Source organism: Pseudarthrobacter sp. 05T312 (assembly GCF_056396685.1).
This window is the reverse complement of the sequence record NZ_JBFTLY010000008.1, coordinates 55,569-113,239: the sequence shown is the minus strand read 5'-3', so window position 1 is coordinate 113,239 and position 57,671 is coordinate 55,569. Positions and strand designations below refer to the sequence as shown.

The following is a 57,671-nucleotide window of genomic DNA, read 5'->3' as shown; positions in this document are numbered from 1 at the left end:
CGTCAACCTCCGCCGGGTGCTGAACGAACCCAAGCGGGGCATCGGCGACCGTGCCGAAGGCGCCGTGGCGGCCCTCGCCAGCCGCGAACGCACGTCCTTCATGGCGGCCGCCCGCCGCGCGGACCAGGCTCCGGGCATGGCCACCCGTTCTGTCAACGCCGTCCTGGGCTTCGTGAAAATGCTGGACGACCTCGCCGAGGTGGCCGCCGGGTCCGGGGCTGCCGCGGCACTCGAAGCGGTCCTTGAACAGACCGGCTACCTCGCCGCGCTGCGCTCCAGCACCGATCCGCAGGACGAGTCCCGGGTGGAAAACCTCGCCGAACTCGTGGCCGTGGTGCGCGAGTACGAACAGGAGAATCCGGAGGGCAGCCTGGGCGCCTTCCTGGAACAGGTGTCCCTCGTGGCAGACGCCGACCAGATCCCGGATGCCCCCGGCGCGGACATTGACGCCGCCGTGGCCGAGGCCAAACGGCTGGGCGTGGTGACGCTGATGACCCTGCACACGGCCAAGGGCCTGGAGTTCCCGGTGGTATTCCTGACCGGCATGGAACACGGGCTCTTCCCGCACCAGCGCTCAGCCACCGACCCCAAGGAGCTCGCCGAGGAACGCCGGCTGGCCTACGTGGGGCTCACCCGTGCCCGGAAGCGGCTGTACGTGACCAGGTCCGAGGTACGCAGCATGTGGGGCCAGAGCCAGTACAACCCCGCCAGCCAGTTCCTCGAGGAAATCCCCGCAGAGCTCCTGGAATGGAAACGGGAGGGAACCAGCCGGCAGTCGTGGGCGGGCGGCGGTTCGATTGGTTCGGGCCGGTACAGCGGGTCCTTCTGGGGGGCCGGCACCTCCCGGGGAGCCGCCGCAGACTCATCGGCCGGCTTCAACGCCGACGTCCCGGCTTTCATCGCCAAGAACAGGGTGCAGCCGCAAAAGGAGATCATTGCCGTCAGTGTGGGGGACAAGGTCAACCACACCAGCTTCGGCAACGGAACGGTCCTGGCCCTTGAAGGAGCCGGAGACAAGACCGTGGCGAAGGTAAAGTTCGACGTCGGCGAAAAGCGCCTGCTCCTGCGCTACGCCCCGCTCACCAAACTCGACGCCTGATGAGCGCCCCAGCCCGGGCATAATGGAGGCCATGCGACGGACTGTATGGGGGATGCTCGCCGCCCTTTTCCTTATCATTGCCACAGGCTGCACGGTGACCACCAAAGACCCTGCCTACGTTCCGCCGGCTCCGCTGCAACCCATGGAGCAGCTGGAAAAGGCACCGCTGGCTGATGCGAAGACATTCTCCAGCGGCGACGACGTCCTCTCTTTCATCACCGCCGACCGGACGGTCGCGTGCTCGCTCACGTCCGCCCGCGGGGAACACCTGAACCTGCCCTACGAGCAGAACCGCTACAGCGACGCCGCCAACAACAAGCTGCCCATTGTGCCGGTAGCCCACTGCGAGCTCGCCACCTATCCGGCGCTCCAGCCAGGCGACACCAAGGGCGACTGCGCCGGAACCCATTTGGGCTACCTGGGCGGCGTGGCCCTCCTCACGCCGGACACCGCCCGCTACGGCGAATGCCGCTCCGGCGTCACATCCATGGAAGCCGCTTTCGGACCCAAGGGGAGCAAGGCAGGGCCCCTGGCCCAGCTGCCTGTACTGGCGGACGGGCAGAACCTGGAACGCAACGGGCTGCGCTGCTCCGCGTACAACCGCGGTGTGGCATGCGGAAACGTCTCTGCCGGCGTCGGATTCTTCGTTTCGCCCAAACGTTACGAGCTGATTCAGGGGCCGGCCAAAACCAGCCAGCCGCCGCAGCCCGAGGGCCAAAAAACCCCGTAAATCCGCGGTTTTTCTACCGTCCATAGAATAGTGTGCTTACTCACATAAGGGGTAGTCTGGGACGGCCCGGTCCCTCCAAAGGACTAGAGTTCCCAGTGGAGCATTACGCCGCGTGGCTCGTTTCCAGACAGGCCGCCGGTGCGTGCAATCCGCAGCCCGGTCATCGTCGTACAGATGGTGTCCGACTGTACAGAAACTACTTCGACGTAGAAGGACACTAAACCGTGGACCTGTTTGAATACCAGGCGCGCGATATGTTCGAGGCGCACGGTGTACCCGTGCTTGCCGGCATCGTGGCGTACACACCAGAAGAAGCAAAGGCAGCTGCCGAAAAGATCGGCGGCGTTACCGTTGTCAAGGCACAGGTCAAGGTAGGCGGCCGCGGAAAGGCCGGCGGCGTCAAGGTCGCAAAGTCCGCTGATGAGGCGTTTGAGCACGCCACCAACATCCTGGGCATGGACATCAAGGGCCACACCGTCAAAAAGGTGATGATCGCCCAGGGTGCAGACATCGCCGAGGAGTTCTACTTCTCCGTCCTGCTGGACCGCGCCAACCGCAACTACCTTGCCATGTGCTCGGTTGAAGGCGGCATGGAGATCGAACAGCTCGCCGTCGAACGTCCCGAAGCGCTGGCCAAGATCGCCATCGATCCCGCTGTGGGCATCGACCAGGCCAAGGCCGACGAAATCGTCGCAGCCGCAGGCTTCGCCGAGGAACTGCGCGGCAAGGTCGCCGCCGTGATCCTCAAGCTCTGGGATGTCTTCAAGAAGGAAGACGCCACCCTGGTGGAGGTCAACCCGCTGGTCAAGACCGGCGCCGGCGACATCGTGGCACTGGACGGCAAGGTCTCCCTGGACGAGAACGCCGACTTCCGCCACGCGAAGCACGCGCAGCTCGAGGACAAGGACGCTGCCGACCCGCTGGAGGCCAAGGCAAAGGCGCAGGACCTCAACTACGTCAAGCTCGACGGCGAAGTGGGCATCATCGGCAACGGTGCAGGCCTGGTCATGTCCACCCTGGACGTCGTTGCCTACGCCGGTGAAAACCACGGCAACGTCAAGCCCGCCAACTTCCTGGACATCGGCGGTGGAGCCTCGGCCGAGGTCATGGCCGCCGGCCTGGACGTCATCCTGGGCGACGAGCAGGTCAAGTCCGTGTTCGTCAACGTCTTCGGCGGCATCACCGCATGCGACGCCGTCGCCAAGGGCATCGTCGGCGCACTGGCCGAACTGGGCCACACTGCCAACAAGCCGCTGGTAGTCCGCCTCGACGGCAACAACGTCGAGGAAGGCCGCCGCATCCTCAACGAGGCCAACCACCCGCTGGTTACCCTGGCCGCCACCATGGACGAGGGCGCCGACAAGGCCGCCGAGCTCGCCAACGCAGCGAAGTAAAGGGACGCACCATGTCTATCTATCTGAACAAAGACTCCAAGGTCATCGTCCAGGGCATCACCGGCGGCGAAGGCACCAAGCACACCGCCCTGATGCTCAAGGCCGGCACCAACATTGTTGGCGGCGTCAACGCCCGCAAGGCCGGCACCACGGTCCTGCACGGCGAGAAGGAGATCAACGTCTACGGCACCGTCAAGGATGCCATGGCTGAAACCGGCGCCGACGTCTCCATCGTCTTCGTTCCGCCGGCATTCACCAAGAACGCCGTCGTCGAAGCCATCGAGGCCGGCATCGGCCTGGTCGTCGTCATCACCGAAGGCGTTCCCGTCCAGGACTCCGCCGAATTCTGGGCCCTGGCCCAGTCCAAGGTGGACGCCGACGGCAACCAGGTCACCCGCATCATCGGCCCGAACTGCCCCGGCATCATCACCCCCGGCGAAGCGCTGGTTGGCATCACCCCGGCCAACATCACCGGCAAGGGCCCCATCGGCCTGGTTTCCAAGTCCGGCACGCTGACTTACCAGATGATGTACGAACTGCGCGACCTGGGCTTCTCCACCGCCATCGGCATCGGCGGCGACCCCATCATCGGCACCACGCACATCGACGCCCTGGCCGCGTTCGAGGCTGACCCCGAGACCAAGGCCATCGTCATGATCGGCGAGATCGGCGGCGACGCTGAAGAGCGCGCAGCCGACTTCATCAAGGCCAACGTCACCAAGCCGGTCGTCGGCTACGTTGCCGGCTTCACCGCCCCGGAGGGCAAGACCATGGGCCACGCCGGCGCCATCGTCTCCGGCTCCGCAGGCACCGCACAGGCCAAGAAGGAAGCCCTCGAGGCTGCCGGCGTGAAGGTCGGCAAGACGCCGTCCGAGACCGCCAAGCTGCTCCGCGAGGTCTACGCCGCCCTGTAGGCAGCACGTCACGACGCGGGGCCACCCTCGGTCCGTTTCCAGTCATGGGACGGACCTGCGGGTGGCCCCGCGTTCGTTGTTTAACGAATGGCGACGGCGGCGGGCGGCGCTTGCCCAACCCCGTCGAGTAATGTTGGGACAGGAAAAACAGGGCGCCCCGGGCGCGCAGGCAGGGGATTACCGATGGCAGAAAAACGACCCACCCTGGTCGACGCCGTCGTGGACAAGGTCCTCGAGCACATCATCAGCGGGGAAATAAAGGCCGACGACGCCCTGCCGCCTGAGGCCGACATCGCCAAGGAATCCGGTGTCAGCAGGCTGACGGCCCGGGAAGCCATGAAGGTGCTCAAAGCGCAGGACGTTGTCTACGTCAAGCGTGGCCTGGGCACCTTCGTCAACCCGCCGGAGCGCTGGACCGGGCTGGACGCCATCATGCGCGCAGCGTCCAGGGGAGTGGCCTCCGACCAGGTGGCGCTGCGCCTGCTGGAAGTGCGCCGCATGGTGGAGACCGGAGCGGCCGAGCTCGCTGCCTCCCGCCACCGGCCTGCCGATCTCACCGCCCTGCAGGACAGTGTGAAGCAAATGGAAGCGGCACACCAGGCCGGGGACGTGGACGCGCTGACCGTAGCCGACATCGCCTTCCACGACACCGTGCTGCGCGCCTCCGGAAACCCGTTCGTGCCCGCCCTGCTGGGGCAGCTCTCCACCCTGCTGTACGCCATGCGCAGGGAAACTTCAGCCTTCCCGGACGTGCAGCGCCACGCCATCCACCACCACAAGATGGTCCTTGCCGCCATTGCCGCCGGCGACCCCGCCACGGCCCGCTCCACCATGGATGCCCACATCACCCAGACCTTTGAGGACTACGAGCAGTTCCTCGCCATGTCCAGCCGGACCGGAACGACGGCCCGCTAGGAACCCCTCCGGCGCAGCCCCTGCCGGGGGAACACTCGATTCAGATCCATGGAGCGGACTGCCGCGCGCCTGGTGTTGACGGCCACATTTACCTGTGACTAGAATCTCAGTCAGACATCAGACATCTGATGTCACCCCCGAAAATGCCGCCAGCCAAAGGAGTCTTCATGCGCGCGCATTCCCCTTTTGAGGGTCCCCACACCACCACCGGAGGCCTGCGATGACCTCCCGTGCCACTGCCCCCGCACTCAGCCAACTGGGCGAGACCACCCTCCGCAAGGTCCGCCGGCGGCTGATGCCCCTAATCGTCCTTCTTTACTTCATCGCCTACCTGGACCGGAACAATGTGGGCTTCGCCAAGCTCGGCATGCAGGGCGACATCGGCCTGACCGAGGCTGCCTACGGCCTGGGCGCCGGCATCTTCTTCCTGGGCTACGCCCTGCTGGAGATCCCATCGAACGGCGGCATGTACCGCTTCGGCGCCCGCAAATGGATCGCCCGCATCCTGATCAGCTGGGGCATCTTCGCCACCGCCATGTTCCTGGTGAACGGTGAAGCGACCTTCTACGTCATCCGCTTCCTCCTCGGTGCGGCAGAGGCCGGCTTCTTCCCGGCGATCCTGTTTTACCTGACGCTGTGGTTCCCGGCAGCGCAGCGCGTGACCGTGCTGGGCATCTTCATCCTCGCCCAGCCCATCTCCAACGCCCTCGGCGCCCCGGTATCCGGCATGCTCCTGAACCTGGAAGGGGTGGCCGGCCTGCACGGCTGGCAGTGGCTCTACATCCTCGAAGGCATCCCGGCCATCATCCTGGGCATCATCACGCCGTTCGTCATGACGGACCGCCCCGAACACGCCAAGTGGCTCAAGCCCGAAGAGCGTGAATGGCTCTCCACCACCATGGCTGCGGAGTTGGCGGACAAGCAGAAGGCCGGAAACCACAACTTCCTCGCCGGCCTGAAGGACCCCCGCACCATTGCCTACTCGGCGCTGTATTTCGGCCTGGTCTGCGGCATCTACGGCCTGGGACTCTGGCTGCCCACCATCGTCAAGGCGCTGGGCAAGTTCGACTCAACGCAGGTGGGGTTCATTGTCTTCATCCCGTACGCCATCGCAGCGGTGTTCGTCTACTTCTGGAGCAAGAGGTCGGACCGTACAGGCAACCGCGTCTGGCACGCCAGCGTCAGCATGGTGCTTGCCGCCGTCGGCCTCCTGGGAGCCGGCTTCCTGCTCCCCGTCAACGCCGTACTCGCCATGGTCTTCCTGACCCTGGCAGCCATGGGCATCTACTCCGCGATCGCGCCCTTCCTGGCCATGCCGTCCGCCGCCCTCACCGGCGCCGCCGCGGCCGCCGGACTGGCCATGGTCAACTCGCTCGGCAACCTGGGCGGCTTCGTGGCCCCCTACATCGTGGGCATCCTCAAGGACGCCACCGGAAACTCCCAGACCGGCCTGGTGTTCCTGGCCGCCTGCCTCGCCGTGACCGCCGTCGCCACCTACCTTTACGCACGCAACCGGCCGGAAGGTGTCTCCGCGCCCGGAGCCACCGTTCCTGCCACCAAGACCCACTAGGAAACAGCCATGACTACAGAGCACGCATTCCCCGCAGAACGCACCGCGGTCCTGACCGGGGCAGCATCGGCCCGGGGCATTGGCCGGGCCACCGCAGACCGGCTGGCCAGCCAGGGCTGGTCCATCGCCGTCCTGGACATCAACGCCGAGGACGCCAAGGCGGCAGCGGCGGAAATCGGCTCCAGCCGTGCCGTCAAGGCGATCGGCGTGGGCGCCGACGTCTCGGACGAGGCCTCGGTGGACCGGGCCATTACGGAAATCGAGCAGTCCCTGCCGCCCATCGTGGGACTGGTCAACCTGGCCGGAATCAGTTCCCCCACGCCCTTCATGGAAACCACCGTGGCGGAATGGGACAAGGTCTTCGCCATCAACATGCGTGGCACCTTCGTGGTGTCCCAGCGCGTCCTCAAGGGCATGATTGAGCGGGAACTCGGGCGGATCGTCAGCATCTCCTCCATCTCCGCCCAGCGCGGCGGAGGTACCTACTCCAAGGTCGCCTACAGTGCTTCCAAGGCCGGCATCCTCGGGTTCACCCGTGCGCTGGCCCGCGAAGTGGGCGGGCACAACGTCACGGTGAACGCCATCGCGCCCGGCCCGATCGACACGGACATCATGGGTGGAACGCTGAGTGACGAGCGCAAGGCCCAGATGTCTGAAGGGATCATGATGGGCCGGGTAGGAACCCGTGAGGAAGTGGCTGCCCTGATCGCGTTCCTCCTCAGCGAGGATGCCGGCTACATCACGGCCGCGACCTATGACATCAACGGCGGCCTGCAGGTTTCCTGACGCTCCTCTTTTCCTGGCACCCCGGCGCACGGTGCCGTACGGCCCGCCGGCCGCACGGCGCCGAGGCCGGGACGCCTTATCCGCAACGTCCCGCCCCTGCAGCGGCTATAGGATTTCTACATGGCAACCAAGAACCAGGCCACCGGCGGGGTGAGCAGGCAGGTCCTCGCGGACCACGTCTACGAGGCGCTTTTGGTTGCCCTCATGGACGGCCGGCTGGAAGCAGGCACGCCGGTCAGTATTGACGGGATGGCCAGGGAGCTGGATGTCTCGCCGACGCCTGTGAGGGAGGCGCTTGCCCGGCTGGAAGCCACCGGCATGGTCCGGAGGATGGCGCTGCGGGGCTACCGGGTAGCCCCGCTGTTTTCTCCGGAAGAGCTGGCGGACCTGATGGACGCCCGGCTGGTGATCGAACCGGCCAACGCCTTCATGGCCTGCAAGCACGCAGACGAGGAACTGACCGGGCAGCTCCAGCAGGCCATCGAGGACCTGAAGGCCGCGCCGCGCGGCCCGTCCTTTGCCGAGTTCCGGGCCTACTGGGAAGCGGACGAACGCTTCCACCGGCTCATTGCCGAGTCGGCGGACAACCAGTTCCTGCTGTCCGCCTACAACGCCCTGGGCGGCCAGGTGCAGCGTTTCCGCTTCTTCGGGGGCCTCGGCGTCACCGACGCCGACTACGCCATCGCCGAACATACCGAGATTCTCAAAGCCTTTGAAGCCGGCGACGCCGAACTCGCCCGGCAAAAAATGATCGACCACATCGAGGGCGTCAAGCAGCGCTCGCAGCACGATAGCGAAGTGCGCAGCTAGCAGCACGCCCAGGGGCCGGCAGGGCCCCTCATCCTCGACTCCACCCCGGGGAGTCCACCAATAAACCCTTGACAGGATCCACAAGCAGCGTAGATCCTATAGGAAATGCGATTTATGATCTGGAGTGACAATGCCGTACACCGCTGAAAACTGGCCCATCGCCGCCGCCCTGCTGCAGTTCCCCGGAACCAGGCCCGACGGAACCACCGTCCAGGATGCCCCCGCCAGCGACTGGCAGCAGGTCTTCGAGGAAGTGGCCGACGCCGGTTTCACCAACGCCGACCTCACCGACAGCTGGGTCCGCCCCGGCGACCTCTCCAGCGCCCGGCTGGACGAACTGAAGGCCGCCGCCACGGCCGCCGGCCTTGGACTTCCCTCCATCTCCGCCATCCGCCGCAGCGTGATCGAGGAAGGCAACTGGGAAGACAACCTGGCCTACACCCACCGCACCCTCGAAGCCGCAGCACAGCTTGGCTGCGAGGTTGTCTCGATCGGGCTCCACCAGGCCATCACCCCCGAGCAGCGGAAGCAGCTGTGGTTCTGGACCGTCGAGGGCCACAAGGACCCGGTGGGTGACAAGGAAAGCTGGAACAACGCCGTCACCCGCATCCGGGAAGTGGGCAAGCACGCCGCCGAACTTGGCCTCCTGGTGTCCCTGGAAATGTACGAGGACACCTACCTGGGCACCGGCGATTCCTCCGTGCAGCTGGTCCAGGACATCGACCTGCCCAACGTGGGGCTGAACCCGGACCTGGGCAACCTGATCCGGCTGCACCGCCCCATCGAGGACTGGCGCGAACTGGTGCACAAGACCCTGCCGTACTCCAACTACTGGCACGTCAAGAACTACATCCGCGATGAAAACCAGGCCCGGAACCAGTACGTCGCCATGCCGGCCCCCATGGAATCGGGCCTCATCAGCTACCGCGAGGCCTTCCAGTTCGCCATCTCCGTCGGCTTCCAGGGCATCATCTGCACCGAGCACTACGGTGGCGACGGACTGAGCGTCACCGCCGCCAACCAGGACTACCTGCGCCGGCAGGTCCTGCCCAAGCGGGACGGCTACGCCCTGGGCACCAGCCTGGTGGCCCAGGGCCGGCAAACTCCGGCGGCAGTCCCCGCACGCTAGCCGGCAGGCACCCCAACCGAGACAACCGGTTCAACGAGGAATCATGACAAAGATATTTGACGATCCAGCGCAGTTCGCAGACGACGCCCTCGACGGCTTCGTGGCCGCCAACCGCCAGTACGTTGCGCGCGTTGACGGCGGCGTTGTCCGCTCCACCGAATCACCCGCCGGCCAGGTGGCACTGGTCATCGGCGGGGGATCGGGCCACTACCCGGCCTTCGCCGGCCTGGTGGGGGCCGGGCTGGCGGCCGGGAGCGCCTGCGGCAACATGTTTGCCTCCCCCTCCGCGGGGCAGGTGTACCGCGTGGCCAAGGCATCCCAGGCCGGCGGGGGAGTCCTGCTCAGCTACGGAAACTACGCCGGGGACGTCCTCCACTTCGGCCAGGCCCAGGACAAACTGAACGCCGAAGGCATCGAAACCCGGACCGTCCTGGTCACCGATGACATCGCCAGCGCTCCGCTGGAAGAAATCGCCAAGCGCCGTGGCATCGCCGGGGACCTGACAGTCTTCAAGGTGGCCGGCGCGGCAGCGGAAGCCGGCCTGGACCTGGACGAGGTGGAGCGCCTCGCCATCAAGGCCAACCACCACACCCGCTCGCTCGGCGTTGCCTTTGCCGGCTGCACCCTGCCCGGAGCAGCCGAACCTCTGTTCACCGTGCCCGACGGCATGATGTCCGTGGGGCTCGGCATCCATGGTGAACCGGGCATCTCCGAGCAGCCGCTTCCTACCGCGAGCGAGCTGGCGAAGCTCCTGGTGGAGGGCCTGCTGAAGGACAAGCCGGAAGAAGCAGGCACCCGAGTGGTGCCGATCCTGAACGGCCTGGGAACGGTCAAATACGACGAACTCTTCCTGCTGTTCGGCAAGATCGAGGCGCTGCTGACAGGGGCCGGACTGGAGATCGTGGAGCCGGAGTGCGGCGAACTGGTAACCAGCCTGGACATGTCCGGACTGTCCCTGACGCTGTTCTGGCTGGACGCGGAACTGGAGAAATTCTGGGCCGCGCCGGCCGACACCCCCGCCTTCCGCAAAGGCAACCTGGCCCCGCGCCGTGCCCGGTCCGTGGAGTCCCTCGCCGAGGCGGGAACGGCGCCGGCGCTGGCCACCACCCCGGCGTCGACTGCCCTGGCCGCCACGGCGGTGGGCGCGCTGAAGGAAGCCCGGTCCGTCGTCGTCGAACATGAGGATGCGCTTGGGAAACTGGACGCCATCGCCGGGGACGGCGACCACGGCATCGGCATGCGCCGCGGCGTTGATGCCGCCGTGGCCGCCGCCGAGAAGTCCCACGCGGCCGGCGCGGGGCTCGAGGAACTCCTCACCGCAGCGGGGGAGCAGTGGGCCGAACGCGCCGGCGGAACCTCCGGGGCCCTCTGGGGCGCTGCCGTCACCGCCGTCGGCAGGACCCTTGGCAGCAAGGACTCCTACACCGCGGCAGACGCAGCCGCCGCGGTCAACGCCCTCCGCGATGCCATCATCACCCTGGGCAAGGCCGAAGCCGGGGACAAGACCATGGTGGACGCGCTGCTTCCGTTCGCCGAGACCTTCAACCGGGCAATAGACGACGGCGGCAGCCTGGCCGGGAGCCTCCGTGCAGCAGCGGAGGCGGCAGCAAAAGCCGCTGACGAGACCGCCGGGCTCAGCCCGAAGAAGGGCCGTGCCCGGCCCCTGGCCGAAAAGAGCCTGGGCCACCCCGACCCCGGTGCTGTGTCCTTCGGCCTCATCGCCCGCAGGATGGCCGATTACGCCGCCACCATCGAAAGCCACTAAAGGAGAACCCTTATGACTGAGCAATCCCAGCCAGGCTGGCGCATCGTCGTCGGCAATGACGAAGCCGGCGTCGAATACAAGAATGCCCTGCGCGAACTGCTGGAGGCGGACCCCCGCGTCGCCTCGGTGGAGGACGTGGGAGTCGGCGCCGACGACACCACCGCCTACCCCCACCTGGCCGTCGCCGCCGCCCGCAAGGTGGCCGCCGGCGAAGCGGACCGCGCCCTGCTGATCTGCGGAACCGGCCTGGGGGTCGCCATCTCCGCCAACAAGGTGCCGGGCATCCGGGCCGTCACCGCGCACGACAGCTACTCCGTCGAACGCTCCGTGCTGTCCAACAACGCGCAGGTCCTCACCATGGGCCAACGTGTCATCGGCCTGGAACTGGCCAAGAAGCTGGTGGGCGAGTGGCTCAACTATCGCTTCGATGAAAACTCCGCATCCGCGGCCAAAGTAGACGCCATCTGCTCCTATGAGGGCGCGTCGGAAGGACTTGAAACCACATGAGCACCCGTAACATCGCCGTCATCGGCTCCGGCTACATGGGCGGCGGAATCGCCCAGGTCCTGGCACTTGCCGGAGCCCGCGTAGCACTCGCTGACGTCTCCGCCGAAATCGCCCAAAGCAACTACGAACGGCTGCTGAAGGAATCCGACGAATTCGTGGCGGCCGGGCTCTTCCCGGCCAACGCCACGGACCTGCTCAAGGAAAACCTCTGGGCAGCCAAGGACATCGAAGAAGCCGTAGCGGACGCCGAATACATCGAGGAGGCCGTGCCGGAAGTCCTCGAGATCAAGCACGCCACCCTGGGCCGGATCAGTGCCGCCGCCCGGCGGGACGCCATTATCGGCTCCAACACCTCCACCATCTCCATCGCCAAGCTCGCCGAAGTGGTGGACAACCCGGAGCGCTTCCTGGGCGTCCACTTCTCCAACCCGGCACCCTTCATCCCCGGCGTGGAAGTCATCCCGCACGAGGGGACCTCCGGGGCAACCGTCCAGGCCGCCCGCACCATCGTGGGGGAGACCGGCAAGGAAACCGCCACCGTCAAGGACGTCACCGGCTTCGTGCTGAACCGGCTCCAGTACGCCCTCTTCCACGAAGCCGCGCAGGTGGTGGAGGAAGGCATCGCCACCGCCGAGGACGTGGACACCCTGGTCCGCACCACCTTCGGCTTCCGCCTGCCGTTCTTCGGCCCCTTCGCCATCGCCGACATGGCAGGCCTGGATGTGTACGCCTTCTGCTACAAGTCACTGCAGACCGGCTTCCCCGAGCGGTTCGCCACCCCGCAGATCCTCCAGGAAAAGGTCGACGCCGGCCAGCTGGGCACCAAGACCGGCTCCGGCTTCCTTGATGTCCCGGCAGAGCGCACCGCCGCCCTGGTTGCCTACCGGAACAAGGCCTACGTCGCCATGCAGAAGCTCATCGAGGACCTGGGGCCGGCCCCGCTGTCCTAGCCCTGCTTTCCCTCAACCAGAAGGAACCTTCCATGACAGTTTTCCCCGTAGAGCGCACGGTGATCGTTACCGGCGCAGTCTCTGAACGCGGCATCGGCCGCGCCACCGCGGACTACCTTGCCGAGCGCGGCTGGAACATCGGCGTGATCGACCTTGACGACGCCGCCAGCAAGGACCTGGCCAGGGAACTGGCCGAAAAGCACGGCGTCAAAGCCCACGGCGCCGGCGCCAACATCGGCGACGAAGCCTCGGTGCGTGCCGCCATCGACGAGATCGAAGCCGAGCTTCCCCAGCTGGTTGCACTGGCAAACATCGCGGGCGTCAGCTCCCCGGTTCCCTACCTGGAGCTGGACAGCGCCGAGTGGGACCGCGTAGTGAACATCAACATGAACGGCGTCCACTACGCCACCCGCCGCGCTGCCGAATCGATGGCCAGGAACCGGGTGGGACGGATCGTCAACATCTCCTCCGTCTCCGCGCAGCGCGGCGGCGGAACCTTCAGCAAAACCCCGTACTCCGTGGCGAAGGCCGGCGTCATCGGCCTGACCCGCGCCACCGCCCGCGAACTGGGCGAGTACGACATCACGGTCAATGCCATCTCACCCGGTCCGATCGACACCGACATCATGGGCGGCACCCTCAGCGAGGAACGCAAGGATGAACTCGTCAAGGACCTGGTAGTGAACCGGGTGGGCACCACCCGCGACATCGCGGCGGCCATTTCCTTCCTCATCGGTGAGGACGCCGGCTACATTTCCGGCCAGACGCTGAACGTCGACGGCGGCCTGTACATGCACTGACGGCATCCGCCCCGGATGCCACAAGCCCCGCAGGCCGCCGGCCTGCGGGGGACCACCAACGTCACCACTCGAAGGAGAGTGTTGTGTCAGAAACCACCGCAACATCCAAGGAACTCCTGGCCCGTCCGGTCCTGAAGTCCGCGATTTCCAAGGCGGCCCGCCGGCTCATGCCGATGCTGGTCATCCTCTACGTCGTTTCCTTCCTGGACCGCACCAACGTCGGCTTCGCCGAGGCGGCCCTGGGGGCGGACAAGGGGGTGTCCGCCGCGGCCTTCGCCCTCGGCGCCGGTATCTTCTTCATTGGCTACGCCATCTTCGAAATCCCCAGCAACCTTCTCCTCAAGAAGGTCGGTGCCAAGATCTGGCTGGCGCGCATCGCCATCACCTGGGGCATCGTCTCCGCCTGCTTCGCGTTCGTGCAGGGCGAGACCTCGTTCGTGATCCTGCGTTTCCTCCTGGGCGTCACCGAGGCCGGGCTGTTCCCCGGCGTCATCATGTACCTCGCCGAATGGTTCCCCAACAAGGTGCGCGTCCAGATGTTCGCCATCTTCTACCTGGCCCAGCCGTTCTCCCAGATGATCGGCAACCCGTTGTCCGGCTGGCTGATCAACATTGGCGACCAGGTGCCGGGCCTGAGCGGCTGGCAGGTCATGTTCTTCGTCGAGGGCATGCTGGCTGTCCTGGCGGGCATTGCTGCCTTCTTCTTCCTGATCAACGGCCCGGAGAAGGCCAAGTTCCTCAACCCTGAGGAAAAGTACGCCCTGAAGGAGGTCATGGCGCTGGAGGACACCATCAAGGACGAGACCGGGCCCCGCGGCATTCTCGCCGCCATGCGCAATGGCCGCGTCTGGTACTTCACCGTCATCTACTTCTGCCTGCAGATCGCCGTGTACGGCGTGACGTTCTTCCTGCCGCAGCAGGTATCCTCGCTGACCGGGCAGAAGGTGGGACTCGCCGTCGGCCTGCTGATCGCCGTCCCATGGTTCTTCGGCATCTTCTCCTGCTACTTCATCGGCAAGGCCGCAGATACCGTGGCCAAGCGGCGCAAGTTCGGCACCATCCTGTTCATCTCCACCGGCCTGTGCATCTTTGGCTCGGCGTGGGCGGGGACCAACCACCAGCCGGTGCTGGGCATGATCTTCATTACCCTGGCAGTCTGCAGCTTCCTGGCCGTTGGCCCCGTGGTGTGGTCGTACCCCACCGCGTTCCTCGCCGGGTCTGCTGCCGCGGCAGGCATCGGGTTGATCAACTCCCTCGGCAACTTGGGCGGCTTCGTGGCACCCATCCTGCGGACCGCAGTCAACGAGGCCACCCAGTCACCAACGGGCTCCATGGGCGTCTATGCCCTAGGGGTCCTGCCGTTCGTGGCGGCCGCAATGATGTTCGCCACGAGGCGGTTCAAGAACAAGGCCGACGACCTGCTCGACTGAGCGCACCACACCATCCACGCAAGGAAACCATGAGCACCTCCGGCAGCAGCACAGGCACGGGCCCCCTCTACATTGGTGTCAGCACCAAGATGTACCTGGGCTACCAGGAAAGCCTGCGCTGGCTGTCGGAGGTGCGTTCCATCGTCGATGACAGGCCCGGACTGGGCATGGATTCCGCCGGGGAGTCCCCGGTCCGGGTCTTCGTCATTCCGTCCTTCCCGGTCCTGGAGCCCGCCGCGCGAATCCTGGCGGGGTCGCCGGTACTCCTCGGCGCGCAGAACTGCGCCTGGGGCGACGGGCCGTTGACCGGTGAAGTCAGCCCCGGCATGCTGGCCGAACTTGGCGTCTCACTCGTCGAGATTGGCCATGCCGAACGCCGCAAACTTTTCGCGGAGGACGACGCCGTGGTGGCACGCAAGGTGCGTGCCGCCGTCGAACATTCCCTCACCCCGCTGCTCTGCATCGGCGAACCGGACAGGCTCGACGCCGGGACTGCCGCCGCCTTCTGCGTAGGGCAGGTCCGTGCCGCCACGGACGGTGACCCCACCCTGCTGAACGGCCTGGTCCTGGCCTACGAACCGGTCTGGGCCATCGGTGCGCAAGAGCCCGCCCCGCCGCAGCACGTCAACGCCGTCCTGGCGCAGATCCGGGCAGCCCTGGGCCCGGCCTGCCCGCTGATCTACGGCGGCAGCGCCGGGCCCGGGCTGCTTCCCCGGCTGCCGGCCGCGGACGGACTCTTCCTGGGCCGCTTCGCCCATGATGCCGCCAATCTTGGCCGCGTACTGGACGAGGCCCTCGACCTGCGTCAGACAGAGACGCCCGCCAACAGTTCGTCCAGCCGCTCGTAGCCTTCGGACATGCCGCCCTCCATGCCTGAGTGCAGCATGCCGTCACGCGCCTCCATGCTCTGGTACATGGCGTGGCCCCGCAGCCTGCACCGGCCGCCGTCGAGCTCCTCAAATGTCATGGACTCCAGGCTGACCGAGTCCGGATAACCGCCGAACTCGAAGGTCTGCAGGGCGAACTCGTTCTCGCGCACAGTGTGGAAAATGCCACGGAACTCGTACGGCACCCCCTCCGGACCCGTATGGATGTACCGGTAACTTCCGCCGGTACGGAAGTCGTAGTGGTCCATTTCCATCTTCATGCCCCGCGGACCCAGCCATTGGGCCACCAGTTCCGGGTCCTTGTGGGCCCGGAACACGTCCGCCACCGGAAAGTCGAACTCCCGCTCGAAGTCGATGTAGGGGAGTCCCTCGGGGGCCGTGATCTTCAGTTGGTTGGTCATTTCCTGTCCTTAGCCTTAGGCGCCGTGTGCCCGGCGCTGGATTCAAGCACCGCATCGAGGCCGCGGAACTGCCCTTCCCGGACCAGCCTGTACTGGTCGATCCAGGCGGTGAGAGCCTCCAGCCGTGCGGGGTTCAGGTGGACGGGCCGGCGCTGGGCGTCCCTGCTGCGGGTAACCAGATTCGCCTGCTCGAGTACCTGGATGTGCTTCGAAACTGCCTGCTTGGAAATCTCGAAGGGTTCGGCCAAGTCATTGACGGTGGCCGGACCACGGCTCAGCCGGGCAATGATGCGTCGACGGACGGGGTCAGCCAGGGCAAGGAAAGCCACATCCAAAGCCGCGTCGTCATCCGCCACCATTCCCGCCTTTCGCATAATCAACCTCTGCCTTTATCAACCTATTGGTTGACTAATACTAAGACCGCTCTTATCGCCTGCGCAAGGGGGTCTTGCGTAGCCAAAATTGTCCTTGTTAGTATGTCAGTACAAACTATTAGAGGAGAAGCTTCATGCCACTGGTTCGCATTGACGTCAACGAAGGCCGCACCGCCGATGAGCTGCAGCAGCTGAGCCGCGGCATCCACGATGCGATTCTCGCGGAGTATGGCATCCCGGAGCGGGACTACTTCCACATCCTCACCGAACACCCGCAGGGCCAGATCTTCGCCCAGGACGCGGGGCTGGGCTTCGAACGCACCGGGGGAGTGGTGATGATCCAGATTTTCACCCAGGGCGGCCGATCCCAGGAGGCCAAGCAGCGGCTCTTTGCCGCGGTGGCCGAAAAGCTTGCCGAAGTGGGGGTCGCCGGCGAGGACGTCTTCATTGGCTATGTCGAGAACACTGCCGGCGACTGGTCCTTCGGGTTTGGCCGCGCCCAGTACGTGACCGGGGAGTTGGCAGTTCCCCGAAGGTAGCGCGGGCGTGCCCTGCTGGGGTCGGGGCCTTTCTAAACGCTTGTTGTAAGTATGTCAGTACAAACCTTTGACAGGACATTCGATCTAGGGCAAAGTAGTCCCTGTGGCCCACGCCACGGCCTGCCAGTCCCGGAACTCCTGCTCCTCAAAGGATCCGAGTTCCACACCAGAAAGGTCCACGATTCCCGTGACCCACGAGCTTCTTACGATCGGGCGCATCAGCGTTGATATCTACCCGAACGACATCGGGGTTGGCCTGGAGGACGTCAGCTCCTTCGGCAAATACCTTGGCGGTTCACCGTCCAACGTCGCCGTCGCCGCTGCCCGGCACGGCCGCCGGGCCGGCGTCATTACCCGCACCGGGGACGATGCATTCGGCACCTACCTCCACCGGGAACTGCACAAGTTCAACGTCGACGACACCTTCGTCACGCCGGTCGCCGGCCTGCAGACACCGGTGACATTCTGCGCGATCAAGCCCGCCACGGACGAGTTCCCGCTGTACTTCTACGGCCGTTTCCCCACCGCTCCGGACCTGCAGATCAAGTCTGAAGAGCTGGACCTGGATGCCATCCGCGGGGCCGGCATCTTCTGGTCCACGGTGACCGGCCTGTGCCAGGAACCTTCCCGGTCCGCGCACATCGCCGCGCACCAGGCCCGGCCCCGCACCGAACTGGCCGAGGGGCAGTTCACTGTCCTGGACCTGGACTACCGTCCCATGTTCTGGGCGTCCGAAGAGGAAGCCCGCGCAGAAGTGGCCAGGATCCTCCCGCACGTCACCGTCGCGATCGGCAATGACAAGGAATGCGCCGTCGCCGTAGGGGAAGGAACCCCTGACGAGCAGGCGGACCGGCTGCTGGCCGCCGGCGTGGAAATCGCCGTCGTCAAGCTTGGCGCTGAAGGCGTGATGGCCAAGACGCGCACCGAGCGCGTGGTCTCCGCCCCCGTCCCGGTTGAAACCCTTAACGGCCTCGGCGCCGGGGATTCGTTCGGTGGCGCGTTCTGCCACGGGCTGCTGTCCGGCTGGCCGCTGGAGCAGGTCCTGGACTACGCCAACGCCGCCGGTGCCATTGTGGCCTCCCGCCTGTCCTGCGCCGACGCGATGCCGACGCCCGGCGAGGTCACCTCGCTGCTGGCCGAACGCGGACGTACCGTGCCCGGTACGGTCTCCGGCGCTTCCATTCCCGAAGGAGCAGCACTGTGACCCTCACGCCCCTCGCCTCGAACCACGCCGTGGATGATGATCCGCGCCGCTATGAGCACCTGAGCACCATCCGCCTCGAAGACCCGGACGCCGTGGCCCGCGCGGCGAAGTCCCGCCGCCGCCACCCGGGCGTGAAGGCCGGCCGGCAGAACTTCATCGTCGCCGCCGACCACCCCGCCCGCGGCGCCCTGGCTGTCGGCAGCGATCCGGTGGCCATGGCGGACCGGCGCCAGCTGCTGGACCGGCTGCAGATCGCCCTGGCCAACCCGGCCGTCGACGGTGTCCTGGCCTCCCCGGACATCATGGACGACCTGCTCCTGCTGGGCGCCCTGGACGGGAAGCTGGTGTTCGGATCGATGAACCGCGGCGGGCTGTCCGGCCTGGTCAACGAGTTCGATGACCGGTTCACCGGCCACACCGCCGCCGCTTTGGCGGCCCTTGGTGCGGACGGCGGCAAGATGCTGACCCGTATCTGCCTGGGCGACCCGGACACCGTAGTGACCCTGGAAGCGACCGCCAGGGCCATCGACTCGCTGGCGGAACGCAAGCTGATCGCCATGGTGGAGCCGTTCCTGTCGGTCCGCGAGAACGGCCGGGTCCGCAACGACCTTTCTCCCAATGCCGTCATCAAGTCCATCGCCATCGCCGAGGGCCTGGGATCCACCAGCGCCTACACCTGGATGAAGCTTCCCGTGGTGGCGGAGATGGAACGCGTCATGGCCGCCACCACCATGCCCACCGTGCTGCTGGGCGGTGACCCGGACGGGTCCCAGGACGAGGTCTTCGCCACCTGGGGTGCCGCGCTGGCCCTCCCCGGGGTCCAGGGCCTGACGGTCGGCCGGACGCTGCTCTACCCCGCGGACGGGGACGTCGCCGGCGCCGTTGCCGCGGCAGCCTCCCTCCTGCACCACACCACAGAACTCCCGGAGAACTAGCCATGGGCACACCAACAGGAACGCGCAGAATGACGGTGGCGCAGGCCGTCGTCGAATACCTTTCCCGGCAGTACACCGTGGACACGGTGGGCGGGGTTGACTACCGTGAGCGGCTCATCCCGGGCACGTTCGGGATCTTCGGGCACGGCAACGTGGCCGGCGTGGGCCAGGCGCTGAAGCAGTACCAGCAACTGGACCCGGCACTGATGCCGTACTACCAGGGCCGCAACGAGCAGGCCCAGGTCCACCAGGCAGTCGGTTACGCCCGGCACACCCGCCGCCGCCAGACCTACGCCATCAGCACCTCCATCGGCCCGGGTTCCTCCAACCTGCTCACCGGTGCCGCGCTGGCCACCACCAACCGGCTCCCGGTGCTGCTGCTGCCGTCCGACACGTTCGCCACCCGCGCCGCCGACCCTGTCCTGCAACAGCTCGAGCAGCCGTACGCCTACGACATCACGGTCAATGACGCGTTCCGGCCGCTGTCCAAGTTCTTCGACCGGGTGAACCGGCCCGAGCAGTTGTTCTCGGCGTTCCACCACGGCCTGCGCGTCCTCACGGACCCGGCCGAGACCGGCGCGGTGACCATTTCCCTGCCGCAGGACGTCCAGGCCGAGGCCTTCGACGTCCCGGCCGAGTTCCTGGCCGAGCGTGAGTGGCGGATCCGCCGCCCCGACGCCGACGACGAGGACATCGCCCGCGCCGCCGCAGCCATCCGGGCCGCGAAGCGCCCGCTGATCATCGCCGGCGGCGGCGTCCTCTACGCCTACGCCAATGACGAACTGGCGAAGTTCGCCGAGCTGACCGGAATCCCGGTGGGCAACACCCAGGCGGGCGTCGGCGTCCTGCCGTGGGACCACCAGTTCTCCCTCGGTGCCATCGGCTCCACCGGCACGACGGCGGCCAACGCCATCGCTGCCGAGGCGGACCTGATCATCGGAATCGGCACCCGCTACGAGGACTTCACCACCGCGTCCCGGACCGCGTTCCAGAACCCCGACGTGAGGTTCGTGAACATCAACGTCGCCCCGATCGACGCCTACAAGCACGGCACCACGCTGCCGATCGTCGCCGATGCCCGCAAGGCCCTGGTCAAGCTCAACGCCGCGTTGGGCGGCTACCGCGTCGGGGCGGACCTGATACAGAAGATCGCCGCGGAGAAGAAGCGCTGGAACGCCACGGTGGACGAAGCCTTCGACACCCGCTACACCCCTCTGCCGGCACAGAATGAGATCATCGGCGCCACCAACCGGGCCATGGACGCCCGCGACGTGGTCATCTGCGCCGCCGGGTCCCTGCCCGGGGACCTGCACAAGATGTGGCGGGTCCGGGACCCGTTCGGCTACCACGTCGAATATGCCTACTCCTGCATGGGCTACGAGATCCCCGGCGGCTTGGGCGTCAAGCGTGCAGCAATCGCCGAAGCAGCCAGTACGACGGCGGCAGGCGGGCCGGGTGGCCAGGTGCGGGACGTCGTCGTGATGGTGGGGGACGGCTCCTACCTGATGATGCACACCGAACTGGTCACCGCCGTCGCCGAACGCATCAAGCTGATCGTGGTCCTGATCCAGAACCACGGTTATGCCTCCATCGGCTCGCTGTCCGAATCCCTGGGTTCGCAACGGTTCGGTACCCAGTACCGGGCCCTGAACGAGGAGCAGCACAGCTTCGACGAGGGCGAGACCCTGCCCGTGGACCTGGCCCTGAACGCCGAGTCCTTGGGCGTGAAGGTCATCCGGATCGAACCGGGGGAAAAGGTCATCGCCGAACTCGAGCAGGCCATCCGCGATGCGAAGGCCGCCCCCGAGAACAGTGGCCCGATCCTGATCCACGTCGAATCCGACCCCCTCCTGGACGCACCGTCCTCCGAATCCTGGTGGGACGTCCCTGTCTCCCAGGTCTCCGAACTGGACTCCACCAAACAGGCCTTCCAGACCTACGTCGATCACAAGTCACGCCAGCGCAAACTGCTCGGCTAACCACGCTTTCTCACTACTCAAGGAAGAGTCCCATGACTGCCACCACCACCGAAACAACGGTCATCAACCATTTCATCAACGGCGCCGAAACCGCCGGCGAAGGCGACCGCACCACGAACGTGTACAACCCGGCCACCGGCGCCGTGACCGGCGAACTGCGCCTGGCCAACCGCGCCGACCTGGACACCGCCGTCGCCGCCGCCCGCAAGGCCGCCGACACCTGGGGTGACATTTCCCTGGCCAAGCGCACCGCGGTGCTGTTCAAGTTCCGCGAACTCGTCGCCGCCCACGTGGACGAGCTCGCCCAGCTGGTCACCGCCGAGCACGGCAAGGTCCTCTCCGACGCCAAGGGCGAGATCGGCCGCGGCCTGGAAGTGGTCGAGTACGCCTGCGGCATCCCCACCCTGCTCAAGGGCGACTACTCGGACCAGGTCTCCACCGGCATCGACGTCTTCTCCTTCCGCGAGCCCCTCGGCGTGGTCGCCGGGATCACGCCGTTCAACTTCCCGGTCATGGTGCCGCTGTGGATGGCCCCGATGGCGATCGCCACCGGCAACGCCTTCATCCTCAAGCCCTCCGAACGCGACCCTTCCGCCTCGCTGCTGCTGGCCAAGCTGTGGAAGGAAGCCGGGCTGCCGGACGGTGTGTTCCAGGTCCTGCACGGCGACAAGGAAACCGTTGACGGGCTGCTGACCCACCCGGACGTGGACGGCATCAGTTTTGTTGGGTCCACCCCGATCGCCCAGTACGTCCACGAAACCGCCACCAAGCACGGCAAGCGCGTCCAGGCCCTGGGCGGTGCGAAGAACCACGCGATCATCCTGCCCGACGCCGACCTGGACAACGCCGCCGACCACCTCGCGGCCGCCGCGTTCGGCTCCGCCGGGGAACGCTGCATGGCCATCTCGGTCGCCGTCGCCGTCGGAGACGCCGCTGACGCCCTGGTCGCCAAGGTCCAGGAACGCGCCGAAGCCGTCCAGGTCAACAACGGCACCGAACCCGGCGCCGAAATGGGCCCGGTCATCACCCCCGCCTCCAAGGAACGCATCCTCCGGATCGTTACCGAAGCTGAAACTGCCGGCGCCGCCATGGTGGTGGACGGCCGCGACCTGGTGGTGCCTGGCCACGAAAACGGCTTCTGGGTGGGTCCCACCGTCCTGGACCACGTCAAGACCGAAATGACCGCCTACAAAGAAGAAATCTTCGGACCCGTCCTGGTGGTGGTCCGCGTCGACACCCTTGAGGACGGCATGACGCTGATCAACGCCAACCCCTACGGCAACGGCACCGCTATCTTCACCTCCTCCGGCGCGGCCGCCCGTAAGTTCCAGCGTTCCGTGACGGTGGGCATGATCGGCATCAACGTCCCCCTGCCGGTGCCGGTGGCCTACCACTCCTTCGGCGGCTGGAAAGCCTCCCTCTTCGGCGACAAGCACATCTATGGACCCGAAGGCGTCAGCTTCTACACCCGCGGCAAGGTGGTCACTTCCCGCTGGCCCGAAACCCACCACGCCTCCGGCGCCTCCTACAACTTCCCCTCCAACTAGGACACCCCCGTCGATTGCTCCGTAACCGCCGTTATGAGCGTCCAAAAGGGCGGTTACGGAGCAATCGAAGAAAAGGACAACGCTGTCATGACTGAAAACAAGCTGATCATCGGCACGGCGCCGGACTCCTGGGGCGTCTGGTTCGCGGACGATCCGAAGCAGACCCCGTGGGAACGCTTCCTCGACGAGGTGGCCGAATCCGGGTACAAGTGGATCGAACTGGGCCCTTACGGCTACCTGCCCACCGACCCCGCCCGCCTGGCGGAGGAGCTGAAGCAGCGCGACCTGCAGATCTCCGCCGGCACGGTGTTTACCGCCTTCCACCGCGGCGTGGACCAGTGGGAAACCGCCTGGGAGCCGGCCCGCAAGGTCGCCGAACTCACCGCGGCCATGGGCGGCGAGCACATCGTGGTGATCCCGGCCATGTGGCGGGACGACGTCACCGGCGAAGCCGTGGAAAGCGGCACGCTGAGCGAAAAGGCGTGGGACGACCTGTTCACCGGCCATAACCGCCTGGGCAAGACCCTGCTGGAGGACTTCGGCCTGAAGCAGCAGTTCCACTCCCACGCCGACTCCCACGTTGGCGCGCAGGCGGACATCGAGACGCTGCTCGGTGCCACGGACCCGCAGTACCTGAACCTCTGCCTGGACACGGGACACGCCGAATACTGTGGCGCCTCCAGCCTGGAACTGATCAAGAACTATCCGGACCGGATCGGCTACCTGCACCTGAAGCAGATCAACCCGGACATCCTCAGGAAGGTCAATGAGGAGAACATGACCTGGGCAGCTGCCAACCTGGCCGGCGTCATGACCGAACCGCCCAACGGCCTCCCTGACCTGCGCGCTGTCATCGAAGCCGTGGAGGCGCTGGACCGGCCCATCTTCGGCATCGTGGAACAGGACATGTACCCCGTGGCCTTCGACGTACCGATGCCCATCGCCAAGCGCACCCGCAACTACCTGCTGTCCTGCGGTTCCCGCACCGCCGTCAGCTAACCCGCCACCAAGACCAGAAGGACAGAACAATGACTGAAACCCTCCGCGTCGCCGTCATCGGCGCCGGCCGCATGGGCGCCGACCACATCCAGCGCCTCAGCAAGCGCATCCACGGAGCCGAAGTCGCCGCCGTCGTGGACGTCGACCTCGCCCGGGCCCAGGCCGCGATCGAAGGCATCCCCGGCGCCGTTGCCCTCGCCGATGCCGAGGAAGCCCTCAACAACGGCGACGTCAACGCCGTCCTGATCGCCACCCCCGGTTTCCTGCACGAGGACATCCTGCTCAAGGCCATCGCCAAGGACATCCCGGTCCTCTGCGAAAAGCCCCTCACGCCGGACGCCGAGTCCTCCTGGAAGATCGTTGAAGCCGAGGTGGCGCTGGGCCACAAGCGGATCCAGGTGGGCTTCATGCGCCGCTTCGATGCCGAATATGCCTCGCTGGGCAAGATCATCCGCGACCACGAACTGGGCGAACTGCTCATGCTGCACCACCAGCACCGCAACCCCAGCACCCCCGAGGGCTTCACCAACGAGATGCTCATCAACGACTCCGTGGTCCACGAGTTCGACGCCATCCGCTTCTTCACCGGCGAGGAAATCACCAGCGTCCAGGTCCGCCTGGGCAAGGCCACCAAGAACGCGCCCTCCGGCCAGCACGACCCCCAGCACGTCCTGCTGGAGACCGAATCAGGCGTCCTGGCCGACGTCGAAATCTACGTCAACGCCAAGTTCGGCTACGAGGTGGCCACCCAGGCCTCCTTCGAGGACGGCATCGTCAGCATCGGCGGCGATAAGGGACCCTACACCCGCAGCTCGGGCCGCTGGGGCGGCAACGTCACCCCCGGCTTCGAGGAGCGTTTCGGCGCGGCGTACGACGTCGAAATCCAGTCATGGGTGGACGCGGCACTTAAGGGCGGAATCGGCGGCCCCTCCGCCTGGGACGGGTACGCCACCGCCGCCTGCTGCGAGGCAGGCGTGGAAGCGCAGAAGAACGGCGAAAAGGTCGCCGTGAAGCTGGCTCCGAAACCCGACCTCTACAAGTAACCAGGACCGGAAAAGGGGGCGGAGCCATCCGTCCCCTTTCGTGTCTCCACCCTTCCTGATCCACAATGGAGTGTTTACGTGAAAATCGCACTTGACCCCACCCCGTTCCACCACTCGCACAGCCTGCTGGAGTTCCCCAAGGTGGTGGCGGACCTTGGCTACAAGTACATGCAGCTGACCCCGCACGCGGACTTCATCCCGTTCTACAACCACCCCAAAGCGGACGACGAACTGGTGGGCCAGCTGGGCAAGGCCTGCAGGGACGCCGGCATTGAAATCGCCTCCATCCTCCCCGTGCTCCGCTGGTCCGGGCCCGACGAGGACGCCCGCGAAGCCGCCGTCCGCTACTGGAAGCGCGCCATCCAGATCGCCGTGGACCTGGGAGTGAGCACCATGAACACCGAGTTCAGCGGCCGTCCCGAGAAGGCGGAGGAGTCAGAGCGGGCGTTCTACCGTTCCATGGAAGAGCTGCTGCCCATCATTGAGCGTGAAGGCATCGACCTGCTGATCGACCCCCACCCCGACGACTTCGTGGAGGAAGGCCTGGCCGCCATCCGCGTGATCAGGGGCGTGAACTCGAAGAACGTGGGCATGGTCTACGTGGCCTCGCACAGCTTCCACATGAAGAACTCTCCGCTGGACATCATGCGGGCCGCGGGGGACAAGCTGCGCCTGGTCCACGTGGCCGACACCATGGACCACCACGCCTCGCACGGCCTGCGCTACATCACCAACCCGCCGGGCAACCCGGTCCGCGTCCACCAGCACCTGAAGATCGGCGACGGCGACGTCAATTGGGACGAGTTCTTCGGCGGCCTGAAGGAAATCGGCTTCCTCGACCGGGAGGACACCGTGATGGTGTCCAGCGTCTTCGCTGAGGACGAGAACGCCGAAGAAGTGTCCCGCTACCAGCTGGAGACCATGAAGCAGTACGTCCAAAAGGTAAGCCTATGAGTTCGCCTGTTTCCGGAAAGGCAGCGGTCAAGCAGCCCGGCAACCATCAGCGGGCCCTGCGGACCGTCACCATCATCTCCACCTTCGGCGGCCTGCTGTTCGGCTACGACACCGGCGTGATCAACGGCGCCCTGCCGTATATGCAGGAGGACCTGGGCCTCACTCCGCTGACCGAAGGCCTGGTCACCTCATCCCTGCTGTTCGGCGCCGCCTTCGGCGCCCTGTTCGGCGGACGCCTGGCCGACCGCAACGGCCGGCGCAAAATGATCATGGTGCTGGCGGTCATCTTCCTCGCGGGCACCATCGGCTGCACGTTCTCGCCCAATACCGAGGTAATGATCGCCGCCCGGTTCATCCTGGGACTCGCCGTGGGCGGGGCATCGGTGACAGTGCCCGTGTACCTGGCGGAGGTCTCGCCGAGCCACCGGCGCGGCCGGATCGTCACCCAGAACGAACTCATGATCGTCACCGGGCAACTGCTGGCGTTCATCTTCAACGCCTACCTGGGCAACTCCTTCGGTGAATCGCACGGCATCTGGCGCTGGATGCTGGTCATCGCCACCCTGCCGGCCATCGCGCTGTGGATCGGGATGAACTTCATGCCCGAGAGTCCACGCTGGCTGGCCTCCATCGGCAGCTTCGGCGAGACGCTCAGCGTGCTGCAGCGGATCCGGTCGCAGGAGGAAGCCCGCAGGGAGTTTGAGGAAGTCAAGGCCATGGCCGTGGAGGACTATAAGTCCAAAATGGGTTCATGGAAGGACCTGGGCATCCCGTGGCTCCGCCGGATCTTCGTGGTGGGCCTGGGCCTCGCGGTGATCCAGCAAATCACGGGCGTGAACTCGATCATGTACTACGGCACCCAGATCCTCTCGCAGTCCGGTTTCGGCCGGGAGGCTGCCTTGACGGCCAACATCGCCAACGGGGTCATTTCGGTACTGGCCACGTTCGTCGGGATCTGGCTGCTGGGCAAGGTGGGGCGGCGCCGGATGCTGATCACCGGGCAGGTGGGAACCACCACGGCGCTGCTGCTGATCGGCTTCTTCTCGCTGATCCTGCCGGAAGGCTCCGCCCGGGGCTTCGTCATCCTGGCTTTGACCGTGACGTTCCTGGCGTTCCAGCAGGGTGCCATTTCCCCGGTGACGTGGCTGATGCTCTCGGAAATCTTCCCGCTGAAGATCCGCGGCCTGGGCATGGGGGCGTCGGCCTTCCTGCTGTGGATCGTGAACTTCCTGATCGGGTTCGGGTTCCCGCAGCTGCTGGCCGCCATCGGCATCTCCAACACGTTCTTTGTGTTCGCAGTCCTTGGCGTGGGGGCCATTGCCTTCGCCGCGAAATACATTCCCGAGACCAAGGACAAGAGCCTTGAGGACCTGGAGCACTACTTCAAGAACGTTGCAGGCGGCAAAGCCGAGGCGCCAGCCGCAGAGGTTTCCTGACCGGAACCAGCACTCCCTGTTCCCCACAGCAACGCCCCCATGAGGATCCTCACGGGGGCGTTGTTGGTGCCTTGGAGTGGCCGGGTCCTAGGCGCGCGCGTGCAGCCGCGGCAGCGCATCCACCAGCGGTGCCAGTTCCGGAATGGCCAGGGCCCCGTCCAGGGCACGTTCCAGCGTGGCGTCGTGGACCGGCCGCGCTGCCGCGAGCAGGCTGCTTCCACTGGCGGTGAGCTCGGTGTAGATGCCGCGGCGGTCGTCGTCGCACAGGATCCTGGTCAGCAGGCCACGGTCCTCCAGCCGGTTGACCAGCCGGGTGGTGGCGCTGGGGCTCAGCGCCGTGGCGCGCGCCAGCTGCTGCATCCGCATGTGCCACCCGTCCTGCCGGCTGAGGGCATCCAGCACCGTGTACTCCACCACGGAGAGCTTCGACTCCGCCTGCAGGCTGCGTTCCAGTTCGTTTTCGATCAGCCCGTGCAGGGCTGCGAGGGTGCGCCAGCCCTGGGCACGGACCTCAACGGCGTCGTCCTTGATGCCCATGGTTGCTCCTTCGAAGATGGCGTAGGACGCCATCCATTGCTCCGGTCATAGATAGTTGCTTGCGCGGCATATCTGCATGTGCAACAATAAATACCGCGTCTGCAACTATCTTAGGCGCCTTCCCGCCTCGGGAACAACCACGAACAGCTCAAAGGAGCATCCTCATGCCTGTTGGCCTGATAGCACTCGCCCTGGGCGGGTTTGGCATTGGACTCACGGAATTCGTGATCGCCGGCCTCCTTCCGCAGGTAGCCGCGGACTTTGCAGTCAGTGAAGCGTCCGCGGGCTGGTTCATCTCCGGCTACGCACTCTCCGTGGTGGTGGGAGCGCTGGGCCTGACCGCGGCCGTGACCCGCTTCCCGCGCAAACCCGTGCTGGCTGCATTGCTGGTCCTGTTCATTGCCGGCAACCTGCTCTCCGCCACCGCTGACGGTTACTGGGCCATGATGCTGGGGCGCATCATCGCAGCCCTTTCGCATGGCGCCTTCTTCGGAATCGGAGCCGTAGTGGCGGCCGGCATGGTTCCGGCCAGCAAGAAGGCAGGGGCCATCGCGCTCACGTTCACGGGCCTGACGGCGGCCAATGTCCTGGGCGTACCGTTCGGAACCCTGCTGGGCCAGACCGCCGGGTGGCGTGCCACCTTCTGGGCCATCACCGTTATTGGCGTAGCCGCGCTCGCCGGCATCCTTGCACTCGTCCCCGCATCGGCCGGCGAAACGGACGAGGCAGGCAGCCTCCGTTCCGAACTCCGAGCCTTCCGCTCCGGGCAGGTATGGCTGTCCATCGTGGTGACCATCCTGGGCTTCGGCGGCATGTTCGGTGCGTTTACCTACATCGCCTACACCCTCACGGAGGTATCAGGATTCGCGGCCTCCACGGTGCCGTGGCTGCTGATCGTCTTCGGCGTGGGCCTCTTCGCGGGCAACACCCTGGGCGGTAAGGCCGCCGACCGCAACGTGGACCGGACGCTGCTCGTGGTGCTCGCCGCGCTGACCGTGGTCATGGTGGCCTTTGCCCTGACGGCGGCCAATCCCGTCCTGACGGTCATCTCGCTGGTCCTGATGGGCGGCTTCGGGTTTGCCACCGTACCGGGCCTGCAGATGCGGGTCATGAAGTACGCCTCCGGTGCTCCCACCCTCGCCTCCGGCGCCAATATCGGTGCCTTCAATGTGGGCAACGCCCTGGGCGCCTGGCTGGGCGGCGTCACCATCACCGCCGGGTTCGGCTACACCTCGCCCATCTGGGCCGGCGCCCTCATCACCCTTGCGGGCGTTGCCGTCATGGCGTTCGCCGCGGCAGGTGCCAGGCGGAGCGAACAGCGCGGCAGTGGCCGCGGCACGGTCCAGGCCGCGGAGGAGCTGGTCAGCCGCTAGGCGGAGGGGTCGGACGAGCGGCGCACCATCAGGGCGGGTTCAAGCTTCCGGGTCACGGCTGGTCCGGCCGTCCCGGCAACCCGCTCCAGCATGGCCTGCGCCGCCAGTCGGCCGAGCTGCCCGGCGTGCTGGTCGATGGACGTCAGGCCAATCAGTGGTGAGGCGCCCACTTCGATGTTGTCGCAGCCAACGATCGCCATGTCGCCCGGGACGGACAGTCCCCGGGACGCCAGGGCCTCCATGATGCCAATGGCGGTGAGGTCGTTGTGCGCAAAGACTGCCGTGGGAGGCGTGGCGCCCGAGTCGAGGAACTGCTCCATCACGGCCCGGCCGCCGCGTTCGGTCATGTCGCTGTGGACCAGTTGCGGCTCCAGTCCGAACTGTTGCATGGCGTGCAGGTAGCCCTCCCGCCGTTCCGTGTAGGGGAGCCAGTCGGAGATGTCCACGTGCGCAATCCGCCGGTGCCCGAGGTGGTACAGGTGCTCCACGGCGAGCGATCCGGAACGGAAGTCGTCGGTCAGGACGGAATCCACGCCGTCGGCCTCCAGCTCCCGGGTGATGACGACAGCGGGCGTCCCGCGCAGGGCCCCGGCCAGCTCCTCCGAGCTGCCGGTGTAGCCGGCCAGCAGCACGCCGTCCACGCGAAGGTCCACGAAGGAACGGACGGCCTCCAGTTCCGTTCCGGGATCGGCGGAGCCGACGGCGACCATCACCTGGTTGCCGCTGCCAGCCAGCCCGTCGGTGATGCCGTCATAGATATCGGCGAAGACGGAGTTGTGCAGGTCAAGGAACAGGACGCCCAGGGTGTTGGTGCGGTGGCTCGCCAGGCGGCTGGCCAGCCTGTTGGGGGAGTAGCCCAGGGCAGCGGCGCTTTCCAGTACCGCCGTCCGCTTTGCGGGCGAAACCTTGGGGGAATCGCGCATCACCAGCGACACCAGGGCGCGGCTCACGCCGGCCTCGCGCGCCACGTCCTCCATGGTCACCGACCGCGGCGAAGGAGAGTTCTGTTTCACAGAACTCCACTATGCCAGTCCATGGCGGCCTGCCCGGGCGGCTACGCGCCGAACGGCAGCCGGGGGTCGATGTTCTGGCTCTCCCACGTCTGCCGGACCCAGCCGTGGTGCGGGTCGTCGCTGATCAGCCACTCCCGCACCGGCCCGGGGCCGGCCATGACGTTGAGGTAGTAAAGGTCGTAGCCGGGTGCGGCCATGGCCGGGCCGTGCCAGCCGTAGGGGACCAGGACAACATCCCCGGTCCGTACTTCGGCGGAAACGTCGATGGGGCGCTCGTCGGAGGCGTAGACGCGCTGGTAGCCGATGGCATCGGCGTCGGCAGGTGCGCCGGATCCGGCTCCCACCTGGGTTTCGAAGTAGTAGATCTCCTCGAGGGAGGTTTCGCCGTCCTTTTCCTCGTCATGCTTGTGCGGCGGGTAGGAGGACCAGTTGCCGGCCGGGGTGAGGACCTCGCAGACGATGAAGCGGTCGGCTTCCAGTGCGGCGGGGGTGCCGAAGTTGTGGACCTGGCGCGAGCAGTTGCCCGCCCCGCGCAGTTCCACCGGGGTTTCCGCCGCGGACACCAGGCGGGTGGGGTGGGACGCCTGGGCCGGCGCGGTGGCAACCGCCACCCTGCCGCCGTCGGCCGAGCTGATGCTGACGGCGCGGCCGGTGCCGGAGTACAGCACATCAGTCGGGCCGGCGAACACCGACCGGCGCCCCGCCAACGGGTAGTCCGTGCCGTCCACGGTCACCATGAAGGACCCGCTGAGCGGCACCACGATCCGTTCCTCGTCCGCGGCGGGAAGTTCGACGGCGGCGCCCGCCGGCAGGGTGGCCACCTTCAGTCCGGTGTGCGCCCAGCCGTCCACGGCAAGGGAGGAATCGGAAGTTCCGATCGACACATCCCAGGCACCGTCGGTGGCGGTGCCCAGGGGATAGACCCAATTGGTCATGGAGTTGGCTCCTTGATTAGCGCTGTACGAGTGTCATTTCAAAGCTGTAGGAATCCGCACGGTACACGTGGTGGCCGGTTTCAACCCGGCGGCCGGTATCGTCCACGGCGGTGCGTTCCATCGTGACCAGTGCCGAGCCGGCCGGGGTATCCAGCATGGAAGCCTGGTAGTCATTGGCGGTCATGGCACCGATGCGCTGGGTGGCCAGCCGGAAGTTCACGCCGCCGCGGCGAAGGATCGAATAGAGGCCTTCAGCCCTGAGCATGGCCTCATCCATCTCCGCGATGTCATCACGCACCCAGTTCTCCATGAGGGCCAGGGGCTTGCCGCCCACCCTCCGCAGCCGGGTGAAGTGGTACACCTTCGAGCCCGCGGGAAGCTGCAGCGTGCTGATCGTGGCGTCGTCCGCCTCCAGGTGCGAGAAGCTCAACACCTCGGTGGTGGGCTTCTTGCCGTTGTTGGTCAGGTCGTCGTAGAGGCTGGAAAGCTCCAACGGCCGGCGGACCTGGCTGGACACCACCTGGGTTCCTACGCCCCGCTTGCGGACCAGCAGGCCGGACCGGACCAGTTCATCCATGGCCTTGCGCATGGTGGGCCGGGAAAGGTTGAGCTGGGCGGCAAGGTCGATCTCGTTGTCCAGCCTGCTGCCGGGCTCCAGCACCCCGCTGTAAATCGCCGCCTCAATGCCCTGGACCACCTGGTGGTACAGGGGCACGGGGGAGGAGCGGTCGATGTTGAGTCCCAGGTTGTTCGCCACGGTGCGTTCCCTTGTCTTCGGTGTCTGCGTCAGCGGACACTTTGCCGCTATATGTTCGCTTGATAGGACATACTTTCCTTCTCGATCGTAGCAGGCAGGTCAGGGGGGTCAAGAGGGGTGTCAGTAAGCAGGGGCGAAGGGGAGTGAAATTAAATTGTGCTGACATTAAGACTTTCGCTTGACGGGCAACATTAGAGCGCTCTAATGTTAGTGGCACGCATCACATTCCTGACCGGCCTTCCGGTCCCCGAGAGAATTTGAGAGGCAACAATGCTGTTGCAGAAACAAACCATGGGCGCCACCGGCAGCAAGCGCCGCGGATACCTCGCCCGGCTCACCGTCATCTCCACCCTGGGCGGCCTGCTCTTTGGGTACGACACCGGCGTGATCTCCGGCGCCCTGCTGTACATGAACGACTCCCTCAACATGAGCGCCGTCGAGGAAGCAACCGTGGTGAGCGCCCTGCTGTTCCCCGGTGCCGCCGTCGGCGCCCTCACCGGCGGCCGCATGGCTGACAAGCTGGGCCGCCGCGGCTCGCTGCTGGTCTGCGCACTGCTCTTCCTGCTCGGTGCCATGGGCTGCGCCCTTGCGCCCACCGTGACCTTCATGATTGCCGCCCGCATCGTGCTGGGCCTCGGGGTGGGCGCCGCCGCCGTAACCTGCCCGCTGTACCTGGCGGAGATGGCTCCCGCCCATCTTCGTGGGCGGATGGTCACCATCAACGAACTCATGATCGTCACCGGCCAGATGCTCGCCTTCGCCATCAACGCCCTTCTCGACGCCCTGATCCACGACAACGAGGTCTGGCGCAGCATGCTGGGCATCGCGTCCATCCCTGCACTCGCACTGCTCGCCGGTATGCTGTTGCTTCCAGAATCCCCGCGCTGGTACGCCATCCGCGGCCGCCTGGAGGACAGCCACCGCGTCCTGAACCTGAGCCGAAGCCCGGAAGAGGCAGCGGCCGAATTCGAAGAGATCGCCTTGGCGGCACGCACCGCCAAGAAAGAACGCGGCCACGCCCTCCGCGACCTTCGCAACAACCCCTGGATGCGCCGGCTGCTCTGGATCGGCATTGGCCTGGCCACCGTCCAGCAGGCAACGGGCATCAACACCGTGAACTACTACGCCCCCACCATCCTGGAAAAGAGCGGGCTTGGCGTCAGTGCCTCGCTCGTGGCTACCATCGGCGTCGGCGTTACCTCAGTGCTCATGACCATCCTGGGCATCTGGCTGCTCGGCTTTGTTGGCCGCCGCCGGATGCTGGTCATCGGATTCTCCGGAGTTGTCGGTTCCCAGGCCCTGCTTGCCATCGTCTTCCTCCTCCCGCAGTCCGACCTTGCCAGCTACACCATCCTGGCCGCGATGATGCTGTTCGTTGCCTTCGTGCAGTGCTTCATCGGCACCTGCGTCTGGCTCCTGTTGTCCGAAATGTTCCCGCTGGCCATCCGCGGCTTCGCCATGGGCATCGCGGTCTTCGCGCTGTGGACCGTGAACGCGGCCATCTCCTTCCTGTTCCCGATCGTGGTCAATGCCCTGGGATCCACGGGTACCTTCGGCCTGTTCGTCCTGGTTAACCTGGTGTCCCTGGCGTTCGTCATCAAGTTCGTGCCGGAGACCAAGGGCCACTCGCTCGAGGACCTCGAAGCGCACTTCCGCGACGGCGAAGTTCCGGCACGGGTCTCCGCTTAGCGAGGCCTCACCACGGCACCGCACGCCAGCAGCAGCGGGGGTCGGACCCAGTCCTTCCGGGATCAACCGGACAGGCGCGGTCCGGCCCCCGTTCGTGCGTGTGGTGGCCTAGGCTGGCCCCATGATCCGGACTGCGCCGACCTGCACCGCGGGGAAACCATGAATTTCGCCGGAAGCCTTGGTCCCCGCCCCCGCAACCTCGAAGTCCAGGACCTGGCCAGCTTCGACAGCCTGGTGGCCGGCGGTGCCGTCAACCTGCACGGCTGGCACGCCCAGTCCCTTGACCTGCGGGGCCGGTCGGCGGCACTCAGGAACGTCAGCGTCGAGGGCGCAATGTTCCTGGGCTGCATCTTCGATGACGGCATGGAAGCCACCCTCCGCAGCCGCGGCGCCCTGATCTTCCCGCGCCTGGAGGGTGTCCCCTTCGACCCCTACCGCGCGTCGCTGTATTCCCCGGCCGAACTGTACGCCGGCCTGGAAAGCTCGCCCTACGAGGAGCTGCCGGATGCCCGGATCTACCACTGGAGCATCCAGCCCGGCCAGCGCCACCGGGTGGATTCAACGCTGGCCTCGGCCCTCCATGACCACGCAATCGGCGACGCGCTGGATGAGCTGATCCGGTCCGGCGCGTGGCCCCGCCGCTCGATCGTGGGCGTGATGGGCGGCCACGCAGCGCCCCGCGGCAGCCGGGAATTTGCTAACGCGGCACGGCTGGGCAGGCTCCTGGCCCTCGACGGCCACTCCGTGGCCACCGGGGGCGGGCCCGGGGCCATGGAGGCAGCAAATCTCGGGGCGTACCTCAGCCAGGCGTCCGACGGCGACGTGCAGGCAGCGCTTGCCGCCCTCGCCGCTGTTCCCGGCTTCCGTCCCTCGGTGTCGGCGTGGGCACGTGCGGCGGCAGGCGTCGTCGGACGCCATCCTGACGGGACGCCGTCGCTGGGGATCCCCACTTGGTTCTACGGACACGAACCGCCCAATTTCTTCGCCACGCACATCGCCAAGTACTTCGCCAACGCCATCCGTGAGGCCATCCTGCTGGAACTGTGCCACGGCGGAATCGTCTTCCTGCCGGGAGCGGCCGGCACCGTCCAGGAGATCTTCCAGGACGCCTGCGAAAACTACTACGGAGCCCGCGAGAAGGTGACCCCCATGGTGCTGGTGGGCCGCCGGCACTGGGAGCAGGAGTACCCGGCCTGGCCCATGCTCAGGAGCCTCGCCGCGGGCCGTGCCATGGCGGACTACATCCACCTCGTGGACACGGTGGAGGAAGCAGTGGAGGTCCTCCGGCAGCGCTGAACGCTGCCGGAGGACCTCCGCGAACTATCCTGCCTGGTGCTAGCCGACGGCCGTGCCGAAGAGCAGGCCCAGCAGGTAGGTGATGGCTGCCGCGCCCAGGCCAATGGCCAGCTGCCGCAGGCCGCGGGTCAGCGGGGAAGTGCCGGACAGCAGGCCGACGGCGGCACCGGTCGCCAGCAGTGCGACGCCCACCAGGGCGCCGGCCACCACGAGGGCAGCCACGCCGGTCAGTCCGAACAGGAACGGCAGGATGGGAACGATGGCGCCGGAGGCAAAGAAGCAGAAGCTGGACAGCGCCGCACCCCAGGCCGTGCCCACTGCCTCGTGCTGGTCCTCTTCCTCGTGCAGGTCAGGCTGCAGGGACAGGCTCGGATCGCAGTCGCAGGGCAGCAGGCCCATGCGCTCGGCCACCCGGTGTTCGGCCGCTTCCCGGGACATCCCGCGGGCCAGGTACACCAAGAGCAGTTCGTTGTGTTCGAGGTCGAGCTGTGGCGCAGCCGCCAGCGTGACCTGCGTCGGGCGGGTGGCGGCCAGCAGCTCGCGCTGGGAGCGGACGGAAATGAATTCGCCCGCGCCCATGGACATGGCGCCCGCCAGGAGCCCGGCGATGCCGCTGAGCAGCACCACGCTGGAGGCCACACCGGAGGCAGCCATGCCCATCACCAGGGAGAGGTTGCTGACCAGGCCATCGTTCGCGCCGAACACTGCGGCGCGGAAGGTGCCGGCCAGGCGGTTACGGCCGCGGGTGGCCAGGCCCCGCACTACTTCCTCATGGATCTGTTCATCGGCGGCCATCGCAGCGGTGGCGTTCGGGTCCTTGGCGTAGGGGGAGCGGCCCTCGGCGCGCTGGGCCAGGGCCAGGACAAACACGGAGCCGAAATGCCGGGCCAGGAAGCCGAGGAACCGGCTGCGGGCCGAGGCCCTCTTCGGCTTGCCGGCGTGCTCGCCCAGCAGTGCGAGCCAGTGGGCTTCGTGCCGGCCTTCGGCTTCGGCCAGGGCCAGGAGGATGGACCGTTCCTCACCTTCGCGGTTCTGGGCCAGGTCACGGTAGACGGCGGCTTCCGCACGCTCGTCGGCCAGGTACTGGCGCCACCGCTTGATGTTCGACGGCGAGGGTTGGCCAACGCCGCCGGCTTCCGGGGGCGTTGCGTGGGAATGGGACCGGGCGTGCTGCGACACTGAAACTCCTGGGCTGGAAAGGGCATGAACTCGCGCCTTTGCCCTGCCAGCCTACTGCGGATTTCCGCGGTTTTTTGGCTGGCAAACCTCGCTCGAAAGTTTCGGTAGACCTTAAAACAGCCGGTGTCCGCGCCGGGGTTACGGGCTCTTCTCCGGGTCCGCTGCGGCTATTGACCCGTCCGCCCGGCCGGTGCTCTGATGAAGGTGTGGCGCAGGCTGCGCCCTACCTGAAAGAGCACGTCAGGCGAACACACGGAGGTTGAATCATGAGCACCACCGGACAGCACCCGGACATGCCGCACCTGGACGCCGTCGAAGCGGACCCCGCCTACGATTACGCCGAGGATGCACCGGTAGACGACGCGGACTGGGACGCCGAGGACGAGTTCATCGACCAGGAAGAACCGGTGGTCCAGCCGGCCCCGGTAGTCATCGACGCCGAGGACCGTGAGGTCCCGCTGGATGACGACGGGCGCGACACGGGGGAGTAGGACTGACGACGGCGGCACCCCCTTTCGCTGCAGGGCGAAAGGAGGTGCCGCCGTCGTGCGTTCAATCCCTGCGGGTCAGCGGCCAGCCAGGACTTCCTCGGGCGTCCCTTCCTGCTCCTGGCCTGCGACGCGGCGATGCCAGGCGCGCATGACCGCGGGATCGGTGGGGCGCGTAAGCAGCGAGGCGGCGACGTATACCGCGGCGGAAGCCAGCAGGCCGTAGTGGATCGGTTCGTTGGCGTAGATGCCGTCCAGCGGGACCTCGGCATTGATCTCAAGGATGATCATGGTGCCAAGGGTGACGACGGAGCCGACGGCCATCGAGGCAGCGGCGGCGACGCCGGTTCCCCGCTTCCACACCAGGCCGCCGAGGATCGCGACCAGCAGCCCGCCCACCAGGATGTCGTAGGCAATGGTCAGCGCCGCAACAACGTCCTTGGTGACGATGGCGATGACGATCGCCACAACCCCCAGGCCAAGGACCCACACGCGGTTGGCCTTGACGTCGTGCTCGGGGTTGTCGGAGTCGTCGGTGTTGATGGTCTTGCCAAACCAGCCGGCGACGAAGGGCACGACGTCGGCGCGGGCCACCGTAGCGGCCGCGATCAGGGCGCCGGAAGCGGTGGACATCATGGCGGCGACGGCGGCGGCGAGCACCAGGCCGCCGATTCCGATGGGCAACAGGTTGGTGGCAACCTCCGCGTAGACCACGTCCTTGCCCAGGGCCTTCACGTCGATGGCGGGCAGGGCGACGCGGGCTCCCAGGCCGATCATCGCGCCGGCGGCACCGTAGAGGATGCAGTAGAGGCCGGCTGTTGAACCGCCCCACCTGGCCACCTTGGGTGTTTTGGCGGTGAACACGCGCTGCCAGATGTCCTGGCCGATCAGCAGGCCCAGGGTGTAGACCACGAAGTAGGTGATGATCGTCTGGATGCCGATGCCGTCGATCTGGAAGAAGCTGGCATCAACCCGGCTGCGGATCCCGTCGAGACCGCCGGCGGCATTCAGCGTGAAGGGCAGCATCAGGAAGAAGATGCCCACCGTTTTGATGACGAATTGGGCCTGGTCCGCCAGGGTGATGGACCACATGCCGCCGATCGTGGAGTACACCAGCACGATGGCGCCGCCCACCGCGATGGCCAGTGCCCGGTCCCAGCCGAAGAGGACGACGAAGATGGTGGCGTACGCCCCGGTGGAGGTGGCGCAGAGCATCAGGGTGTAGGCGAGCATGACGATGCCGGACGCCTCGGTGGCCCTGCTGCCGTAACGGAGGGTGAGCATCTGGGACACCGTGTAGATCTTCAGCTTCTGGATGGTCCCGGCAAAGAGAAGGCTCAGCAGCAGCACGCCCGCGCCGATGGCCACCACAAGCCACATTCCCGAGATGCCGAACTTGTAGCCCAGCCCCACGCCGCCCACCGTGGACGCTCCGCCCAGGACGACGGCGGCCATGGTGCCGGTGTAAAGGAACGGGCCCAGGCGGCGGCCGGCCACCAGGAAGTCGCTGTTGTTCCTGGTGCGGGACTTGCCCCACCAGCCGAAAGCCAGCATTGCGAGGAGGTACACCACCACGATGGCGATGTTGATGGCACTTGCATCCATGATTGGCTCCTTGGAGCTGTCGGGGCCGGGTGTGAGGACCCGGGGCGGGACGCCGGGAACCGCCGCGGAAGAATACGGTGAGGACCTGTAATTGCCCCATAGGCAACAGGAGTTTCCAAAGACTAGGGTGTGATGTGGCTGACAGTCAAGGAATTGCCGGAAGGAACCCGGGGCGTGTGGCGTCTGCGCGTCACAAAAGCGCCGCCCATTAGGATGGCTCGAGAGTGGAGCCGGACTGCCGGCCATGAAAGGTTCGTAGATGAAGGCACTGCCAGTTGAGCCGAGCAATGTCCCCGTTGCCATCGGCTCCAGGATCCGGGCCGCCAGGCAGTCCCAGCGGCTCACCATCGAGCAGGTTGCAGATGCCACCGGGTTGACCAAAGGTTTCCTCAGCCGGGTGGAGCGGGACCTGACCTCACCGTCCGTCGCTTCGCTGGTGACGCTGTGCCAGGTGCTCTCCGTCTCCATCGGCGACCTGTTCGTGGCACCCGAAACCCACCTCACCAAGCGCAATGACGGTCCGCGGATCTCGCTCGGCGGCCAGGGCATCGTGGAGCGGCTCCTGACGGCCCGTTCGGAGCGCCGGGTCCAGATCATCCAGGCCGTGATCGAGCCGCATGGCCGCGGGGAGTCCGAGCTGTACGCGGTGGATTGCGACGTGGACGTCCTGCATGTCATCAAGGGGTCCATCAAGCTGATCCTCACCAACGAGGAATACGACCTCGATACAGGCGACACCGTGACCTTCCCGGGCCGCGAACCCCACACCTGGGTCAATCCGACGGACAAGCCGGTCGAGGTGCTCTGGGTCCTGGTGCCCGCCGCGAGCCGGTAGCGCCTGCGCCTTGCTTTCCCGCCGGCTTCGGTTTCGCGTCACGTGGAGCATTCTTTTGCCGGTTGTCTGCCAGGCTTCCCTCGAGAACACTGGCTCCCTGCCGTTTCCGGCTGCCTAAAACGTGCCCGGCGTGACGCGGTGTACCGGGCCGGGGAGGATCGACTGGTAAACAACCGATGCCCATTGGAAAACTACGGTGTATGATGGCAGTCACAGAAGTCCCCAACTCCTCGAAGGAGAGGCCTCCATTGGAAGAGCTGCGCATTGAAGCCAACGGCAACCTTGGCCCCATCGATTCATCCCGGATCCCCCGCTATGCCGGAGCTGCCACCTATGCCCGCCTTCCGCGGCTGGACCAGGTGGCCAAGGCTGATGTGACAGTGGTGGGAGTGCCTTTCGACTCGGGGGTCTCCTACCGCCCCGGCGCCCGCTTCGGCGCGAACCACGTCCGCGAGGCCAGCCGCCTGCTGCGCCCCTACAACCCCGCCTGGGACGTCAGCCCGTTCGAGAACATCCAGGTGGCCGATGCCGGGGACATGGCGGTGAACCCGTTCAACATCAACGAAGCCATTGAGGCCATCCAGCAGAACGCACTGGACCTCACGGCGGCCGGGAGCAAGCTGCTGACCCTGGGTGGCGACCACACCATCGCCCTGCCGCTGCTGCGCGCCGCCGCCGAACGCGCCGGCGGACCCATCGCCATGCTGCACTTCGACGCCCACCTGGACACCTGGGACACCTACTTCGGCGCCGAATACACCCACGGCACGCCCTTCCGCCGCGCAGTGGAGGAAGGCATCCTGGACACCGAGGCCATCAGCCATATCGGGACCCGCGGCCCGCTGTACGGGAAGAAGGACCTCGACGACGACCATCGCTTTGGGTTCGGCATCGTCACCTCCGCGGACGTCTACTACCAGGGCGTGCTGGAAACCGTGGCCAAGGTCCGGGACCGGATCGGCAACCGCCCGCTGTACATTTCCGTGGACATCGACGTCCTGGACCCGGCCCACGCCCCCGGCACCGGCACCCCCGAGGCCGGTGGCATCACCAGCCGCGAACTCCTGGAGATCATCCGGGGCTTCCGCGGCATGAACCTGGTGGGCGCCGACGTCGTCGAAGTCGCGCCCGCCTATGACCACGCTGAGATCACAGGTGTGGCCGCGAGCCACGTCGCGTATGAACTGGTGACCCTCATGGCGGACAATGCAGTGCCGGGCAGCAGGTTCGGAGCGGAGACCGGGTACCAGGCCCAGGCGCTCGGCCAGGAAGCCCGCCGGCCCGCGGGCTTCGCGGCCGCCGCCAAGGAATAGCGCCGTGACGGAAATTGCCCCGCCGGCCCCGGCCTTGGGAAGCAGCGTCCGCAACGGCGGGGACCTCGTCGTCGAAACCCTCGAAGCGCTGGGGGCCAAGACTGTGTTTGGCATCCCGGGCCAGCACGCCCTGGGCCTCTTCGACGCCATGGGCCGCGGCAACCTGCACTTTGTCTCCTCCCGGGTGGAGAACAACAGCGCCTTTGCCGCCGACGGGTACTCCCGCGCCACCGGCGAAGTGGGCGTGCTATTCCTGTCCACCGGCCCCGGCGCGCTGACATCCCTCGCCGGGCTGCAGGAGGCCTACGCCACGGGCGTACCCATGGTGGTGGTGGCCAGCCAGATTCCGTTGGAGGGGCTCGGGGCCCGGCGCAAGGGCATGCTGCACCAACTCGATGACCAGAAGGCCTCCGCGGCCAACGTCACCAAGAGCCAGCGGCTGATCCAGCACGCCTCCGGCATCCCCTCCGCCATCCAGGACGCCTGGACCGAGGCCATCTCCTCCCCGCAGGGCCCGGTGTGGCTCGAGATCCCGCAGAACGTCCTGCTGGATCCGATCATGGTCCCGCCGGTGGAGGATGCTTTGGCCGAGGCCGCGGACAATCCGCCGCGGATCGAACTGGTGCGGGAGGCCGTGAAGTGGCTGGAATCAGCCAAGCGCCCGGCCATCATCGCCGGCGGTGGAACCCGCCGAGGGAAGGCGGAGAAGTCGCTGCTGTCCCTCGCGGAAAAACTCCGTGCGCCCGTCATCTGCACCCCGGGCGGCAACGGGGCGTTCCCCTGGAACCACGGGCTGTCGCTGCAGTCATGGATCGAGGACCGGTACATGACCGACCTCCTCGAGGACGCCGACGTCCTGGTGGTCATCGGGTCGTCCCTGGGCGAGGTCACCTCCAACTACTTCACCTTCGAGCCGCGCGGCAGGATCATCCAGATCGACGCCGAGCCCCGGGTGCTGGAGTCCAACCGGCCAGGCCTGGGGATCCGCGCCGACGCGGGCCAGGCGCTGGCGGCCCTGGACGCAGCTCTTGAATCCGGGCGGGCAACCATGCCGGACTGGCACGGCAGCACCCCGGAAGAGCTGGTCAAGGAGTCGCTTGCCAAGGTCCGCGCCAGGCTGGAATCGCAGGATCTTGCCAAAGAACTGAAGTTCATGGCGGCCATCCGGGAGGCCGTTCCGGCGGATATGCAGACGTTCTGGGACATGACCATCGCCGCCTACTGGGGATGGTCCTGCTGGGACGCCCGCGGAGGGCAGTTCCATTCAGCCCAGGGTGCCGGCGGCCTGGGTTATGCGTTTCCCGGGGCCATCGGCGCAGCGGTTGGATTGGAGACCATGGGCAGGCCCGGCCGGGTGCTGGCCGTCTCCGGCGACGGTTCGTCCATGTACTCCATTGCGGAACTGGCCACCGCCAGGCAGCACAACGTGCCGGTCACCTGGCTGATTGTGGACGACGGCGGCTACGGCATCCTGCGCGAATACATGGTGGGTGCGTTCGGCAAGGCCACCGCCACCGAACTGGCCCGTCCCGACTTCGTGGCGCTCGCCGAATCCTTTGGCGTGCCGGCCACCCGGGTGGCCCCGGAAGACGTGGGGGACGCGCTCCGGGCGGGGTTCGCTGCCGACGGGCCCAGCGTCGTCGTGGTTGAAACCCTCCTGAAGATGTTCGGGCCTACACATCTGGCGCCCTGACGCAGCCACCAACCGCGAGCTCCCCCATGTCCTGGACACCGTCCGCCGGACGTGGGGGAGCTGGTCATTTAAGGCGCCGCCAGGAACAACTTCGTTTCCCTAAGCAACCTTTTTCTGATACAGTTGCTTGCAGCAACTAATTCTTTAGGGAGCATCATGTCTGTCGCACCGGCCACCGCAGCCGACCTCGTCAGCCACATCTATGACCTCCAGCGTGCACTGCGCTGCGTCACCATGATGAACGTCAAAGGCCAGGACACCGGCATCGCCCTTCAAGGCGTGCTCAAGTTCATCGGCGAAGGGGAGACCCGCGCAGCGCACCTGGCCGAGCGGCTGGGGGTCAGCCCGCCGGTGCTCAGCCGGCATGTGGCCGAACTGGCGGACGCGGGACTGGTGCTCCGCACCCCGGACCCGGACGATGGCCGGGCCCAGCTGCTGGCACTTTCCCCGCGGGGCAAGGAGAAGCTGGCGGAGCTGGTGCGGCACCGGGCGGAAACGCTCCAGACGTACCTGTCCGACTGGAACGAGGACGACGCCGTTGCAACAGCCGCGATGTTGAACAAGCTCACGGCATCCCTGAAGAATTCCATCCGGGCAAGGGCGGCCGGAACAACCACCGAACAGAAAACGCAGGAGTCCATTAATGGCTAACGTCACCGCCGCCGCGGACCAGGAGCAGGAGCGCCAGCGCGAACGCACCGCCAGACAGGAGTCGCGGCAATCCAAGCGCCACGAGCCCGGCGCCCCCATGAACCACCGGCAGATCATGGAAGCCCTGACCGGCCTCCTCGCCGCCTTCTTCACCGCCATCCTCAGCAGCACCATCGTTGCCAACGCGCTGCCCACCATCATGTCCGAGCTCAAGGGCACCCAGACGGACTTCGCCTGGGTTATCACAGCCGCACTGCTGGCCAACGCGGCCACCACCCCCATTTGGGGCAAGCTCGCCGACCTCTTCGATAAAAAGGTCCTGGTCCAGCTCAGCATCGTGATCTTCGTTGCCGGCTCGGTCATGGCAGGTTTCTCGGAAAACATCCCGTTCCTGCTCACGGCCCGCGTAATCCAGGGCATCGCCATGGGTGGCCTGACCGCCCTGGCGCAGGCAATCATCGGCTCCATCATCCCGCCCCGCGAACGCGGAAAGTACTCCGGCTACATGGGTGCCGTCATGGCCGTGGGCACTGCCGGCGGTCCCCTGCTGGGCGGCTTCATCGTGGACAGCTCGCTGGGCTGGCGCTGGACCTTCTTTGTCTGCGTGCCGCTGGCCGTCGTCGCCCTGATCCTGCTCCAGGTCACGCTGAAGATCCCGCACGTCAAACGCCCCGCCAAGATCGACTGGTTCGGTGCCATCCTGCTGACCTCCGGCGTCAGCCTGCTCCTGATCTGGGTTTCCTTCGCCGGCAAGGCCGACTACTACGACTGGTGGTCCTGGCAGTCAGCCGTTATGGTAGGCGGCGGCGTCCTGCTGCTCGCGCTGCTGGTGCTGGTGGAGTCCAAGGTGTCCCAGCCGATCATCCCGCTGAAGATCATCTCGGAGCGCACCACCGCGCTGGCCATTGTCGCCTCTGTCGCCGTGGGCGTTGCCATGTTCGGTTCCTCCACCTTCCTGGGCCAGTACTACCAGGTGGCCCGCGGTGCCACACCCACCGAAGCCGGCCTGTTGACCCTGCCCATGATCGCCGGCAACCTGATCGGTTCGGTCGTCTCCGGCCAGCTGATCAGCCGCTACGGTAAATGGAAGCGCTTCCTGATCGGCGGCACCGTCCTGCTGATCGGCGGCCTGGCACTCGCCGGAACCATGGACCACACCACCGAACTGTGGCTGACCGGCCTGTACACCGGCATCTTCGGCATCGGTTTGGGCATGCTCATGCAGAACCTGGTCCTGGCCGTCCAGAACACGGTCCGCGCCTCTGACATCGGCTCCGCCAGCGCCTCCGTCGCATTCTTCCGTTCCGTGGGTGGCGCCATCGGCGTGTCCGTCCTGGGCGCCGTCATGGCCAACCACGTCAAGGACCTGGCTACGGATGGGCTGGCAAAGCTGGGCATCCAGGCCGGGGGCAACAGCGGTGCCACACTGGACCTGAAGGACCTGCCGGCGCCCATCGCCGAGGTCATGCGTGCGGCCTACGGTGATGCCACGGCCGGAATCTTCATGATCTCGGCCATCGTTGCAGTCGTGGCCCTCATCGCCGTCATCTTCGTCAAGGAAGTACCGCTGCGCAAGACCGTTGACATCACGCCGGAGAAGGCGCTTGAGGCCAACGCAGCCGGTGAGGCCGGCATGACCGCCACCATGACGGGGCAACTGCCCATGGTTTCCAGCGACGTGCCGGACGGGACGGCCGCTCAGCCCACAAGTGCACAGAGCTCCCTCCGTCCTGCCGCAGCGCCTGCCAAGGTGTACGACGGCGGTGCTGCCGCAGCGGCGGCGGCATCCGGCAGGGTTGCCACGGAGGACTTCGAGGAAGTCTTTGCACGGAGCTTCCGCTCCGAGGAGCTGGACCTGAGGTCCGCCGGCAGCGTGGACAAGGCTGCCGATGCGATCGCCAGTGCCGCGGCCACCCTGCAGAAGCTGCAGGACACCCAGCACCTGCTGGCGCGGCAGCAGGCCGAGCTCGGGACACTGGTGCTGGACATCCAGCAGCAGCTGCGCTCCCAGCAGGAAGTGGCGGCCGGGCAGGCAGCCACGGCGGCAGAGCTCAGCCGGCTGCAGCGCAAGCTCCTGAAAGAACGCAAGATCCAGGCAGCAGCTGCCCTGTACCTGGCCGGGCACGGCAAGCACAGCGCCGCCGCACCCTCCCCGTCCGGCGGGGAAGGTTCTGCCCCGGTAACGGGACAGTAAGCCAGTCCGTTTTGGGCTGCCACGCCCTGGACGGCACCGCATCAACGCCGCAGCCCGCACCTGGAGAACCCTCCGGGTGCGGGCTGCGGCGTTCCTGCGTGGGTGGGCACCCCCGTCCGCTGGAAACGACGTTTTAATTGAGACTTTGCAGTGGGGAATTATGCTTCCGCCGGGACCCAAATGTCGGTGGGCATTACTAGAGTTGAGTGCATGCTCCTCACCCTCATACGGCGCTATTCCAAACCGTACTTACCCTTCATCGCCGCCGTGGTTGTCTTCCAGCTCGCCGCCACCATCGCAGCCCTGTACCTGCCCAGCCTGAACGCCCAAATCATCGATCAGGGCGTGGCGCGGGGCGACACGGATTTCATCTGGCGGACCGGTGCCCTGATGCTCCTGGTGGCGTTCGCGCAGGTGGCCGCGGCCATCGCCGGCGTGTACTTCGGCTCGAGGACGGCCATGGCAGTGGGCCGGGACCTGCGCCGCGCCGTGTTCCGCAAGGTCACCAGTTTCTCCGCCAAGGACGTCAACGCCTTTGGTGCGCCCACGCTGATCACCCGCGGCACCAATGATGTCCAGCAGGTGCAGATGCTCCTCCTGATGGGGCTGAACTTCATGGTGGCCACCCCCATCATGTGCATCGGCGGCATCATCATGGCCCTGCGCGAGGACATCAACCTGTCCTGGCTGGTGTGGGTGTCGGTCCCGCTGCTGGCTGTGGTGGTGGGCTACCTGGTGGTCCGGCTGATGCCACTCTTCCGCTCCATGCAGCGGAAGATCGACCGCATCAACGCCGTGCTGCGGGAGCAGATCATCGGCATCCGCGTGGTCCGCGCCTTCGTGCGGGAACCGTATGAAACGGACCGGTTCGGTGCGGCCAACAAGGAACTCACGGATGTCTCGCTCCGCATCGGTGCCCTGTTTGTCCTCATGTTCCCGGCCATCAGCATGATCCTGCACCTATCCACCGCAGCCGTGCTCTGGTTTGGCGGGCAGCGGGTGGACGCCGGCGCCATGCAGGTGGGTTCGCTCACCGCGTTCCTGCAGTACCTGCTGCAGATCCTGATGGCCGTCATGATGGGCACGTTCATGGCCATGATGATCCCGCGCGCCTCCGTCTGCGCCGACCGCATCGGCGAGGTACTGGACGTCGAGCCCTCCATCCACGATCCAGAACGCCCCGAAGCCCCGGCTGCCCTTGCCGGGGTGGTGGAATACCGCAATGTGACGTTCGCGTACCCAGGAGCCGAGGCTCCGGTGCTAAGCAACATCAGCTTCACGGCCCGGCCGGGCCAGACCATCGCCATCATCGGCTCCACCGGCTCCGGCAAGACCTCCCTCCTGTCCCTGCTCCCACGGCTGTACGACCCCGCGGAAGGCCAGGTTCTGCTGGACGGTGTCCCCGTGGACCGGCTGGACCGCGCCGAGATCACCAAACGCGTGGCCCTGGTGCCGCAGCGTCCCTACCTGTTCTCCGGAAGCATCGAGCACAACCTCCGGTTCGGCAAGACCGAGGCCACCGACCAGGAACTGTGGGACGCCCTCCGGGTGGCGCAGGGAGAGTCCTTTGTCCGCGAGAAGAAAAACGGACTGGACTCCAGGATCTCCCAAGGCGGCACCAACGTCTCCGGCGGCCAGCGCCAGCGCCTTTGCATTGCGCGTGCCCTGGTGACCAAGCCGCGGGTCTACCTGTTTGACGACTCCTTCTCCGCCCTTGACGTCGCCACCGACGCCCGGCTCCGCGCCGCCCTCAAGCGCACCACCTCGGACGCCACCGTGATCATCGTGGCCCAGCGGATTTCCACCATCACCGAGGCTGACCAGATCCTGGTGCTGGACAACGGACGCATCGTTGACCGCGGCACGCACGTGGAACTCCTGGAAACCTCGCCTACCTACCAGGAAATTGTCGAATCCCAGCTGAGCGTGGAGGAAGTGGCATGAGCCCCCGCGACAAGAACCACGGCTCCGTGGAAGAATCCGCCCAGTCCCTCCCGCCGGCCGACGGCGAAGCGGAAGCAGCCGCCATCCTGCCTGAGGACGACGACTTCTTCGAGGAGGAATTCACCCCTTCCGAAGCCGACGGGGATATGTTCGGCGGGATGCCCGCCAAGAAGGCCCAGCACTTCTGGCCTTCCGCCAAACGGCTCATGGGCCTGCTGAAACCAGAAGCCCTGGGCATCTACGCGGTGGTGGGCCTGGTGGTGGTTTCGGTGGTCCTGAACGTGATAGCCCCCAAGATCCTGGGCCAGGCCATGGACGTCATTTTCGCCGGAGTGGTGGGCAAGCAGCTGCCGTCCGGCGCCAGCAAGGAGCAGTTCGTAGCGGGCCTGCGCCAGCAGGGCCAGGACAACTTCGCGGACATGGTCTCCCGGATGGAACTGGTGCCCGGCACCGGGATCAACTTCGGCAAGCTCAGCATGCTCATCGCCATCGTCCTGCTGATGTACTTCGTGGCCAACATTTTCATGTGGCTCCAGGGGTACGTGCTGAACCGCATTGTCATGAAGGTGATCCGGCGGCTGCGCGACGACACCGAAAGCAAGCTGAACCGGCTGCCACTGAACTACTTCGATACCCGGCAGCGCGGTGACGTGCTGTCCCGGGTGACCAACGACGTCGACAACATCCAGCAGGCGCTCCAGCAGGCGTTCGCGCAGCTGGTGAACTCAGTGCTGACCGTGGTGGGCATCGTGGTCATGATGTTCATCGTCTCCTGGCAGCTGGCATTGATCGCGCTGGTCGCGCTGCCGCTGTCCGGAGTGGCGGCCGGGCTGATCGGTGCGCGGAGCCAGAAGCTCTTCGCAGCCCAGTGGAAGAACACCGGGTCGCTGAACGGCCAGATCGAGGAATCATTCTCCGGCCACGACCTGGTCCGCGTCTTCGGCCGGGACGCGGACATGCTGGCACGGTTCGAGGAGCGCAACGAGGCGCTGTACAAGGCAAGCTTCGGAGCGCAGTTCGTCTCGGGAATCATCTTCCCCGTGATGCAGTTCGTGTCCTACCTCAGCTACGTGGGCATCGCCGTGGTCGGCGGCCTCAGGGTGGCCTCCGGGGCCATGTCCCTGGGCGACGCTACCGCCTTCATCCAATACTCCCGGGAATTCACGCAGCCGCTGGGCCAGATGGCTGGCATGGCCAACATGCTTCAGTCCGGCGTGGCATCCTCGGAGCGCGTTTTTGAATTCCTTGACGCCGACGAACAGGACGTTGAAACGGCCACCGAACACCTGCCCGCGAAGACCGACGGGCACGTGGACTTCAGGGACGTTACCTTCAGCTACAGCCCGGACAAGCCGCTCATCGAGAATCTGTCCTTTACCGCGGAGCCGGGCAACACGGTTGCCATCGTCGGGCCCACGGGAGCAGGCAAGACCACCCTGGTGAACCTGGTCATGCGTTTCTATGAGCTCAACGCGGGCTCCATCATGCTGGACGGTGTGGACATCACCCACCTCAGCCGCTCAGAACTGCGCTCCAAGGTGGGCATGGTGCTGCAGGATGCGTGGCTGTTCGGCGGGTCCATTTACGACAACATCCGCTACGGCAACCTTGAGGCCACCGAAGAGCAGGTCATGGCGGCTGCGAAGGCCACCTTCGTGGACCGCTTTGTCCGGGCGCTCCCCGAGGGCTACGACACCGTGATCGACGAAGAAGGCAACAACGTCAGCGCCGGTGAGAAGCAGCTGATCACCATAGCCCGTGCATTCGTGGCCAACCCGTCACTGCTGATCCTGGATGAGGCCACCAGCTCCGTGGATACCCGCACCGAGCTCCTGGTGCAGAAGGCCATGGCTGCGCTGCGCTCTGACCGTACCAGCTTCGTCATCGCGCACCGGCTCTCCACCATCCGGGATGCCGATACCATCCTGGTTATGGAGAACGGACGAATCGTCGAACAGGGCAACCACCAGGTGCTGCTCGCCGCCGGCGGGGCATACCACCGCCTCTACATGTCGCAGTTTGCGGGGACGGACGCCGCGGACGTGCCGGTGGATGATTCGACGGCGGTGCACAGCTGAGCGCGCACGGCGGCCAGCGGATCGAGGTGCTGGTGCCAATGCGCTGGGGCGACATGGATGCCTATGGCCACATCAACAACGTCCAGATTGTGAGGATGCTGGAGGAAGCCAGGATCGCGGCTTTCGGACCGCCGCGGGGCGCGGGCCTTCCCGGCATTGAACCACCCGTGTCCCTGTTCAACGACGTCCCCGAGGGCACCCTCGCCCTGGTGGTGGACCACAAGATCCGCTACGTCCGGACCCTGGAGTACCGCAACGTTCCGGCGGTGGTCCAGATATGGATCGGTGCCGTCAAAGGCGCCAGCTTCGACATCCACTACCTGCTCCAGGACCCCGTCACGCGGGAGGACTGCGTGAAGGCCAGCAGCCACCTGGCGTTCGTGGATGAGGCAACGGGCCGCGTGCAGAGGCTCAGCCAGGAGCAAAAAGACCGGATGGAGCCATACAGGCACTAAGACTCTGGCCCGGACTGCGCCGGACCCAGTGGACTGGAACCACGTTGTACAGCGAAAGGAAGCCGCCATGGCCAGCAATAAGAACCGTGCCGCCCGGAAGAAGAAGACCTGGAAGGAGATGTCACCCGGTGCCAGGATGGGCACCATTGTGACGGGCCTGGTTCAGGTTTCCCTGCTGGTTGCCGCCCAGCGCGACATCTCCCGGCGCCCGGCGGAACTGATCAACGGTCCCAAGGCCGCGTGGCGGGCGGCGTCCTTCGTCAATTTCATCGGTCCCATGGGCTACTTCATCTTCGGCCGGAAGCACTCCGCCACCGGCCAGTAACCCCGTCCGGCGGAAGGGCGGCCGGGTACCCGTGCAGCGGCCCCCCAGCTTGACCCTGTAAATTTGAGGGCATGACCCCCACTGCCACTGTTGCCATGACCCGCGCCCTCGGCATCTCCAGGGAGATCGAGGACGCGGCCTGGTTCGTACTGGGTCCGGGCCTCCAAGGCAAGGCCTCGCCCCTGGACGGCCGCACCAGGACGTGGTCAGTTCCGGCGGCAGCGGAACTGCTCGACCGCCTGGACCGCGGCATCGCGGACCCCAAAGCCCCGATGATGACCAACCTCCGCGAAAACCTGGACGGTGCCACCCGCGGGGCCAAACAGCTGGCCGTGGAGCTGCTCTTCCTGCAGTCCCTTCCGCTGGCGCACGAAGTGAAGTCCCTCAAGGTCAAGCGCGCCCGCGTGGCCGAAGCCGCCGGCTGGCTGGAACCGCCGCTGGAGCTGCCCGAAGAGCTGTACGCCGGGATGACCGACCATGGCGTGATCAGGGACCGGACCGCCGAATTCAACTGGACCATCTGGGACCACCTGAAGTGGCTGTGCCGGTTCGTGCGGAACGTTGCCCAGCGGCCGGCCGCCGTGGTGCAGGCGGCCATCAAGGACCCCCTGCAGTTCCACCGCCTCGCTGCGTCCACCCCTGACGACCAACCCGCCATCCGCCGAAGCATCGAATTCCTGGCCTGGCCCAGCTACTTCGAACCCGTGGTGGCGGACGTGGAACGCCAGGAGATCCGGGACGCGTTCGCCTCACTGGTGGGTGGGGCGAAAGGTGACGGGGAAGAGGACATCACCGCCGACATCCACCGCATCCGGCTGCACCTGGACGAGCAGGCCGGCCAGCGCATCGACTGGTACTCCCGCCAGCTGGTCAGCCAGTGGCGCAAGGTGGGCGACCCCGGCCGGCGCGCCTGGCTGCTCCGGACGCACAGCGACCACGCCGAGCTGCTCACCGCCTGGCACGGGGAAGAGAAGGTGACCCTCGACGTCGAGCATCTCCGCACGCTTGACCCCGGCGTGACCGCCGGCCTGGTGCAGCACGCCGTGGACGAGGATTACAAGCACCTTGGCTACGTGGAGCGGGAGGACACCAAAACCGCGGTCTTCGCCTTCCTGACCGTCATGAAGCCCGGGGACCTGGTGCTGTACCAGCACAACGGAACCGTGCGGCTGGGCGGAGTGCTGGGGGAGCCCGAGTACAACGACGACAACCGGCGCCTGCGCCGCAAGGTGCGCTGGTTCGACGACGGCCACACCACCACCAGCCTGCCCCGCCACGTCCAGCGCCAGCTCGCCACCCCGGGCATGGTGGTGGATCTGACCCGGGTGGTCCAGGCGCTGCAGGCGCTGCTGCCGGCCGAGGCCGAAACCGAGCCCGACGGCGACACGGACGGCACCGCCGTCGTCCCCCCTGTGCAGGAGGGCTTCCGCCCGCTGACGCAGGAATTCGCGGCCTCGCTGCACATGGAACTGGAGCCCCTCCAGGAGATCGCCGAGCTGCTGGAGGAGAACCGGCAGCTGGTCCTCTACGGCCCTCCCGGCACGGGCAAGACCTTCCTGGCAAAGCACCTGGCCGCCGAGCTGGCGGATGACACCACGGACGAACGGGTGAAGCTGGTCCAGTTCCACCCGTCCTACGCCTACGAGGACTTTTTCGAGGGATACCGGCCGGACAAGACGGACGAAGGCCAGGTGTCCTTCAAACTGGTGGCCGGGCCGCTGCGCCGGCTCGCGGAGGAAGCGGGGAAGCCAGGGAACGAGAAGAAGCCCTACTTCCTGATCATCGATGAGATGAACCGCGCCAACCTGGCCAAGGTGTTCGGCGAGCTGTACTTCCTGCTGGAGTACCGGGATGACCGGATCTACCTGCAGTACAGCCCCAACGAGCCGTTCACGCTGCCGGACAACCTCTACATCATCGGCAGCATGAACACCGCCGACCGGTCGATCGCCATGATGGACGCGGCCATCCGCCGGCGCTTCTCTTTTATCGAGCTGCACCCGCAGACGGAGCCGGTCAAGGGTTCCCTGCTCCGGTTCCTGGAGGCCCGCCAACTGGATACCACGCCGGCGCTGCTGCTGGACGCCCTCAACGGGGCCATTGACGAATGGGACCGGGACCTGATGATCGGCCCGTCCTACTTCATGAAGCCGGCCGCCCAGACCCCTGCCGGTCTGCGCCGGATCTGGAAGTACGAGCTCATGCCGCTGCTGGAGGAGCACTACCACGGCCAGCTGACGCGGGCCCAGCTGGAGGAGCGGTTCGGGCTGGACCAGCTGCTGGGACGCATTGCAGCGCGCTGACCCAAGGGCGTCCGTGCGGCACCTGGTCCTTGACGAGCTGTCCAGCGGGCTGGTGGAGCGGCTGGATGCACCCACTGCTTCCTTCCTGAATTCCAGCGGACTGGCCAAGGCCTCGCCCATGGGTATGGGGCTGTACCGGATCGAGCCGGTGGGCAAGGTGGGTTCGGTACGCACCTCCATGGTCCAGCTGGACGTCCGGCCCAAGGACCGCCTCGGGCTCAGCCGGCTCCTGTTCCTCCTCAGCTACGCGGGGGAGCAGGGGTTCCGCCCCGAGCTCGTGGCGGCGGACGAGGACCGCGAGCTGTGGAGCGCGCTGGCGGAATCCCTGGCGAAGCTGGCTGAGCGCGCCCTGGGCCGCGGGGTCCTGCAGGGCTACCTCACCGTCGACGAATCCCTGCGAACGGTCAAGGGCCGGATCCGGATATCGGACCAGATCTCGCGCCGCCCCGGCATGCTGGTTCCGCTGGAGGTCTCCTACGACGAATTCACCGAGGACATCGCCGAGAACCGGATCCTGCGCGCTGCCCTCGAACGGATGGGCCAGGTGCCAGGAGTCCGGCCCGAGGTGCTGGGCCGGCTGCGCCAGCTGAAGGGAAAGCTCGACGCCGTCACCCGCCTGCCAGCTGGAGCCCCGGTGCCGCCGTGGAAGCCCACCAGGATGAACCTGCGCTACCACGCAGTGCTGCGCCTGGCGGAACTGGTCCTCCGCAACGCGTCCGCCGAAGCCGGTGAGGGGAAACAGCAGACGGCGTCGTTCGTGGTGGACATGGCGCAGGTCTTCGAGGACTTCGTGGGTACGGCCCTGCGCAGCGCCCTGGCGTCCTATCCGGGAGAGCTGCGGCTGCGGTACAACGCCCTCCTGAGCGAGGCAGTACGCGATTCCGACCGGCTGTCCGTGCGCCCGGATGCCGTCCACATGCTCGGCGGACGCCCGGTGGTGGCCTACAACGCCAAGTACCGGGCGGCGTCGGATGCCGGCGCATCGTTGACTGCCGACCACTACCAAATGCTGGCCCACTGCACCGCGCTCGCCGTGCCCACCGCATGGCTGGTCTACGCCGGCAAGGGCGAGATGAAGCTCCGCCGCATCCTCAACACCGACATCGACATCATCGAATTTCCGCTGGACCTCAGCCAGCCGCCGTCGGCCATCCTGGCGTCCATCCGGGAACTGGCCTCCCAATCCTGGGGCGAGGTGCTCAGGACCGCTGCACTGGAACCCGGAACGTAAACGTCGTCCCCTCGCCCAGCGTGCTCTCCACGTCGATGGTCCCGCCGTGGGCCTCCACGATCGCCTTGCTGATGGGCAGCCCCAGGCCCACGCCCGGGATGGCGGTGCGCCGGACGTTGCTGGTCCGGAAGAACTTGGCGAACACCTCGGAGGCGTCCTCGGGGCTCATGCCCATCCCCGTGTCCCTGACCCGGCAGGCCAGATGGCCGTTTTCCCGTGCCAGCGACACCACAACCTCGCCGCCGTCGGGCGAGTATTTGATGGCGTTGGACACCAGGTTGTCCAGGACCTGGGAGATCCTGGCGCTGTCCACGCGGGCCTCCAGCCGCTCCGGGGTGTCCGCCCGCAGCTCCACGCCGGCGGAGGCCGCGCGCGGCAATGCCGAGGACACGCTGCTGCGCACCAGTTCGGCAACATCCACGGCGTCCGGCGAAACGATCAGCTGGCCGTTCCGGCTGGCCAGCAGGTCGGACACCAGGGTCAGGAGCCGCTCGGCGTTGCGGTGGATGATCTCCAGCATTTCCCGCTCGGGCACGTCCGGGTCATCAGCCAGGAGGATTTCCACATAGCCCAGGATGGACGTCAGCGGGGTACGGAATTCGTGCGAGACACTGGAGACGAAGTCGTCCTTGGCAGTGAGCGCGTTTACCAGGTCCGTGACGTCGCTGAAGACGACCACCGAGCCAGTGAAGTTGCCGTCGGAGTCCTTCATGGCACGTGCCGTGGTCACGAGTGCACGCTGGTCCTTCCCGTCGCCCAGCCAGACCAGGTAGTCGGTGAAGGTTTCCCCCAGCACGGCTCGGCGGACCGGACGTTCCTGGACGGGCACCAGGGTCTTCCGGTCCGGGCCGTAGACCAGCAGCTGCGATTCGTTGGGATCCGCGATGTTCTTTGGCCGGGCCAGTTCATGGTTGGCCCGCTGTTTCCGGTTCATCAGGATGTCGTGGCCGTCCGCATCGACAGCCAGCACCCCCAGGTGGACGGTATCCAGCACAGTGTTCAGCAGCGATTCCTGGCGCTTGCTGGTCCGCAGGCTGGCCCGCAGCAGCTCATCCTTCTCCTCCAGCTGCGTCTGCTGGCGCATCATGCTCAAGGTCAGGACGCTCACCGACACGCCGATGCCGAGCATCATGACGGGCAACAGCAGGGAACGGGCGAAGTCCTGCGGCGTGAAGTTCCCCTTCAGGAGCAGCGGCACCCAGATGATGGCCAGCGGACCAAGGAAAGAGAACCACAGTGCGGCCCGCGGGTAGTAGCCCGACGCGCAAAGCCAAATGACGGGGAACACTGCCAGCAGGCTGATTCCCGTCAGGCTTTCCTGGCCGCCTTCCCTGCCTGCGGCAATGGAGACAAAGTCCAGCAGCGGGATTGCCAGGAAACTGGTGTAGGGCAGCCGCTCCCAAGGGATGACATAGCAGAGCGCCATGATGGCCAACTGGGAGACGAGGAACGTGACGAACAGCGGGTTGTCCATCGTGTCGGGGAAAAATCCCCACATCAGCAGCGCCGTCAGGATGGTGGTCACGAACAACGGCATCTGGCTCAGCGCCACCCGGTCCGTCAGCCGGTATTCATGAAAAGGACGCCGAAAAAACCGGAGCCGTCCCGAGGACCAGGCGGTGGGGTTGCTCATGCGGCGGAGGACGCGGACGCGGGGCTGTGCGGGACCATACCAGCAGGATATCCGCAGCCAGCTATACTTCAGACGTTGGCACTGAGGGGGCTCTATGAGTGAGGCACGTGTGGGTCTGGTCATCGAGGATGACCACGACATTCGGGAACTGGTTCGCACTGTGCTGACCCAGGCTGGATTTGACGTGACCGTCGCCAGCGGGGGCGCTGAGGGCGTCCTGATGGCGAAGAGCCTGAATCCCGATGTCATCACCCTGGACCTGGGGTTGCCGGACATCGATGGCTTCGAGGTTTCGCGGCAGATCCGTGAGTTCTCGGATGCCTACATCGTCATGCTGACGGCGCGCACGGAGGAACTGGACACCCTGATCGGGCTCGAATCGGGCGCCGATGACTACCTCACCAAGCCGTTCCGCCCGCGCGAACTGCGTGCCCGGGTCGCGGCCATGATGCGCCGGCCGCGGACTGCTCCTGACCCGCAGGAAGTTTCGGTGGATGCCGCCGCGGACAGCGCTGCCCACCCGGAACGCGGGAACTTCAGCCACAACGGCCTGGAACTGAGCTATGCCTCCCGCACCGTCACTGTGGACGGCAAGGAGATGAACCTGACCCGCACCGAGTTCGAACTCCTCTATGCGCTGCTGGAAGCCGGGCGCACGGTCAGGACCAAATCCGACCTGGTGCGGCGGCTCCGCGACGAGGATTACGACGTCGGCAGTTACATCAGCGAGGCAGACGAACGTTCTGTGGAAGTCCACATGGGGAACCTGCGCAAGAAGCTGGGCGACTCACCGCAGCAGCCACGGTGGCTGCAGACGGTTCGCGGGGTGGGTTACCGCTTGGCGCCGGGGCAGCACTGAGCCTGCAGCCGGTGCATGGTCTGCCTGCTGCACTGGGTGATGGGCCGCAAGTACGTGGCGGCCAGCCGGGGGAGCGCCACGGCCATGTCAGCGTGGCGGGCTTCGGCGCGGATCTCGTTCTCCAGTTCCAGAGCCAGTCCGGCCAAGCGTTCGGCGCCCACCATCTGGCTTGAGGTTTTCAGGCTCAGGACCGCGTCCATGGAGCCCTCCAGGTCGCCGGTGGTCAAGGCCAGCCGCAACCGCCCCAACCGTTGCGGCAGGAAGTCGATGAAGTTCCCCACGAAGACCCGGCTGTAGCCCTCCTCCTCCTCGAGTTCGTCCCTCAGCCGGTCCAGGACGGACTGGTCTACCAGCGGCCTGGGCGCATCATCTGACGTGCTCATGACACTCCTTTCTGCTGGTTTGCGGACTCCGGAAACGGGGCGGTAAGCCCGGGTTGCTTGCTCTTTTTCAGGTTAGGACTGTTCCCCTGACCTAGCAGAAGACTCGGCAAGAATTGTGGTTTTCTTGATGGGAGTGCGGTTTTCTGCCCATAAGATCAAGGCCAATGCTTTCCGCATTGACGTCACCGGCGGCAGCCGTTGCCGCCTTTCAATCTGGGGATAGATTGCCGTGTTCCGAATACTTAGGTCGTTATTTGTCGCGCTCATAATCGGGGTTGGATTGGCGGTGTCAGTCATCCAGCCGGCCAGCGCAGCAACCACGTCACCGCAAGTTTTGCTCAACCCCACCTCCGGGCCGGCCGGTTCCGCCGTGACGGTCACCGGAACCGGGTTCAAGGCCTCCACCACCGGGTCCGTGATTGTGGGGTCCACAACCTTCTCGTTCCAAACCACCTCGGCGGGGGCATTCAGCACAGGCATTACTATTCCGGCAGCCGCCACCGGGAACCTCACCATTACCGCCAAGACGTCGTCCATCAAGGCATCCGCCATATTCGTGGTGCAGGCAGCTCCCGCTCCGGCGCCGGCGCCGGCTCCAACAATCAGTTCTGCTCCCTTGCGTTTTGGAGTGGCCACTCCGGGGGGACCCCTGGCCAGCAGTGAACTGGACGAGGTGGCCACAGTGGCCGGGGAGGTCCCGTCCATCGTGATGAGCTACAAGGATTTCCTGCAGGCCCCGCCCATTACTGAGCTGGACGCCGTCCGCTCCCGCGGAGCCACACCCCTGGTTACTTGGGAGCCCTGGGCCTGGGGAGGAGGCGTGAACCAGCCAGCATATTCGCTGGACCGGATTACTGCCGGGGACTTCGACGGGTATATCAGCCAGTGGGGCCAGTCCCTTGCCGCCTGGGGCAAGCCGGTCATGCTTCGCTTCGCCCACGAGATGAACGGCAACTGGTATCCCTGGGCCGAAGGCGTCAACGGAAACCAGGCCGGTGATTACGTGGCCGCCTGGCGGCACGTCCACGACGTCGTCGCCGCAACTGGCGCTGCTAACGTCCAGTGGGTCTGGTCGCCGAACGTGCCGTACTGGGGCTCCACCGACCTGGCAGGTCTGTACCCGAGCCCGGGCTATGCGGACGTCGTGGCCCTGGACGGCTACAACTGGGGCACCTCGCAAACCTGGAGCAGCTGGGTTTCCCCGGTGGACCTCCTCGGCCCCGGCATCTCCCAGCTCCGCACCGTGGCCCCCGGGAAACCCGTGCTGATAGCGGAAACGGCGTCCAGTGAACTGGGCGGGTCCAAGGCGGCCTGGAACACGGACCTGGTGTCCTACCTGGCTGCCCAGCCGGACGTGATGGGCTTCGTCTGGTTCCACATGCAAAAGGAAACAGACTGGCGCATTAACAGCAGTGACTCGTCTGCTACGGCTTTCAAGTCCGCCCTGATGGCACGGAGAAGCTAGGGGATAGGGGATAGCTGCTCCGAAACTGTCAGTGCGGCGGCATGATCGCCGGCAACCCGTTCATCTTGGCGTGCCGGGATCAAGGACAGCGGCGGCAGCGGCTAAAGATTGCCTCAAGATTTCCTTGATTACTTGTCTGGGGCGCCGGCTTCGAGGAAGTGCACCAACTGGTCCTCAAGGGCTGAGCGGTCCTTCAGCGCGCACTCCCAGACCGTCAGCACTTCCCAGCCGGCGTCTTCCAGCTGCCGGCGCTGGCCTGCATCGCGTTCACGGGTCCGGGTACGTTTCGCGGCCCAGAACTCGGCGTTGGCCTTCGGGGCATGCAGGCCCGCCCTGCAGT

Annotated in this window: 52 protein-coding genes (2 of these 52 cut by a window edge); 41 read left to right on the top strand and 11 right to left on the bottom strand. The window is 66.3% G+C overall.

Features of this window, described 5'->3' with window-relative positions; genetic code table 11:
• The 15 genes from pcrA to AC1DIP_RS12645 all read left to right on the top strand — a co-directional run.
• Positions 1-1,099: the end of a DNA helicase PcrA gene (gene pcrA, locus AC1DIP_RS12715; protein ID WP_477733985.1), read on the top strand. The gene continues 1,445 nt to the left of window position 1, outside the view; only the last 1,099 of its 2,544 coding nucleotides appear in the window; its start codon lies beyond the left edge, outside the window; it ends in the stop codon at positions 1,097-1,099.
• 22 nt (positions 1,100-1,121) lie between these two features.
• Positions 1,122-1,829 (top strand): hypothetical protein, encoded by a 708-nt coding sequence (locus AC1DIP_RS12710; RefSeq protein ID WP_477733953.1) that lies wholly within the window; start codon positions 1,122-1,124, stop codon positions 1,827-1,829.
• Between the two features lie 224 nt (positions 1,830-2,053).
• Positions 2,054-3,223 (top strand): ADP-forming succinate--CoA ligase subunit beta, encoded by a 1,170-nt coding sequence (sucC, locus tag AC1DIP_RS12705; protein WP_159632837.1) that lies wholly within the window; start codon positions 2,054-2,056, stop codon positions 3,221-3,223.
• Between the two features lie 11 nt (positions 3,224-3,234).
• Entirely contained in the window at positions 3,235-4,137 is a 903-nt protein-coding gene (gene sucD / locus AC1DIP_RS12700) for a succinate--CoA ligase subunit alpha (RefSeq protein WP_477733952.1), read from the top strand.
• 183 nt (positions 4,138-4,320) lie between these two features.
• Complete coding sequence (locus AC1DIP_RS12695) at positions 4,321-5,052, top strand: FadR/GntR family transcriptional regulator (RefSeq protein ID WP_477733951.1); 732 nt, start codon at positions 4,321-4,323, stop codon at positions 5,050-5,052.
• Between the two features lie 220 nt (positions 5,053-5,272).
• Entirely contained in the window at positions 5,273-6,622 is a 1,350-nt protein-coding gene (locus AC1DIP_RS12690; RefSeq protein ID WP_476209457.1) for an MFS transporter, read from the top strand.
• Positions 6,623-6,631: 9 nt separating this feature from the next.
• Positions 6,632-7,408 carry an SDR family NAD(P)-dependent oxidoreductase gene (locus AC1DIP_RS12685; protein ID WP_477733950.1) on the top strand — a complete coding sequence of 259 codons (777 nt, stop codon included), beginning with the start codon at positions 6,632-6,634 and terminating at the stop codon, positions 7,406-7,408.
• Positions 7,409-7,528: 120 nt separating this feature from the next.
• Complete coding sequence (locus AC1DIP_RS12680; RefSeq protein ID WP_477733949.1) at positions 7,529-8,218, top strand: GntR family transcriptional regulator; 690 nt, start codon at positions 7,529-7,531, stop codon at positions 8,216-8,218.
• Between the two features lie 130 nt (positions 8,219-8,348).
• A complete protein-coding gene (locus tag AC1DIP_RS12675; protein WP_477733948.1) occupies positions 8,349-9,347 on the top strand; it encodes a sugar phosphate isomerase/epimerase family protein in 999 nt (332 codons plus the stop codon).
• A gap of 43 nt (positions 9,348-9,390) precedes the next feature.
• A complete protein-coding gene (locus tag AC1DIP_RS12670) occupies positions 9,391-11,112 on the top strand; it encodes a dihydroxyacetone kinase family protein (protein ID WP_477733947.1) in 1,722 nt (573 codons plus the stop codon).
• A gap of 12 nt (positions 11,113-11,124) precedes the next feature.
• On the top strand, positions 11,125-11,619 hold the full coding sequence (locus AC1DIP_RS12665) for a ribose-5-phosphate isomerase (RefSeq protein WP_224025091.1): 495 nt from the start codon (positions 11,125-11,127) through the stop codon (positions 11,617-11,619).
• Positions 11,616-12,569 carry a 3-hydroxyacyl-CoA dehydrogenase family protein gene (locus tag AC1DIP_RS12660; RefSeq protein WP_477733946.1) on the top strand — a complete coding sequence of 318 codons (954 nt, stop codon included), beginning with the start codon at positions 11,616-11,618 and terminating at the stop codon, positions 12,567-12,569. Before AC1DIP_RS12665 ends, AC1DIP_RS12660 begins: the two co-directional genes overlap by 4 nt.
• Positions 12,570-12,601: 32 nt before the next feature.
• Positions 12,602-13,369: an SDR family NAD(P)-dependent oxidoreductase gene (locus AC1DIP_RS12655; RefSeq protein WP_477733945.1), complete on the top strand. Its 768-nt coding sequence runs from the start codon at positions 12,602-12,604 to the stop codon at positions 13,367-13,369.
• An 83-nt stretch (positions 13,370-13,452) separates the two neighbouring features.
• Complete coding sequence (locus AC1DIP_RS12650) at positions 13,453-14,799, top strand: MFS transporter (RefSeq protein WP_476209471.1); 1,347 nt, start codon at positions 13,453-13,455, stop codon at positions 14,797-14,799.
• 29 nt (positions 14,800-14,828) lie between these two features.
• Positions 14,829-15,647: a triose-phosphate isomerase family protein gene (locus tag AC1DIP_RS12645; RefSeq protein ID WP_477733944.1), complete on the top strand. Its 819-nt coding sequence runs from the start codon at positions 14,829-14,831 to the stop codon at positions 15,645-15,647.
• On the opposite strand, the gene AC1DIP_RS12640 is transcribed toward AC1DIP_RS12645, so the two are convergent.
• Positions 15,605-16,087 (bottom strand): SRPBCC domain-containing protein, encoded by a 483-nt coding sequence (locus AC1DIP_RS12640; RefSeq protein WP_476209475.1) that lies wholly within the window; start codon positions 16,085-16,087, stop codon positions 15,605-15,607. The two genes, AC1DIP_RS12645 and AC1DIP_RS12640, sit on opposite strands and share 43 nt — an antisense overlap.
• Positions 16,084-16,446, bottom strand: a complete 363-nt coding sequence (locus tag AC1DIP_RS12635; RefSeq protein WP_476211841.1) for a metalloregulator ArsR/SmtB family transcription factor — start codon at positions 16,444-16,446, stop codon at positions 16,084-16,086. Before AC1DIP_RS12635 ends, AC1DIP_RS12640 begins: the two co-directional genes overlap by 4 nt.
• A 149-nt stretch (positions 16,447-16,595) precedes the next feature.
• On the opposite strand from AC1DIP_RS12635, the gene AC1DIP_RS12630 reads away from it, so the two are divergent.
• From AC1DIP_RS12630 to AC1DIP_RS12590, 9 genes are all read left to right on the top strand, one after another.
• On the top strand, positions 16,596-17,000 hold the full coding sequence (locus AC1DIP_RS12630) for a tautomerase family protein (RefSeq protein ID WP_476209477.1): 405 nt from the start codon (positions 16,596-16,598) through the stop codon (positions 16,998-17,000).
• Between the two features lie 187 nt (positions 17,001-17,187).
• Positions 17,188-18,204, top strand: a complete 1,017-nt coding sequence (gene iolC / locus AC1DIP_RS12625) for a 5-dehydro-2-deoxygluconokinase (RefSeq protein WP_476209479.1) — start codon at positions 17,188-17,190, stop codon at positions 18,202-18,204.
• Positions 18,201-19,139, top strand: a complete 939-nt coding sequence (locus AC1DIP_RS12620; protein ID WP_477733943.1) for a Cgl0159 family (beta/alpha)8-fold protein — start codon at positions 18,201-18,203, stop codon at positions 19,137-19,139. The genes iolC and AC1DIP_RS12620 overlap by 4 nt, the downstream gene beginning before the upstream one ends.
• Before the next feature lie 29 nt (positions 19,140-19,168).
• Positions 19,169-21,118 (top strand): 3D-(3,5/4)-trihydroxycyclohexane-1,2-dione acylhydrolase (decyclizing), encoded by a 1,950-nt coding sequence (iolD, locus tag AC1DIP_RS12615; RefSeq protein WP_477733942.1) that lies wholly within the window; start codon positions 19,169-19,171, stop codon positions 21,116-21,118.
• Between the two features lie 32 nt (positions 21,119-21,150).
• Positions 21,151-22,665 carry a CoA-acylating methylmalonate-semialdehyde dehydrogenase gene (locus tag AC1DIP_RS12610; RefSeq protein ID WP_477733941.1) on the top strand — a complete coding sequence of 505 codons (1,515 nt, stop codon included), beginning with the start codon at positions 21,151-21,153 and terminating at the stop codon, positions 22,663-22,665.
• A gap of 87 nt (positions 22,666-22,752) precedes the next feature.
• Positions 22,753-23,664, top strand: a complete 912-nt coding sequence (locus tag AC1DIP_RS12605) for a sugar phosphate isomerase/epimerase family protein (protein WP_477733940.1) — start codon at positions 22,753-22,755, stop codon at positions 23,662-23,664.
• Positions 23,665-23,693: 29 nt separating this feature from the next.
• A complete protein-coding gene (locus tag AC1DIP_RS12600; protein ID WP_477733939.1) occupies positions 23,694-24,707 on the top strand; it encodes a Gfo/Idh/MocA family protein in 1,014 nt (337 codons plus the stop codon).
• A gap of 78 nt (positions 24,708-24,785) precedes the next feature.
• Positions 24,786-25,661 carry a sugar phosphate isomerase/epimerase family protein gene (locus AC1DIP_RS12595; RefSeq protein ID WP_477733938.1) on the top strand — a complete coding sequence of 292 codons (876 nt, stop codon included), beginning with the start codon at positions 24,786-24,788 and terminating at the stop codon, positions 25,659-25,661.
• The gene (locus AC1DIP_RS12590) at positions 25,658-27,097 is read left to right on the top strand and encodes a sugar porter family MFS transporter (RefSeq protein ID WP_476209490.1); all 1,440 of its coding nucleotides are present in this window, start codon (positions 25,658-25,660) and stop codon (positions 27,095-27,097) included. Before AC1DIP_RS12595 ends, AC1DIP_RS12590 begins: the two co-directional genes overlap by 4 nt.
• A gap of 87 nt (positions 27,098-27,184) precedes the next feature.
• Here AC1DIP_RS12590 and AC1DIP_RS12585 read toward each other — a convergent pair whose 3' ends face one another.
• Positions 27,185-27,634: a MarR family transcriptional regulator gene (locus AC1DIP_RS12585; protein WP_476211842.1), complete on the bottom strand. Its 450-nt coding sequence runs from the start codon at positions 27,632-27,634 to the stop codon at positions 27,185-27,187.
• Between the two features lie 164 nt (positions 27,635-27,798).
• Between AC1DIP_RS12585 and AC1DIP_RS12580 the strand changes: the two genes are divergently transcribed.
• Complete coding sequence (locus tag AC1DIP_RS12580) at positions 27,799-29,007, top strand: MFS transporter (RefSeq protein ID WP_477733937.1); 1,209 nt, start codon at positions 27,799-27,801, stop codon at positions 29,005-29,007.
• Here the strand turns inward: AC1DIP_RS12580 and AC1DIP_RS12575 are convergent.
• The 3 genes from AC1DIP_RS12575 to AC1DIP_RS12565 are packed head-to-tail and all read right to left on the bottom strand — an operon-like array spanning position 29,004 to position 31,712.
• Positions 29,004-30,020: a LacI family DNA-binding transcriptional regulator gene (locus tag AC1DIP_RS12575; protein ID WP_477733936.1), complete on the bottom strand. Its 1,017-nt coding sequence runs from the start codon at positions 30,018-30,020 to the stop codon at positions 29,004-29,006. The two genes, AC1DIP_RS12580 and AC1DIP_RS12575, sit on opposite strands and share 4 nt — an antisense overlap.
• A 41-nt stretch (positions 30,021-30,061) precedes the next feature.
• On the bottom strand, positions 30,062-30,955 hold the full coding sequence (gene iolB, locus AC1DIP_RS12570; protein WP_477733935.1) for a 5-deoxy-glucuronate isomerase: 894 nt from the start codon (positions 30,953-30,955) through the stop codon (positions 30,062-30,064).
• 16 nt (positions 30,956-30,971) lie between these two features.
• A complete protein-coding gene (locus tag AC1DIP_RS12565; protein WP_477733934.1) occupies positions 30,972-31,712 on the bottom strand; it encodes a GntR family transcriptional regulator in 741 nt (246 codons plus the stop codon).
• Between the two features lie 291 nt (positions 31,713-32,003).
• Between AC1DIP_RS12565 and AC1DIP_RS12560 the strand changes: the two genes are divergently transcribed.
• On the top strand, positions 32,004-33,401 hold the full coding sequence (locus AC1DIP_RS12560; RefSeq protein WP_477733933.1) for a sugar porter family MFS transporter: 1,398 nt from the start codon (positions 32,004-32,006) through the stop codon (positions 33,399-33,401).
• A gap of 159 nt (positions 33,402-33,560) precedes the next feature.
• A complete protein-coding gene (locus AC1DIP_RS12555) occupies positions 33,561-34,697 on the top strand; it encodes an LOG family protein (protein ID WP_477733932.1) in 1,137 nt (378 codons plus the stop codon).
• Between the two features lie 39 nt (positions 34,698-34,736).
• Here the strand turns inward: AC1DIP_RS12555 and AC1DIP_RS12550 are convergent, their stop codons facing one another.
• A complete protein-coding gene (locus AC1DIP_RS12550) occupies positions 34,737-35,876 on the bottom strand; it encodes a VIT1/CCC1 transporter family protein (protein ID WP_477733931.1) in 1,140 nt (379 codons plus the stop codon).
• A 266-nt stretch (positions 35,877-36,142) separates the two neighbouring features.
• Here AC1DIP_RS12550 and AC1DIP_RS12545 point away from each other — a divergent pair, with 266 nt between their 5' ends.
• Positions 36,143-36,367: a hypothetical protein gene (locus AC1DIP_RS12545; RefSeq protein ID WP_476209504.1), complete on the top strand. Its 225-nt coding sequence runs from the start codon at positions 36,143-36,145 to the stop codon at positions 36,365-36,367.
• A gap of 75 nt (positions 36,368-36,442) precedes the next feature.
• On the opposite strand, the gene AC1DIP_RS12540 is transcribed toward AC1DIP_RS12545, so the two are convergent.
• Complete coding sequence (locus AC1DIP_RS12540) at positions 36,443-37,969, bottom strand: sodium:solute symporter family protein (RefSeq protein ID WP_477733930.1); 1,527 nt, start codon at positions 37,967-37,969, stop codon at positions 36,443-36,445.
• 259 nt (positions 37,970-38,228) lie between these two features.
• On the opposite strand from AC1DIP_RS12540, the gene AC1DIP_RS12535 reads away from it, so the two are divergent.
• The 11 genes from AC1DIP_RS12535 (at position 38,229) to AC1DIP_RS12485 (ending at position 52,991) form a co-directional block, all read left to right on the top strand.
• Positions 38,229-38,804 carry a helix-turn-helix domain-containing protein gene (locus tag AC1DIP_RS12535; protein ID WP_477733929.1) on the top strand — a complete coding sequence of 192 codons (576 nt, stop codon included), beginning with the start codon at positions 38,229-38,231 and terminating at the stop codon, positions 38,802-38,804.
• 248 nt (positions 38,805-39,052) lie between these two features.
• Positions 39,053-40,117: an agmatinase gene (gene speB, locus AC1DIP_RS12530; protein WP_477733984.1), complete on the top strand. Its 1,065-nt coding sequence runs from the start codon at positions 39,053-39,055 to the stop codon at positions 40,115-40,117.
• A 4-nt stretch (positions 40,118-40,121) separates the two neighbouring features.
• On the top strand, positions 40,122-41,810 hold the full coding sequence (locus AC1DIP_RS12525; protein ID WP_477733928.1) for a thiamine pyrophosphate-binding protein: 1,689 nt from the start codon (positions 40,122-40,124) through the stop codon (positions 41,808-41,810).
• Positions 41,811-41,966: 156 nt separating this feature from the next.
• Positions 41,967-42,461, top strand: a complete 495-nt coding sequence (locus AC1DIP_RS12520; protein ID WP_477733927.1) for a MarR family winged helix-turn-helix transcriptional regulator — start codon at positions 41,967-41,969, stop codon at positions 42,459-42,461.
• Positions 42,454-44,655: an MDR family MFS transporter gene (locus AC1DIP_RS12515; RefSeq protein WP_477733926.1), complete on the top strand. Its 2,202-nt coding sequence runs from the start codon at positions 42,454-42,456 to the stop codon at positions 44,653-44,655. The genes AC1DIP_RS12520 and AC1DIP_RS12515 overlap by 8 nt, the downstream gene beginning before the upstream one ends.
• A gap of 210 nt (positions 44,656-44,865) precedes the next feature.
• Positions 44,866-46,599 (top strand): ABC transporter ATP-binding protein, encoded by a 1,734-nt coding sequence (locus tag AC1DIP_RS12510; protein WP_477733925.1) that lies wholly within the window; start codon positions 44,866-44,868, stop codon positions 46,597-46,599.
• Entirely contained in the window at positions 46,596-48,677 is a 2,082-nt protein-coding gene (locus tag AC1DIP_RS12505; protein WP_477733924.1) for an ABC transporter ATP-binding protein, read from the top strand. The genes AC1DIP_RS12510 and AC1DIP_RS12505 overlap by 4 nt, the downstream gene beginning before the upstream one ends.
• Before the next feature lie 38 nt (positions 48,678-48,715).
• Positions 48,716-49,132, top strand: a complete 417-nt coding sequence (locus tag AC1DIP_RS12500; protein WP_477733923.1) for an acyl-CoA thioesterase — start codon at positions 48,716-48,718, stop codon at positions 49,130-49,132.
• 67 nt (positions 49,133-49,199) lie between these two features.
• Complete coding sequence (locus tag AC1DIP_RS12495; RefSeq protein WP_477733922.1) at positions 49,200-49,457, top strand: PLD nuclease N-terminal domain-containing protein; 258 nt, start codon at positions 49,200-49,202, stop codon at positions 49,455-49,457.
• Between the two features lie 71 nt (positions 49,458-49,528).
• Entirely contained in the window at positions 49,529-51,760 is a 2,232-nt protein-coding gene (locus AC1DIP_RS12490) for an McrB family protein (RefSeq protein ID WP_477733921.1), read from the top strand.
• Positions 51,747-52,991, top strand: a complete 1,245-nt coding sequence (locus tag AC1DIP_RS12485; RefSeq protein WP_477733920.1) for a 5-methylcytosine restriction system specificity protein McrC — start codon at positions 51,747-51,749, stop codon at positions 52,989-52,991. The genes AC1DIP_RS12490 and AC1DIP_RS12485 overlap by 14 nt, the downstream gene beginning before the upstream one ends.
• On the opposite strand, the gene AC1DIP_RS12480 is transcribed toward AC1DIP_RS12485, so the two are convergent.
• The gene (locus tag AC1DIP_RS12480; protein WP_477733919.1) at positions 52,960-54,624 is read right to left on the bottom strand and encodes a sensor histidine kinase; all 1,665 of its coding nucleotides are present in this window, start codon (positions 54,622-54,624) and stop codon (positions 52,960-52,962) included. The genes AC1DIP_RS12485 and AC1DIP_RS12480 overlap by 32 nt on opposite strands.
• A 94-nt stretch (positions 54,625-54,718) precedes the next feature.
• Here AC1DIP_RS12480 and AC1DIP_RS12475 point away from each other — a divergent pair, with 94 nt between their 5' ends.
• Complete coding sequence (locus tag AC1DIP_RS12475; protein WP_477733918.1) at positions 54,719-55,483, top strand: response regulator transcription factor; 765 nt, start codon at positions 54,719-54,721, stop codon at positions 55,481-55,483.
• On the opposite strand, the gene AC1DIP_RS12470 is transcribed toward AC1DIP_RS12475, so the two are convergent.
• On the bottom strand, positions 55,456-55,866 hold the full coding sequence (locus tag AC1DIP_RS12470) for an Hpt domain-containing protein (protein WP_476209527.1): 411 nt from the start codon (positions 55,864-55,866) through the stop codon (positions 55,456-55,458). The genes AC1DIP_RS12475 and AC1DIP_RS12470 overlap by 28 nt on opposite strands.
• 280 nt (positions 55,867-56,146) lie before the next feature.
• Between AC1DIP_RS12470 and AC1DIP_RS12465 the strand changes: the two genes are divergently transcribed.
• Positions 56,147-57,331: a glycosyl hydrolase gene (locus AC1DIP_RS12465; RefSeq protein WP_477733917.1), complete on the top strand. Its 1,185-nt coding sequence runs from the start codon at positions 56,147-56,149 to the stop codon at positions 57,329-57,331.
• Positions 57,332-57,459: 128 nt separating this feature from the next.
• Here the strand turns inward: AC1DIP_RS12465 and AC1DIP_RS12460 are convergent, their stop codons facing one another.
• Positions 57,460-57,671, bottom strand: the 3' end of a protein-coding gene (locus AC1DIP_RS12460) for a very short patch repair endonuclease (RefSeq protein WP_477733916.1). Its footprint extends 256 nt past the window's final position; 212 of the gene's 468 nt are visible here — the last part of the coding sequence; its start codon lies off the right edge, out of view — the gene reads right to left on this strand; its stop codon occupies positions 57,460-57,462.

Bases quoted from the DNA above. Each gene is read 5' to 3' on its own strand.
- AC1DIP_RS12710 (WP_477733953.1), top strand. From the start codon at position 1,122: ATGGAGGCCATGCGACGGACTGTATGGGGGATGCTCGCCGCCCTTTTC.
- sucD (WP_477733952.1), top strand. From the start codon at position 3,235: ATGTCTATCTATCTGAACAAAGACTCCAAGGTCATCGTCCAGGGCATC.
- AC1DIP_RS12695 (WP_477733951.1), top strand. From the start codon at position 4,321: ATGGCAGAAAAACGACCCACCCTGGTCGACGCCGTCGTGGACAAGGTC.
- AC1DIP_RS12690 (WP_476209457.1), top strand. From the start codon at position 5,273: ATGACCTCCCGTGCCACTGCCCCCGCACTCAGCCAACTGGGCGAGACC.
- AC1DIP_RS12685 (WP_477733950.1), top strand. From the start codon at position 6,632: ATGACTACAGAGCACGCATTCCCCGCAGAACGCACCGCGGTCCTGACC.
- AC1DIP_RS12680 (WP_477733949.1), top strand. From the start codon at position 7,529: ATGGCAACCAAGAACCAGGCCACCGGCGGGGTGAGCAGGCAGGTCCTC.
- AC1DIP_RS12675 (WP_477733948.1), top strand. From the start codon at position 8,349: ATGCCGTACACCGCTGAAAACTGGCCCATCGCCGCCGCCCTGCTGCAG.
- AC1DIP_RS12670 (WP_477733947.1), top strand. From the start codon at position 9,391: ATGACAAAGATATTTGACGATCCAGCGCAGTTCGCAGACGACGCCCTC.
- AC1DIP_RS12665 (WP_224025091.1), top strand. From the start codon at position 11,125: ATGACTGAGCAATCCCAGCCAGGCTGGCGCATCGTCGTCGGCAATGAC.
- AC1DIP_RS12660 (WP_477733946.1), top strand. From the start codon at position 11,616: ATGAGCACCCGTAACATCGCCGTCATCGGCTCCGGCTACATGGGCGGC.
- AC1DIP_RS12655 (WP_477733945.1), top strand. From the start codon at position 12,602: ATGACAGTTTTCCCCGTAGAGCGCACGGTGATCGTTACCGGCGCAGTC.
- AC1DIP_RS12645 (WP_477733944.1), top strand. From the start codon at position 14,829: ATGAGCACCTCCGGCAGCAGCACAGGCACGGGCCCCCTCTACATTGGT.
- AC1DIP_RS12640 (WP_476209475.1), bottom strand. From the start codon at position 16,087: ATGACCAACCAACTGAAGATCACGGCCCCCGAGGGACTCCCCTACATC.
- AC1DIP_RS12635 (WP_476211841.1), bottom strand. From the start codon at position 16,446: ATGGTGGCGGATGACGACGCGGCTTTGGATGTGGCTTTCCTTGCCCTG.
- AC1DIP_RS12630 (WP_476209477.1), top strand. From the start codon at position 16,596: ATGCCACTGGTTCGCATTGACGTCAACGAAGGCCGCACCGCCGATGAG.
- iolD (WP_477733942.1), top strand. From the start codon at position 19,169: ATGACGGTGGCGCAGGCCGTCGTCGAATACCTTTCCCGGCAGTACACC.
- AC1DIP_RS12610 (WP_477733941.1), top strand. From the start codon at position 21,151: ATGACTGCCACCACCACCGAAACAACGGTCATCAACCATTTCATCAAC.
- AC1DIP_RS12605 (WP_477733940.1), top strand. From the start codon at position 22,753: ATGACTGAAAACAAGCTGATCATCGGCACGGCGCCGGACTCCTGGGGC.
- AC1DIP_RS12600 (WP_477733939.1), top strand. From the start codon at position 23,694: ATGACTGAAACCCTCCGCGTCGCCGTCATCGGCGCCGGCCGCATGGGC.
- AC1DIP_RS12590 (WP_476209490.1), top strand. From the start codon at position 25,658: ATGAGTTCGCCTGTTTCCGGAAAGGCAGCGGTCAAGCAGCCCGGCAAC.
- AC1DIP_RS12585 (WP_476211842.1), bottom strand. From the start codon at position 27,634: ATGGGCATCAAGGACGACGCCGTTGAGGTCCGTGCCCAGGGCTGGCGC.
- AC1DIP_RS12580 (WP_477733937.1), top strand. From the start codon at position 27,799: ATGCCTGTTGGCCTGATAGCACTCGCCCTGGGCGGGTTTGGCATTGGA.
- iolB (WP_477733935.1), bottom strand. From the start codon at position 30,955: ATGACCAATTGGGTCTATCCCCTGGGCACCGCCACCGACGGTGCCTGG.
- AC1DIP_RS12560 (WP_477733933.1), top strand. From the start codon at position 32,004: ATGGGCGCCACCGGCAGCAAGCGCCGCGGATACCTCGCCCGGCTCACC.
- AC1DIP_RS12555 (WP_477733932.1), top strand. From the start codon at position 33,561: ATGAATTTCGCCGGAAGCCTTGGTCCCCGCCCCCGCAACCTCGAAGTC.
- AC1DIP_RS12545 (WP_476209504.1), top strand. From the start codon at position 36,143: ATGAGCACCACCGGACAGCACCCGGACATGCCGCACCTGGACGCCGTC.
- AC1DIP_RS12540 (WP_477733930.1), bottom strand. From the start codon at position 37,969: ATGGATGCAAGTGCCATCAACATCGCCATCGTGGTGGTGTACCTCCTC.
- AC1DIP_RS12535 (WP_477733929.1), top strand. From the start codon at position 38,229: ATGAAGGCACTGCCAGTTGAGCCGAGCAATGTCCCCGTTGCCATCGGC.
- AC1DIP_RS12520 (WP_477733927.1), top strand. From the start codon at position 41,967: ATGTCTGTCGCACCGGCCACCGCAGCCGACCTCGTCAGCCACATCTAT.
- AC1DIP_RS12515 (WP_477733926.1), top strand. From the start codon at position 42,454: ATGGCTAACGTCACCGCCGCCGCGGACCAGGAGCAGGAGCGCCAGCGC.
- AC1DIP_RS12510 (WP_477733925.1), top strand. From the start codon at position 44,866: ATGCTCCTCACCCTCATACGGCGCTATTCCAAACCGTACTTACCCTTC.
- AC1DIP_RS12505 (WP_477733924.1), top strand. From the start codon at position 46,596: ATGAGCCCCCGCGACAAGAACCACGGCTCCGTGGAAGAATCCGCCCAG.
- AC1DIP_RS12500 (WP_477733923.1), top strand. From the start codon at position 48,716: ATGCGCTGGGGCGACATGGATGCCTATGGCCACATCAACAACGTCCAG.
- AC1DIP_RS12495 (WP_477733922.1), top strand. From the start codon at position 49,200: ATGGCCAGCAATAAGAACCGTGCCGCCCGGAAGAAGAAGACCTGGAAG.
- AC1DIP_RS12490 (WP_477733921.1), top strand. From the start codon at position 49,529: ATGACCCCCACTGCCACTGTTGCCATGACCCGCGCCCTCGGCATCTCC.
- AC1DIP_RS12480 (WP_477733919.1), bottom strand. From the start codon at position 54,624: ATGAGCAACCCCACCGCCTGGTCCTCGGGACGGCTCCGGTTTTTTCGG.
- AC1DIP_RS12475 (WP_477733918.1), top strand. From the start codon at position 54,719: ATGAGTGAGGCACGTGTGGGTCTGGTCATCGAGGATGACCACGACATT.
- AC1DIP_RS12470 (WP_476209527.1), bottom strand. From the start codon at position 55,866: ATGAGCACGTCAGATGATGCGCCCAGGCCGCTGGTAGACCAGTCCGTC.